Origin of the sequence: Anaerosporobacter sp. (assembly GCF_031551385.1) — a bacterium.
Taxonomy (GTDB): Bacteria; Bacillota; Clostridia; order Lachnospirales; family Lachnospiraceae; genus Anaerosporobacter.
In genome coordinates, this window is the sequence record NZ_JAVBNS010000030.1 from 1 (window position 1) to 46,297 (window position 46,297).

The 46,297-nt window shown below is 35.7% G+C and carries 29 protein-coding genes; 3 read left to right on the forward strand and 26 right to left on the reverse strand.

Annotated elements, in window-relative coordinates:
- The 4 genes from RMR19_RS03675 to RMR19_RS03690 form a co-directional block, all read right to left on the reverse strand.
- On the reverse strand, positions 1-1,409 hold a 1,409-nt coding region (locus RMR19_RS03675; RefSeq protein ID WP_310602143.1), incomplete at its 3' end, for a glycoside hydrolase family 31 protein.
- A gap of 59 nt (positions 1,410-1,468) precedes the next feature.
- A complete protein-coding gene (locus tag RMR19_RS03680) occupies positions 1,469-3,091 on the reverse strand; it encodes an extracellular solute-binding protein (RefSeq protein WP_310602144.1) in 1,623 nt (540 codons plus the stop codon).
- 30 nt (positions 3,092-3,121) lie between these two features.
- Complete coding sequence (locus RMR19_RS03685) at positions 3,122-4,009, reverse strand: carbohydrate ABC transporter permease (protein WP_310602145.1); 888 nt, start codon at positions 4,007-4,009, stop codon at positions 3,122-3,124.
- A 12-nt stretch (positions 4,010-4,021) separates the two neighbouring features.
- Positions 4,022-4,930 (reverse strand): ABC transporter permease, encoded by a 909-nt coding sequence (locus tag RMR19_RS03690; protein ID WP_310602146.1) that lies wholly within the window; start codon positions 4,928-4,930, stop codon positions 4,022-4,024.
- Between the two features lie 357 nt (positions 4,931-5,287).
- Between RMR19_RS03690 and RMR19_RS03695 the strand changes: the two genes are divergently transcribed.
- Positions 5,288-6,979, forward strand: a complete 1,692-nt coding sequence (locus RMR19_RS03695) for a sensor histidine kinase (protein ID WP_310602147.1) — start codon at positions 5,288-5,290, stop codon at positions 6,977-6,979.
- Positions 6,980-6,990: 11 nt separating this feature from the next.
- Positions 6,991-8,568 (forward strand): response regulator transcription factor, encoded by a 1,578-nt coding sequence (locus RMR19_RS03700; RefSeq protein ID WP_310602148.1) that lies wholly within the window; start codon positions 6,991-6,993, stop codon positions 8,566-8,568.
- Between the two features lie 108 nt (positions 8,569-8,676).
- Here the strand turns inward: RMR19_RS03700 and RMR19_RS03705 are convergent, their stop codons facing one another.
- The 8 genes from RMR19_RS03705 to RMR19_RS03740 all read right to left on the reverse strand — a co-directional run bounded on the left by RMR19_RS03705 (position 8,677) and on the right by RMR19_RS03740 (position 22,981).
- Positions 8,677-11,208: a CARDB domain-containing protein gene (locus RMR19_RS03705; RefSeq protein ID WP_310602149.1), complete on the reverse strand. Its 2,532-nt coding sequence runs from the start codon at positions 11,206-11,208 to the stop codon at positions 8,677-8,679.
- 23 nt (positions 11,209-11,231) lie between these two features.
- Positions 11,232-12,872: an extracellular solute-binding protein gene (locus RMR19_RS03710; protein ID WP_310602150.1), complete on the reverse strand. Its 1,641-nt coding sequence runs from the start codon at positions 12,870-12,872 to the stop codon at positions 11,232-11,234.
- Positions 12,873-13,139: 267 nt separating this feature from the next.
- Positions 13,140-14,654 carry a catalase gene (locus RMR19_RS03715; protein WP_310602151.1) on the reverse strand — a complete coding sequence of 505 codons (1,515 nt, stop codon included), beginning with the start codon at positions 14,652-14,654 and terminating at the stop codon, positions 13,140-13,142.
- Between the two features lie 85 nt (positions 14,655-14,739).
- Positions 14,740-14,964: a GNAT family N-acetyltransferase gene (locus RMR19_RS03720; protein ID WP_310602171.1), complete on the reverse strand. Its 225-nt coding sequence runs from the start codon at positions 14,962-14,964 to the stop codon at positions 14,740-14,742.
- Positions 14,965-14,970: 6 nt separating this feature from the next.
- Complete coding sequence (locus RMR19_RS03725; RefSeq protein WP_310602152.1) at positions 14,971-17,391, reverse strand: endo-1,4-beta-xylanase; 2,421 nt, start codon at positions 17,389-17,391, stop codon at positions 14,971-14,973.
- Positions 17,392-17,693: 302 nt separating this feature from the next.
- Positions 17,694-18,560, reverse strand: coding sequence for a hypothetical protein (locus RMR19_RS03730; RefSeq protein ID WP_310602153.1), 867 nt, complete (start codon positions 18,558-18,560; stop codon positions 17,694-17,696).
- Positions 18,561-18,726: 166 nt separating this feature from the next.
- Positions 18,727-19,695 carry an acetylxylan esterase gene (locus RMR19_RS03735; RefSeq protein WP_310602154.1) on the reverse strand — a complete coding sequence of 323 codons (969 nt, stop codon included), beginning with the start codon at positions 19,693-19,695 and terminating at the stop codon, positions 18,727-18,729.
- Positions 19,696-19,711: 16 nt separating this feature from the next.
- Positions 19,712-22,981 (reverse strand): DUF5107 domain-containing protein, encoded by a 3,270-nt coding sequence (locus tag RMR19_RS03740; protein WP_310602155.1) that lies wholly within the window; start codon positions 22,979-22,981, stop codon positions 19,712-19,714.
- Between the two features lie 248 nt (positions 22,982-23,229).
- Between RMR19_RS03740 and RMR19_RS03745 the strand changes: the two genes are divergently transcribed.
- The gene (locus RMR19_RS03745; protein ID WP_310602156.1) at positions 23,230-24,081 is read left to right on the forward strand and encodes an AraC family transcriptional regulator; all 852 of its coding nucleotides are present in this window, start codon (positions 23,230-23,232) and stop codon (positions 24,079-24,081) included.
- A 423-nt stretch (positions 24,082-24,504) separates the two neighbouring features.
- On the opposite strand, the gene RMR19_RS03750 is transcribed toward RMR19_RS03745, so the two are convergent.
- The 14 genes from RMR19_RS03750 to RMR19_RS03815 all read right to left on the reverse strand — a co-directional run bounded on the left by RMR19_RS03750 (position 24,505) and on the right by RMR19_RS03815 (position 46,175).
- A complete protein-coding gene (locus tag RMR19_RS03750; RefSeq protein ID WP_310602157.1) occupies positions 24,505-24,834 on the reverse strand; it encodes a PDDEXK nuclease domain-containing protein in 330 nt (109 codons plus the stop codon).
- Positions 24,803-25,012 carry a DUF1016 N-terminal domain-containing protein gene (locus RMR19_RS03755; protein WP_310602158.1) on the reverse strand — a complete coding sequence of 70 codons (210 nt, stop codon included), beginning with the start codon at positions 25,010-25,012 and terminating at the stop codon, positions 24,803-24,805. Before RMR19_RS03755 ends, RMR19_RS03750 begins: the two co-directional genes overlap by 32 nt.
- 203 nt (positions 25,013-25,215) lie before the next feature.
- Entirely contained in the window at positions 25,216-25,809 is a 594-nt protein-coding gene (locus RMR19_RS03760; protein WP_310602159.1) for a type IV toxin-antitoxin system AbiEi family antitoxin domain-containing protein, read from the reverse strand.
- A gap of 299 nt (positions 25,810-26,108) precedes the next feature.
- A complete protein-coding gene (locus tag RMR19_RS03765) occupies positions 26,109-27,695 on the reverse strand; it encodes an ABC transporter substrate-binding protein (protein WP_310602160.1) in 1,587 nt (528 codons plus the stop codon).
- A gap of 100 nt (positions 27,696-27,795) precedes the next feature.
- On the reverse strand, positions 27,796-28,719 hold the full coding sequence (locus RMR19_RS03770) for a carbohydrate ABC transporter permease (protein WP_310602161.1): 924 nt from the start codon (positions 28,717-28,719) through the stop codon (positions 27,796-27,798).
- 20 nt (positions 28,720-28,739) lie between these two features.
- Positions 28,740-29,672, reverse strand: a complete 933-nt coding sequence (locus RMR19_RS03775) for an ABC transporter permease (RefSeq protein WP_310602162.1) — start codon at positions 29,670-29,672, stop codon at positions 28,740-28,742.
- 207 nt (positions 29,673-29,879) lie between these two features.
- On the reverse strand, positions 29,880-34,715 hold the full coding sequence (locus tag RMR19_RS03780) for a glycosyl hydrolase 53 family protein (RefSeq protein ID WP_310602163.1): 4,836 nt from the start codon (positions 34,713-34,715) through the stop codon (positions 29,880-29,882).
- Positions 34,716-34,902: 187 nt separating this feature from the next.
- A complete protein-coding gene (locus tag RMR19_RS03785) occupies positions 34,903-35,379 on the reverse strand; it encodes a GNAT family N-acetyltransferase (protein ID WP_310602164.1) in 477 nt (158 codons plus the stop codon).
- A gap of 135 nt (positions 35,380-35,514) precedes the next feature.
- Positions 35,515-37,839 (reverse strand): beta-galactosidase, encoded by a 2,325-nt coding sequence (locus RMR19_RS03790; RefSeq protein ID WP_310602165.1) that lies wholly within the window; start codon positions 37,837-37,839, stop codon positions 35,515-35,517.
- A 123-nt stretch (positions 37,840-37,962) separates the two neighbouring features.
- Positions 37,963-39,996 carry a beta-galactosidase gene (locus RMR19_RS03795; RefSeq protein ID WP_310602166.1) on the reverse strand — a complete coding sequence of 678 codons (2,034 nt, stop codon included), beginning with the start codon at positions 39,994-39,996 and terminating at the stop codon, positions 37,963-37,965.
- Between the two features lie 651 nt (positions 39,997-40,647).
- Entirely contained in the window at positions 40,648-41,379 is a 732-nt protein-coding gene (locus tag RMR19_RS03800; RefSeq protein ID WP_310602167.1) for a CPBP family intramembrane glutamic endopeptidase, read from the reverse strand.
- 47 nt (positions 41,380-41,426) lie between these two features.
- Positions 41,427-43,904, reverse strand: a complete 2,478-nt coding sequence (locus RMR19_RS03805; protein WP_310602168.1) for an ABC transporter permease — start codon at positions 43,902-43,904, stop codon at positions 41,427-41,429.
- Positions 43,905-43,949: 45 nt separating this feature from the next.
- Positions 43,950-44,618, reverse strand: a complete 669-nt coding sequence (locus tag RMR19_RS03810; RefSeq protein WP_310602169.1) for an ABC transporter ATP-binding protein — start codon at positions 44,616-44,618, stop codon at positions 43,950-43,952.
- A 252-nt stretch (positions 44,619-44,870) separates the two neighbouring features.
- Positions 44,871-46,175: a sensor histidine kinase gene (locus tag RMR19_RS03815; protein WP_310602170.1), complete on the reverse strand. Its 1,305-nt coding sequence runs from the start codon at positions 46,173-46,175 to the stop codon at positions 44,871-44,873.
- Between the last annotated feature and the right edge of the window lie 122 nt (positions 46,176-46,297).

The following is a 46,297-nucleotide window of genomic DNA, read 5'->3' on the forward strand; positions in this document are numbered from 1 at the left end:
TGACTTCCTGCGTAACAAGCTCGTGTTATAACAAATGGACGTTTCCTATCATGCTCTTGCAGTCCCTCATAAGCCGCCTTTGACATCAGATGCCCATAGACATTGTGCATCACTGCATGGGTACTCTTTGTATCTTCATCGCCAAAGACAATATTCTGAGGAATCTCTCCATCAAACCCTGCAGGCTCATTCATGTCATTCCAAATTCCACGAAATCCATACTCTACAAGCTTTTTTTCCTTTTGCATCCACCACTGTCTCACCTGTATTCTTCCAAAGTCTGGATAAACGGCATCACCAGGCCAGACAACATTTGTATAAATCTCTCCATCTGGAGTTGTGACAAAATAATTATTCTTTTTGCCCTCCTCATATATATCGTAACCTTCTTCTACCTTTACTGCTGGATCAAGAATCGCAACCGCCTTAAAACCCTTCTCTGTAAGTTGCTCCATAAGTATCTCTGGTTCGCCATAGCTTTCCTTGTTAAATGTGAAGACCTTAAACTGCTCCATATAGTCGATATCAAAATGAATAGCATCACATGGTATCTCTAACTGCCGCATCTTATTGGCAACTTCCATAATATCATTTTTGCTCTCATAGCCCCAGCGTGACTGATGATATCCCAATGTCCACATTTGTGGAATCGGCACTGTCCCTGTCATTCTTGTGTAGGCAGATAGTATTTCTTTTATACTCTCACCTAAATAGAAATAATAATTTAGGTTTCCTCCATCTGTGGCAAAGTAATAGTATTCACTGCTCTCCTGCCCAAAATCCCAGTATGAATGGCAAGTACTATCCATAAAGATTCCATACACACTATCTGGCTGCTTTGCAATCATAAAGGGAATACTTTTATATAGGGTCTTAAAACTGTCTACATGTGGCATCGGATTATCCGTATTCCACAATTCGTATGCATATCCCTTTTTATTTAGAAACCCCGTCATATCTCCAAGTCCATAGAATGCCGTCGTATGTGACATTTCCTTTACTACTTCAATCTCATATTTGTCCTTTGCTAAGGCCACCTTGTGACCTTCCTTCTTCATAAGTTCAGCTGATTCTTTACTTATCGTTATTCTTGGCATCCTCTTTCCTCGATAATCCTTACACAAGACATTACCGTTTCCATCATAGATATCTATCTTAAAATCATCATATACCCACACAATTAAGTCACTTGTCCGTATTCTAACAGCACTTTTCTGTTGAGTAACCTCAATTTTTGTTTTTTCTATGTTTTCATTTACTACTGCCTTAGAAGGAATATGCTCTACCCCGAAATCGGAATAAACGTGAAACGTTTTCGAACTTATAAAAGTAATCTCTCCACTTCGCTCTGTAAAATGTATTTTTATTTTTTGTCCTATTCGTTCATATTCTATAATTTTTCCAAACATAATATCCCTACTTTTTATTAATGCGGACAGCTTAATAAAACTGTCCGCATTTTTATTTTTTATTGATTTGATTTGTATGTGTTGTAAGCGTCTGTTTGAATTTTAATAAATTCCTCATAGCCCATCTGATTTAATTTGTCAATGTAGCCATCCCATTGTTCATCAATACCGCCTTCTGTTACCCACGTTGCTTGATTGACACCTACAAAAGATGTAATATCTGCGAATAGTGTTCCTAACATATATACCTGATCTGCTGTGTAACTAACGTTTGGATATGCTTCTATTGCATATTGCTCCACATTCTTGTCAAGTGCAAGCTTGGCTGCATCTCCATTCTCTCCTGCATAGATTACCTTATCATTAAATCCCTCTTCTACATACTTTGGTCCAAAATCACGAAGAGAATTTACCCAAGCATAGGTATCTGCTGACACACCATCTTTTGGCTCAAGTACAGTATACGTACCCGCCACTTCATCCTTCTCTACTCCGATGTCAAATGTACCATAGAAAGTCTGAATTGATGCATCTTCTGTATAGAACTTGTCAACCCATGATAATAACTCACCTGGATTTTTACAACTCGAAGTAACAACAAACTCATATCTTGAGTAATTGTAGTGCTCTGGGTCAGAAGCAATATACTGCTTTCCATCCGGTCCCTTTAATGCAGGTAATGCCTCATATTGATCTGCATTTGTACCAAATGTAGCATCCGCTGTCCAGCCTGCTGCACATCCTACAATCGGTGTCTCACTCATAAGTTTGGCATCTTTCATAGAATCATCTTGTGTAAAGAGCTCTGGGTCAATTAATCCCTCAACATAAGCTTCGTGCACTGCGTTAATACCTGCCTTGTACTCCTCAGATACAGGAATAAATACGGGATTACCATCCTTAACAGTCATTGTATATGTATTATCACCACCAAGTCTCACACCAAATGGCAAGCTGTAGAACATTACGGAGTCCGCATTACCTCTTCCATAAGGAATTTCATCGTTAGGATCACCATTCCCATTTGCATCCTGCTCCTTGAAAGCTCTTAGCACATTCACAAACTCATCATATGTAGTCGGCATCTCAAGTCCAAGATTATTTAACCATGTTTTGTTAATAAATAATTGGTTTCCTACTGTAGGTCTACATGGTTTCTTAGATGGTAGGCCATAGATATGACCATCTGCTGAGTACGCAAGTGCTTTCATTGTAGGGTCTGACTCCATAATCTTTTTTAGATTTGGCATATACTCGTCTATATATTCATCTATTGCCACAAAGGTACCTGCATTTGATAGAATATCTGTCTCTGAAAAGCAGATAGACCCCATGAACGCGTCAGGTAAATCGCCACCTGCTAATAAAACGGCTTTGCGATCAACCCAATCTGCATTCAGTATTGTGTCCCAAGTAACATTAATGCCTGTCTCCTTTGCTGCCTGATCTGGAAAACCTGTATGATAATCCTCACCCCAGTCAGCCCAACGAACAGTTCCTACTTTATAACTTCCTCCTGCTGCTTCACTGCTATCTGTTGAAGCCACACCTTCTGTTTTTGTTTCTGTTGCAGCTCCCTTTGCATTGTCTCCCTTTTTAGACTCTGATGAACAGCCACTAAGTGAAACTACTGTCAATGACATTGCCATTATGAATGCCATTATTTTTTTCTTTTTAAACATAACGTTTCCTCCTTTTTGTTTTTTAATCATTTATTCCTTCACCGCACCAATCATAACACCCTGATTAAAATGCTTTTGCAAAAATGGGTATAAACACATGATTGGAAGTGTTGAAATCACTATAGATGCATACTTCATCATATCCGAAAGTTTTCTTAATTCCTGTGCCATTGTTCCTGTTGCAGCTCCAAGCAATGACTGATTTGCTATTAAGATTCTTCTTAGTAAAAGCTGCAATGGCTGTAAATCCTCATTTTGAATATATATGAGCGCATTAAACCATGAGTTCCACAAGCCCACCGCTGTCCATAAACCGATTACTGCAAGCACTGCTTTAGAAAGCGGAATAACAAACTGGAGAAAATACCGCATTGTTCCGCAGCCATCAATCTGTGCTGCCTCCCATAATGTTTCAGGAAGCGATGACTTAAAAAAGGTTCTCGCAACAATGATGTTGTAGGTTGATACGGAAAATGGAAGCACCATAACCCAGAATGTATTTAAAAGTCCAAAGCTTTTTACTACGAAATATGTAGGAATAAGTCCACCACTTATAAACATAGGAATGAGATAAAATATATTTATCCACTTCTTTCCTACCAAATCTTTTCTCGACATAGCATAGCCAGCAGGAATATTAACCACAAGAGCTACAAAAGATCCTACTAAAGTATAGATAATTGTGTTACTATAACTAGTCCAAAGCTGTCTTTGTTTGAATAATTCTTTATATCCTGATAAATCCCATTTTTTTGGCCAAAGCCATACTTCTCCGTTTGCTACATCTGCTGGATTGCTGAAAGAAGCTATAATAACAAACCACAACGGATAGATAACCAGTATAATCATAATAATCGCTATTATATAAAAAATAATGTTGACAAATTTATCCCGTGAAAGCGTTTTTATTTTCTTCATTTTCATCCTCTCCTAAAACAAACTCGTATCTGTCTTTTTCTTTGCTATAAAATTAATTACCAGCAATACGACAACATTTACTACTGTATTGAAAAGCCCTATGGCAGTTGACAGACTGTACTGTGCACTTTGAAGTCCCATCTTATATACGTAAGTAGATATAATTTCGCTATCCGTTATATTTAATGTGTTTTGAAGCAAAAATACCTTTTCAAACCCTATTCCAAAGATATTTCCTGCACTCATAACAAGCAGTATGATTATTGTTGGCATAATTAATGGTAAATCTATGTATCTTATCTTCTGCATTGTTGTCGCTCCATCAATTGTTGCTGCCTCGTAATATGTAGGATCAATGCTTGACAATGCTGCCAGATAAATAATACTGTTCCAGCCTAAATGCTGCCAAATGTCACTCCATACATATATATGCTTAAATGCACTTGCACTTCCCATGATGTTTGGAGCTTCCTGTCCAAACAGTCTCATGATATTTCCAATCAGCCCAGTGCTTGGTGATAAGATAATTAAAATCAAACCACACATAACCATGGTAGAGATAAAATGCGGAAGATAGGTAATTACTTGGAATACCTTTTTAAACATTTTCGTTCTCATCTGATTACACATCAGTGCTAATGCAACTGGCAATGGTGTTCCAATGATAAGTCCATATAGACTTAAAACCAGTGTGTTTTTAATTGTTATCGGAAACTGATATGACTTAAAAAACTGTATAAAGTTTTTCATTCCCACCCAAGGGCTTTCCATCACTCCTAATGCTGGTGAATAATGTTTAAATGCTATTACCAATCCACCCAATGGTAAGTACGCAAAACAAAACAGCAATATCGCCGAAGGCAGAAGCAAAAGATAAAGTGGTATGCTCTTTTTTATTGCTGTCACTTTTGTTATTTTCATAGTTTCTCCTTTCATGAATCTACTTCTTCTGGGTTTCAATATTTCCCTTGTATCTATCATATGTTTTTTCTTTTTCTGTTTATAGCACTAATCAGTCTCAAAACTAGCACAAATTATGATAGCTGAAATTTATTCACTTCAACGTCAAGCTCGCTCACGATATCTTTATTCATTCCTGCCTGCTTACCAATTTAAGATTACTTTTTTTTCACTTCGTTATATAGCACTATTAAGTTTTTCTCTAGTACAAATCCGTGTTATCTTCCACTTTGCTTTCAATGTTCATTCAGATGATTTATAATAGGATAAAATAAATATATAATTATTTAGTCTATAGATAAAAGAGGGGCGACAGATATGACGAATACACGAATATTTAAGAAAAAAAACTATTCCTATTCTCTAGCTGACAACATGAAAAGGTTTATCTGGATTGCAGTATTTGTAATAAGCATCAATATCATCATAAGCATAGTCTCTATCATCAATATTAGACAACAAAGCTATGAAACAATCGAAAGCTCCATTACTATTTTTCAGCAGGAAACATCTTCTCATCTCAATGCTATACAGCATTTTTTAGAGTGGACAATCGTTAAGGAAATGCTAATTGAATCACTTGAAAATACAACAAATGATTACCAGCAGCATGCGTTTCTTGATTCACTCCAAATCCGTTTTGCAAACCACCAATATACAACTGGTAATAAATTTAATTACTTTTTGTATTTTCAACAGCAAAACCAATTTCTTAATGTTTCAAAGTTTACCTTTTCCTATGATGATTATTTAGGTATAAAGGATTTTATTATTAACTATTCCTCCTCCGATAAAAGGCACCTGCTTTCATGGCAGTTCACAGAAGTTAATAGCAAAGTCTATATGTACTGCATAGTCAAATACGGCAACCGTACATTGGCTACCTTTATCAATATCGATGATTTGTTTATGTCATTACTGGATATGAACTTTGTAGAACAGGGAAAGCTTGTTATTGCTGATAACAATGGCAATATTGTTTTTTCAACGTCTGAGACAAAAACTATCACGGACTTTTCTTTTTATCATACTCAGCATAGCTTTTATGGAAATGATGAACAGCTTCCATACAATATATTGCTTACTACCAATGATTTTCATAATTACGGGAACCTCTTTTTCTTTCATTGGATTGTTATTATAACCTCAACGATAATTTGCCTTATTCTTTCCAGCTTGATTTTCAGTATGTATAAAAAAGCAATTAAACCAATACAGGAATTTTCCACAAACTTGTCAAGCATCAATGAGGATAGTAATCTGCTTGATTTACAAAGTAACCAGATACGTGAACTTGAACAGACTAATATACAGTTCAAAAATCTTATTCACGAGATCAAAAAGCTAAAAATTACGGTCTATGAGAATGAGCTTGAAAAAAAACGTTCCGATATCACCTTTTTGCAACATCAGATTAAACCACATTTTTATCTTAACTGCCTAACTACAATCAGCAGCATGGCACAACTTGAGGATTATGATAATATTGAATCTATGATACTATTTACCTCGCGCTATCTTCGCTATCTGTTTCAAACGGACAAAGATTATCTGTGCGTAAAGTATGAACTTGCACATATTGATGCCTTTCTTGATATACAGCAGCTTCGTCTCGGAGCATTTTTTACATATACCTGCTCCATAGATGAGAAGGATAAGAATGCACTTATTCCGCCGCTTCTACTGATTACTTTTATTGAAAACACATTAAAGCACAATACCTCCTCTGATGGAAACCTACATGTACGCCTCATAATTACACAGCAAAAACAGGATAACGATTTATATCTAAATATTGATATCAGTGATTCTGGTCATGGCTTTCCTATTGATGTACTTGAGAGACTTTCTCTTGGTGAGAGCATTAATCGAGGTGACATACCACATGTGGGTATTGAAAACAGTATACAGCGTCTGAATCTGCTCTACGGCGAAAAACACAAAATCCGATTTTTCAATGGAGAGCACAGCGGTGCACACATACAGATTATAATTCCATATCAAATTTAGGAGGGTTTAACATGAATGTACTACTTGTAGATGATGATCGTTTCGTTCTTGCTTCTCTTATGAAAGGAATCCATTGGGAAGATCTTGGATTTAACGGAGTTTTTACTGCACAGAATATTACGGATGCAAAATCAATTATTGAGAATAATCCTATAGATTTTTTATTGAGTGACATTGATATGCCTAACGGAAATGGACTTGATTTGCTTACTTGGATTAGGGATAAGCATGATGAAATGCCCGTTATCTTTTTAACTAACTATGCTGATTTTTATTATGCACAAAAGGCAATCCACCTAAAAACCTTTCACTACTTCTTAAAGCCAATCAAGTTTGATAAGCTGACAAATATAATAAAGGAAGTAACTGCTCAGCTTTTGCAACAAAATACTCAACAAAGTAAAAACTGTGATATATTCTGGTACTCCTTTCTTCATGAGGAAGTTTTCAATATGCCTGATGTGAATCAGTATTTTACAAGGCAGGGCCTTCCCTATAAAGACACCGATTATTTTATTCCTGTTATGTTTGATTTATTTCCACACTATCTAACAGCAGATAATCAGTTATGCAGTCACTTTGCTACTCGAGTTGAGCAGAATTCTTATATAAAGATTACCTTTGAAGCAACCTTTCTCGAGCAGCTTACACCATCTGACGTATTTTTAGAATATGACGAGAATTGTGCTCGCTATATAGCAATCTTTAGACAGGATACACCAGAGTTATCGCCACTTTTTTCTATGAACTGCGAGCGATTTATTGAGACGGTATCTACACAAATGCAATGTAATCTAAACTGCTTTATCGGCTTACCTTCGCATATTGATTCGTTCCCTTTTGATATGAAGAAGCTTTGCACCATGATTTCAAACATTCTTGACTGTAATGGAAAAGTTCTGCTTTTATCACAGTATGAACCTGCAATTGGTAGTTATCCTGCATGTGATGTTGAAACACTAGATATCTATTTGCAGACTGGACAATACTCTGCATTTTTTGATTACTGCAAGCAGTATATACATCGTCTATCACGTAGTGGTAGCTTACATGCCACATCATTAAACAGTTTTCAGATTGATGTCGTACAGATCCTATATTCTTTTTTGCGAAACAAGGGTATACTTGCCAATAAGCTCTTTCACGATGATACCTATCATTTTTTCTCCAAAAACGCCAAAAATTCTATTTACGATATGAAACTGTATCTTCAATATATTATCTATGCTACACAGGACTATCTTGAGAAAACTACTAGCGATAAATCCATTGCCAAGTTAATGCAGGACTATGTTGATCAGCACTACTCTGAGGATATCAGTCGTAGCAATCTAGCAGATGTCTTTTATCTAGATCCTGACTATGCTTCAAAGCTCTTTAAAAAGGAAACCGGAATTTCTTTTAAAAATTATATTATAAATAAGCGGATTGAAGTGGCAAAAAACTTATTAATCGCCACAGATTTACCTATTAATACCGTATCAGATAATGTTGGATATGGAAATTATTCTTATTTTACAAGACTATTCAAAAAAGTAACGAATATGACTCCGAATGAATATAGAAGTACTAATATAATAAACGTTTAAAGTGGTGTGCGCCGCCAGGCGCACAAGTAAAGGAGCGTCGATCTACTAAGTAAATCAACGCCCTTTTTATTCCTATCTTTATCACTCTTATCAATATCTTTTATCTCTTTATGAAGAATGCTTTTGCCTATAGATAATAGCCACTCCCACTATAATAATAATAATAATAATAATAACTACCAGTACGCCAAGAAAATCATATCTTTTTGAGTCTATATTATTATCGCTTTCTTCGCTTTTCTCACTATTTACATTTTCTGTAGTATTTTCAGTCATTTGGCTATCTCCAGACTCTAGTTGTGTCTTCTCCTCAACCGTCAAAACATTCATTTTCTTTGACAGCTTATTGTTCTCCATGTCAGACTCCCCGTAACGAGCGGTATCATTCACCCATACCGTAATCTCATGCTCTCCTAGTTCTGCTGACCATACATCTGTTCCTACTGGTCCACTATTTGCTGTTATCGTCACGCTTTCACCTGGTTTAATTGATGTCTTATCTGTGTCTGACCACACAACACAGACTCCATCTACCTGAAATTGTGCTCCGTTTATAGTTCCAACTGGTGTTGCACAATTTCCCTGATTTGTTATAACTGCCGAAAATACAATGCTATCGCCCTCCGCAACTATTTCAGGCTCCCATTTAACATCTATAACCACAATATCAGGAATTTCGCAGTTATCTGGTGAAACATCTACTCCATCAACCACTAATGGTTCTACATTCTCTTCCTCTAATGCCTCAGCATTTGGATAAGGTGGTATCTGATATCCAATGTTCCCTTCTTCTATCTGATCATTTAACTGTATCCCTTCCTCCTTTATAAGGAAATTGACGTTCGTATTTGCTATATTTCTCAGATACATCTTGTTTACTGTAACCATTGCATTGCCACCAAAATTCATGACAGCCGCACCTCTGTGAGCCACAGATATTTTATCAGGCCTCTTGCCATCCACACCTGCACCGTAGATATATAAATCATTAAATACAATCTTAGTAACATTATCTCCAACTCTGACTCCATCATGCTGTGCATTATATATATATGTATTGTCAAATGTAATGTTTTTCACATTTCCTATTACGTCCACTGCACCAAGTTCATTGCCCCATGACTCATTGCTTGTTCCACTACTAATAATAATATTATTCGCAAAATGAATATTTTGGGTATTAGTAAATTTGTAGCCTGAAAATGTCGTATTTAAATGTATTCCCGAAGCCATAAAGCTGTCACGAATATAATTATTATAGATTTCATGTCCATCACCGCCATATATGGCTATCGCACCTGCTCTCCACGTTAAATCGATGGTATTATAACAAAATCTGTTATTCTTGGAATCCTTAACCTTTAAATAATCATTATTCCACACTGCCAATCCGTCATCTCCATTATTACGGATGGAACAGTTATACACAACCGAATTGCTTGTACCTTGGCAAAAGTTTACGCCATCTGCAAAGTTATTTCTGATACGGCAGTTTGCAATTCTTAAATTTTCTGTGTAGTCTACTGGTTGTTCATAGTCTGCAATCCAAAAACCACACTCGAAATGTTCCTCCCAGATATCATGAATATATGTATCATCTCCATATGTACCCATAAAACATTTATAAATCGCCTGCTCCTCATACCTTGAACGAAGATTTGAATTAATATACATATTACAGAACTCGATATTGTTTATCTTACCATTTCCAACACCAGCTATTCCACCTGACTGCGCTTTATCGTTTGTAAACTGAATATTTGTATACCAAATACCTGCTCCTGTAATTGTCATATCCTTTGCTTCCAAGGACCAAATCTGATTAATATGATAGGTTCCCGCAGGAATATATACATTCTTTCCATCTTTATCTGCGGCAGCGACACATGCTTTAATCGCTACATAATCATCCTCTCCATCATCTGCAATAGCTCCATAGTCAGCAACTGAATATGAATTTTTTGGCTGCTTTATTGGCTCTTCTACTTCCTCAATCTCAATAAAATCCACTCCATAAGTAAGCCCATATGCTCCTGAACTTTGAATGCGGATTCTATCTCCCGACTCTAACCTCTCTTGCAAAAGAAAATGTACCTCATCAAAGGCAAAACATGCTGTTCCTTCACCTGGAGCATCCTTGGGACTTCCGTCCATATACTGCCACATATAATAGGACGTCAAATCTATGTTCTTAACCTTACTTCCATTTACATAGACATCAACGGAACCGTCCTGTCCCATTCCATCTACAGTATCAGGCATTGTAAATCGCATCGTAACACCATTTCCACAAGTATCTATTGTCCACTCAGCATAGGCACCTTCACTTGGCAGATTTATATATGTCTGGTTTGATGCCTGACTTGCAATTTCCTCCAAGTCCCAAGTATAGGACGATTTAAGCTCCGCTCCACCGCCAAGCTTAGCTTCACATGAGTCAAATCTAATGTAAGGCATATCCGCACCGATTGAGTTTATATCATCATCTGCCTCAGGGATGCTAACCTGTGTACACTTTCCTGTTGCTTCTCTTGCATAAGTAACAGAAAAAGTCCCCATAATCAATACTACCGTTGCTACTAATCCTCCCACTATTTTGTATAATCCTGTTATTTTATTTATTTCCTGCGTTTTTTTCACCTGTAAACTCCTCCTCATTTTCATTACTTATTTATCCTATAGGTGTTGTATGCATCTATCTGAATCTTAATGAAGTCCTCATAGCCCATCTGATTTAAGGTGTCGATATATCTGTCCCACTCTTCTTCAATACCACCCTCTGTTACCCATGCTGCTTGATTCCTTCCTATATACGACTCCATATCCGAATACAATGCTCCCAACATCTCTAACTGCTCTACCGTATAGCTAACATTTGGATATGCCTTTGAGGCATAGCTCTTCATATTCTTATCAATCTCAAGCTTTGCTGCATCTCCATTTTCGCCCTCATAAGTCACCTTGTCATTAAAGCCATCTACTACGTATTTTGGTCCAAAGTCACGAAGTGATTTTACCCATGCATATAAATCTGCTGACATGTCCTCCTTTGGCTCAAGCACGATATATGTGCCTGTCTCCTCATCTTTTTCTACCCCTATGCCGAATGAACCGTAGAAATTTTGGATAGATGCCTCCTCTGTATAAAACTTATCAATCCATGATAACAGCTTACCTGGATTTTCACAGGTGGAAGTAACAACAAATTCATATCTTGAATAGTTCCAATGCTCTGGATCAGAGGAAATATACTGCTTCCCATCTGGTCCCTTTAATGCTGGCAATGCGACATACTGGTCAGCATTTGCACCAAATGTTGCATCAGCTGTCCAGCCTGGTGCACAGCCTATAACTGGTGTTGTATTCATCAACTTAGCATCTCTCATGGAATCATCCTGTATAAATATCTCTGTGTCAATCAAGCCCTCTGCATAGCACTTTTGCATTGCCGTAATACCAGCCTTATATTCCTCAGATGTTGGTATAAAAACTACCTTACCGTCCTTTAAAGTCATAGAATAAGTATTATTACCTCCAGGCGTCACTCCAAACGGTACACAGAAAAACATAACAGAATCCGCAAATCCTTCACCATAAGGAATTTCATCATTCGGATCACCATTTCCGTTTGCATCCTGCTCCTTAAAGGCTCTTAACACATTCACAAATTCATCATAAGTAGTTGGCATATCAATCCCAAGATTGTCTAGCCATGTCTGATTAATGAACATCTGATTTGATACCGTAGGTCTGCAAGGTTTTTTTGAAGGAAGTCCATAGATATGACCATCTGCCGAAGTTGCCAACGCTTTCATTGTAGAATCATATTCCAAAATCCGTTTGAAATTTGGCATATATTCGTCAATGTAATCATCAAGTGCAATAAATGTTCCTATGTTTGTCAAAATATCCGTTTCAGAAAAACAAATAGACCCCATAAATGCATCTGGCAGGTCACCCCCCTCCAATAAAACAGCCTTTCGGTCGCCCCAATCCGTATTAAGTATCATATTCCAACTAATATTAATAGCAACTTCCTCTGCTGCTGCATCAGGATATCCTGTATGATAATCCTCACCCCAGTCTTCCCAACGTACTGTTGCCACCTCATAGTTTGTTCCTGTATCATTGTGTTCTGACACTTTCATATCCGCCTCTTTGTTTGTGATTTCAACTTCTAGATTGCTCTCATTTTCTGATACGTTCTTCTCTTTGGTTAATGGATACATTCTACAACCGACTAGTAAAGTGACTATTAACATGGCTACAACTAGTATCACTATACATGCTTTTCTCTTATGCATTACCTTCCTCCTCTTCCTGTATTCCTTTTTTATAGTTTACTTTGTTTTTACTATATCCGATAGTACAATTTAGTTTTTTTATTAGTACAAAACAGCTTACTGTTTACATAAAACTAATGCTTTGTTGTTGAGAAAAATTGCGGTGGGGAATACTTCATTTGTTAATTTTTTATTGTCATTCATCTGATATCCTCCTAATAAAAAAGAGCTTTCACTACATAGGTATACACCTACTTTGCAAAAGCTCCTTTTTTGTTGCGTATAAAACTACATATTTGGCGACAAAGTCGCTTGAATCAATTCATCATTGGAAAGCTTTGATAACTGCTGTACTGCTCTAAAATTCAAATTTAAAGCCTGTGACATGCGTTGACCATAATCTTGATCGCCCAAATAGCAATGTACCGCATGACGATACTTTATATTCTTTGTAACAGGATTGATACTTCTAACGGTATTGGCAATAAGCCTTTGCTTCTCCGGCTCCGTCATGGAACGATACAATTCACCACCTGCTCGGAAATTATCATCTGTTGGATCATTCGCTGGATCAAAGCGATAAAGGCATCCCTCCAAATCAAGCGGTGGTTCCGTGAACATAGGCTGTGCCGACCAGTAATTATAGCTGTTTGGCGTATAAGCTGGCGTTCTTCCATAATTATTATCGGTTCGCATCTTTCCGTCACGGTGATTGTCTGTTACAGGAATACGTGCCCGGTTTACTGGTATCAAGTTGTTATTCACCCCAAGACGATAACGCTGTGCATCACCGTAAGAAAACAGTCTACCTTGAAGCAGTTTATCTGGTGAAAATCCAATACCAGGAACGACATGTGCTGGATTAAACGCCGCTTGCTCTACTTCTGCAAAGAAGTTTTCTGGATTTCTATTTAGTTGTAAAACACCAACTCGGATAAGTGGAAATTCATTTTCACGCCAAGATTTTGTAATATCAAATGGATTCTCGTAGTGCTTTTTAGCCTGTTCCTCTGTCATTATCTGCACATACATCGTCCACTTAGGAAAATTACCACATTCAATCGCCTCAAATAAATCTCGCCCATGGCTTTCACGGTCCTTGGCAATAATTTCTGCTGCCTCTTCATCTGTCAAATGTTGCAAGCCTTGCTGTGTAAGAAAATGAAACTTGCACCAAAACCGTTTGTTATTACAATTGTAAAAGGAAAATGTGTGCTCACCAAACATATCCATATGTCGAAAGGATTTCGGAATGCCTCGGTCAGACATCGTGATCGTCCTTTGATGAAAGCTCTCTGGTAGCAGTGTCCAAAAGTCCCAATTGCTTTGTGCACTGCGGAGTCCTGTACGTGGATCACGCTTCACTGCACGATTAAGTCCTGGAAAATTGTGCGCATCCCGTAAGAAAAATACTGGTGTATTGTTTCCTACTAAATCCCAATTCCCCTCTTCCGTATAGAATTTCATAGCCGTACCACGGATATCACGTTCCGCATCAGCAGCACCACGCTCTCCTGCAACGGTAGAAAATCGGATAAACAAATCCGTTACCTTTCCAAGCTGTAACACTTTTGCTTTTGTAAATCGCGAAATATCATCTGTTATTCTCAAAGTTCCATGTGCCCCCCAGCCTTTCGCATGCATACGACGTTCTGGAATAACTTCACGGTCAAAATGTGCCATCTTTTCCAGCAACCAAACATCCTGCAAAGCTACTGGCCCTCGCGGTCCAGCCGTAATAGAATTCTCGTTGTCAGGAATAGGTGCACCTACCTCATTCGATAATTTTTTATTGTCATTCATCTGATATCCTCCTAATAACCATTCAAAAAATCAATATACAAATGTATATTCGACTAATTGAAATATTAGGACGGTAAGAGTAATATTAGTTTTCTATTTCTTTTGCCATAAAAAGCACATGCTCACAATCTACAAATCCATTCTTTTTATAGAAATTTGGTGCTGGTGCAAAGCGGTTTGTTGATAAGGTAAAGCCTGCTAATTTATGTTCTTTTATATAGTTCTCCATTGTATGAATCAGTTCTGTTCCATATCCTTGCCTTTGAAGTTCTGGAGATATAAACATTTCATCGATAAAAACTTCACGGATTCATGATTAGTTTTGTACCGGCAATTGATCCACATCAATATTTTTCCCAAAGTTGATTACAAACACATCAGCAATCTCCATGGTCTGTTTCGCCATTCCAAATTGAAATACCAGTTCTCCTAGATTACCTGAAGCATTCGGCGCTTTTGCTGCTATATAATATTGCTGCCAGCCATCATTTACCTTTCCTTCCACATCCAGTGTTATGGATCCTTGAGTTTTATCCGGTCTAAATCGAACATTAGAGAACACTCTGCCTGTACTTGCATAGGTATCCGTATAAATTGATCGCATCTTAAAGCCAATGAAAAGGGTATCTCCCTGTTCAATCTTTTTGTCCGTATTCACCCATATTTGAGAATCCCATGGGTTTGCTGATTGTTTGATAGACTCAATTCTTACTGCCTTGGTAAATGGCTGACCAGTTACATCCACCGTTTTTACCGTAGTGGTACCTGAGAATTGAATATTATTATACCAATCCGCTCCAATTATTTCTGTTCCCTGCTGTGCTCTTACTTGATTCATGACCGTATCAAAGGAATAAGTTTTTGCTTTTGCTGTCAAGGTAATTTTACTGCCATCATATACTGCAACCACATCCGAGCCACCTTTTTTCAAAGTCATATCTATCGTAGCCTGTACACTTCCTACTTTCACTGTTACCTTATGTTCTCCTAAAAAAGCCCTGTTTTGGTAAATACCATCGTTGCCTGTAGCACCACTTACATTAGTCCACCATTCACTATAAATCAAATCCTTCCAAGCTTGCCCATTTGGTTTAATGGAGAAGTCATTTCGGTACATCGCCGCATCTGGTTCATACATTTCACCCTCCCAGAACCCCCAGGTAACCAGAGAGGTAACCGACGGCTGACTAAAGACAGCCGTCATAAAATCTCTTGTAAACTGCGCCTGAAGCTCTTCATTCTTTTCAGCAAAGGTAAACTCAGTAATTTCTATTTCTTTACCCAATCCAGCAAAACGATCCAGTATTCTCAGTATATCTTCTGGTGGAATAAGGCTTACATGACCTTGTAATCCAATGGTAGTAAGAGGTGCCCCACCATCAATGAGATATTTGCACAGATTATAATGATAATCCTGATGTCCAGTATCTCTGGACAGAATACCAAAATCATTTAATGTAAGTTTACTATCAGAATCTGCTTGATGAGCTAATTTAAACCATTCAATTATCTGCTGATTTCCTAATAGATCGGTGAAATCTTTGGATGTCATATTCTCATTTACCACATCCCAATTATAGATACTTCCTTTATATTTGTTTACATACTTGATGATATGATTATTGGTAAACTGTCTTAAAGCAGAGGCATTTCCTTTCATTGCAGCTTGCTGGGCCTCCGTCAGGCGGTTCCAATTGCCATAAATGAGCACATGGCCTCTAACATCTATCTGGTTCTTCTGGAACCAATCCATAAAAAATGCAATATCTTTTTCACTTTTTTCAATAAAGTTCATCTTTAGTTCATTCTCAAAACCGGATTGGTTAGACATACTTTTCACTGTTTCAAGATATTTAGCTTTTTGTGTATCATTCATTTTGTTGAAATAAGATGTGGCATTTACAATGGTACCAAAACCAAAGGAATGTCTTTGTTGCTGAATGGTTACTTGGGCATTTGGTACAGGTTTTCCATTTTTATCTACTACCTGAACCTGCACACTATCTTTTCGGATCTGCTCAATTCTTGCCTGAGCGTCTATTCTCCACTGGGCATCTGCTTCCATACCCACATAGGTCTTTTTCATCACCGGCAACTCATTGACTGCAACCTTCTGCCCAAAATTAATGACAAAAACATCAGCAATTTCAATGGTCTGCTGCGCCAACCCCAGTTGAAAAACCAAAGTCCCTTTTCCAGTAACCGAATTTACTGGTGATGGCAAGGCCACATAATATTGCTGCCATTCATTACTTATGTAACCTTCTGCATTGATATTTAAAGTTGCATTGGTTTCTCCGTTAGGTCGTAATCTTGCATTGGTTAAAACTACCGTAGATTCTTTATTCGTAATACTCTCAATCCCACGCATCTTAAATCCAAATAAGAGCGTATCTCCAGTTTTAATTCCATCCCCGATTCCGTCCACATATAACTGGGCCTCCCAAGCTGTCTGCCCTTTCTGGCTAGTTTTCAGACGAAGAGCTTTGGTAAAACTTTGACCTGTTACACTGATAACCTCTGCTTTCAAGGAACTTCCTTCTACCCTTGTTTTTGATGTCCAGTCTGCGGGTGTCAATTCTATTCCCTTTGCTGCTTTTAAAGAACCTACTGCTTCCTGAAAGGTGTAAACATTGGCTGCCAGACTATTTGTTCCCCATCCAGATGACACCGTCAAGCTTAATAACACAACCACCAACCACATTGACATACTTTTTGACACACGTTTCTTTCCCATAAAACTCCTCCAAACAATTTATTGTATACCTTTTGATACATCAGAAAACCCCCGTCCTTTGATGTCTTAATCAAAAGTTATCCTTTTCAATATAGCATTCGCTTACAGTAAAAACTTATGATATATGTAAGGAAACATATGTTGTTTCATGAGAATGATACTACCAAAAGCACAGAAAATGCGACCAGTTAACCAGTCGCATTCTCGAATATATTTTTGATTACTAAAAAATTCATCTACTTTCTCTGCCATCTCTTGATTGTCATATAAAATATTGCATGATAACTTTTTATTAATTCGTTTTACTTAGTTATTGACGAACTATCTCTAAGTTCCTCTATCTGTTTCCTTGTTAAACCTGTTACTTTCATAATCTGTACTATATCCATATCAAGTTCTATCATTTTCACAGCAAACTCTTGCTGAGCTGCTAATCTTGCTTCATTTACTGCTTCCTGTTTCTCTTCCTCAAATATCTGGAATACTTTTGACATACTGAGCCACCTCCTTACCTGTTCTGCATATGATTTGTCAATAAATTTATCACTATTTACTAAGATTCCTGCTATTACAAATACTTGTTGCTCATCTTCCTCTATCTGCTTTGCGAGTTCTACCACTTGCTTTACTCTCTCTTGTTTCTTTTCCTTACCTTTATCCGTTAAAGGCAAAATTATTAATTGCATCAATTCTTCTTCATTTAATTGTTCTTTACTTTCTATTTTTTGCTTTATCGCCTGATAAATTGGTTCTCCATCTAATTTACTCAAAAAAACTTGCTCCATTCTAAGAGTCAAACTTGGGATTTCCAATGTATCCTCTGCTTCTTCAACATCCCCTGTATATATTACTATCATACGAATGTTTACTATACCTGCTCCCTCTTTATAATATCGTTCCAAAACACGAACGATATAATTCATATATTTGATACGATTACTCTCTTTATCATCTGATTCGTAGTCCACTATGGCTATGGTATCATCCTCTAATAAAAACAGATTATCAATTCGCTTTTCATCTGCTGACACTTTGGGAAGATTTGTTGGCAACAATTCCTTTATCTTTGGAATGTCCAATCCATAAATATGAAACGATTTTTCTTTAAATCCTTGGCTCAAAAGTTTAAACTCTATATCCTTGTTTTGATATGCTATTCCTTCTGACAACTTACTCCCACCTTCCTATGTATATTATACCAAAATTTATCCTATCTCTCAATCCCATTTTACTATCATAACCTCCTCATACAAAATAGAGAATGCGACCAGTTAACCAGTCGCATTCTCGAATATTCTTTTATTATTTAAACTCTATTCAACATACCATACAATATTACTTACAGAAAAAACCATATAACCGATCCCCAAACCCAGGCAAAAACTCATGCCCATAGTCTTGATAAATGACTATTTCTTTCTCTGACTGAATTTGATTAAACACCGCAAACTGTGTGGATGGCGGACAGGTACTGTCCACCAAAGTAACTGCCATCAGCACTTTTCCCTTAATCCTTCTCGCCAGATGGTGTACATCGATATAGCCCAGTTTTTCAAAGATTTCATCTTCGCGTTCATGAAGGGGATCAAACCATCGAAAATACTGTTCCAGCTCAGCATAAGCACCCTTTGCCAAATCCATTTCCCAAACCCTCTTATAGTCACTCAGGAAAGGATAGCATACCCCTATGCGACTAATCCGTGGCTCCAATGCTGCACACGCTAACGATATAGCTCCACCCTGTGATCCACCAGTAGTAAACACTTGCTGTTCATCAACCTCTGGCATATCCATAATAATCCCTGCCAACTGTGCCGCATCTAAAAAGTTATTCCGCATAAGGAGGTCGTGCTTATCACCATCTAATCCACGAATAAAATGGCCATTCATTGTATTGCCTTTCACACCCCCGACATCCTCAGATAAACCTGCCTGTCCACGACAATCCAATGCCGCTACGACAAAGCCAGCCGCCGTATACTGCAGTTTGTCATTCCAGTCACCACAATTGCCAGTATAACCGTGAAACATTAGTATTGCCGGCATCTTTTCGGGCACTTCACCCTGTTTCTGTTTTGGTTTGATTACTTTCGCATGGATTCTGGCACCTTTTACTCCTGTAAAATACAAATGAAAACATTCCGCAAAAGGTACTTGAAACTCTGCCCGAATCCATTCAACATTACTATCTGTTGCTCTCATTTCCTGTAAAGCCTTATCCCAATATACTTCAAAATCTTGTGGACAAGGATTTATCCCCTCATATTCTTTTAATTGTGCCAAGGGCATATCTAACATCGGCATATTAACTCCTCCTATCCTATATCCTACCTTCATACACTCTGCACATCATATGTGAAGGCTCAAGCACTACTGCTTTTTTCAAGAATTCCTCTGCCTTTTTCACATCACCAAGACCAATATTACCTAATGCAATCAAGTAATAGCAATGTACACGATTTTTCAAAGTATAATTCTCTTCAAAAATCAAGAAGTCTGGTAAAGAAACTGCAAAGTATCCAATCTTGACTTCATCTTCTAAATGCTGTTCACCATAATCAATTAAGCGATAGAATCTTGCTTTTGCTTCTTTTGTCTTGCCAAGTTTTAAGTAAGAAAGACCTTGATATAGAATCATATCTGCAGGTTGGTCGTTATAGAACATTGCTCCAGCAGGTTCATCGGTTCCGATTGTTGCTAATGTAAAGCATTCCTCAGCCTCTTCTGTTTTTCCTTGTGCTTCTAATGCAAGTCCTAAATTGTAATAGATATCATTATCTTTCGTACCTTCAAGTTTTCCTTCACCAAGGTTTTCTGGATAAACCAATGCTTTTCTTAACAAGTCTTCCGCTTCTTGGTATTGTCCTTTCCCAGAAGATTCCTTCGCCAATGCAAGAAGTGCCAGTTTGTATTGTGTTGTAATTTTTCCTTCTCCACCTTCCCATGAATGGAAATTATGGTTCATGATGCACTCATAAGCATCCTTGTATCTGCCGCACATATTTACTAAGCTAATATATTCGATGTATAAATCATCTCGTCCTTCAATTAACTCACGGTGAGCTTCATAGTTTTCTAGGCGTTCTTCAAAGCTCCAGTTTAACTTTTTATACAACTGATCCAGTTCTAAGAAGATTCGCACATCCTTGGTATTCAGTGCAAATGCTTTCTCCATCTCTTTCTTTGCCAAATCAGGGTTTTTCATCTTATTGTAGTATACCAGAGACAGATTTCTATGTACCGTTGCAAACTCAGAATCCTCATTTGCAGAAGTCTCCCAAAGTTTTACCGCCTCTTCCCATTGTAACTTATCATAGAACAGATTTCCTAAATAATATGGTGCTTTTGCCTTGCAGCCCTTTGTTATCGCAAACTGTAATACTGCAATATCCTCAAGTTTATTAGGGAAACAATAATCCGAACTACACGCTTCTGCTTTCTTTAAAACTTCTGTTACATCTTCTCCAAGTTCATTGAGGTAGTATGCTTCATAGTAGCGTAGCATTGGATAATCCTTTGTACATTCTCTAAGTAATTCTACAGCTTCTTTATAAGCACCCATTTCCGCATAATCTTTTGCAGTCATTAAATAGTTTTCCTGAAAATTACGCATCTTTTTATTTAACGCCTGACGAAGTGCATCTTTATCTTGACTCAATATAATCTGCTCATTGCAAGACACAAAATCAAATGGATCTAACATAAGATTTTCTTTCACCCATTCTGCTGCCTCTTCCATTCTGTCAAGCTGACGTAATAGATACGCCTTCAAACCTCTTGCTTTGATATTATGTGCATTTTTAACTAACGCCTTCTCAATATGTGCATAAGCATTTGCAAGCTTTCCTGCTTTTGCATCAATTGCTGCTAGATAGTAGAAAGACATTTCCTGCTGCTCATTACTCCATGTTGCCTTGTAGAAACTATCATAAGCATCTTCATATTTTCCTTGATAGAAAAGAGTAAGTCCAAGTAAATAGTAGCTTTCACTGTCATAAGGATTTGGACTTCTTTCGAGCATTCGCTCCAACGCCTTGTTGAAATACGTTTCTGCCTTAGCAAACTGTCCTCTTCTCATCAACAGAGAACCATATGCATTGTTAAGTCGAATATCACCTGGGTCACGTTTTAAACCTTCTAAATAATATGGGTCTGGTAAATATGTTGCATGACGGTACTGCTCAATATGTAAACCTGTTAAATAAAGTTCCTCACATGTCATAACTTCTTCTGGTTCTTTTGCAGCTTTCGCTGGCTCTGGAAGTTTAGGAATTTCCGTTTTTTCTGGTTTATATTCTACAAGACACTTTCCATCTGCATAGATAGAAACATAAAAATCTTCTTCTTTTCTACCTTCACAGGTAACAGTTGAACGATATACATCTACAGGTGAAATCTTTGCGATTTCTCTAAGAATTGTTTCTTCACCAGCTTTTAAGATAATTTCTGCATTCTCATATACACCTGTAGCATAAGCAACAATTTCTACATCCTTGCCATCATAAGTAAAGCTTACTGCTGCCTCTTTTGTAGCATTTTTTACTTGTCCAACTGCTTTATATGGCATGAAATACTGTGTAAATGTCTTTTCCTCAAATGGTTTTAACCATGTAAAGTCTGGTTGATTATCTGTATATACACCAGTCATCAGTTCTACATATGGGCCATCTTCATCAGTTAGATTTCGATCCCATGCCTTACCAAAGTCACCGCAACCCCATGTCCATTGTTTCTTACCTGGTGAGATGTGATGGTCGGCTACATGAAGGATTCCTGCCTCTTTGCCATAATCATATCCACCAACAAAATCATACTTTGATTTTTCTGCCATATAAGAAGTTGGAACTGGAATGTTTTTATAACGCGAAATATCCACACCTTCACTATAATCCTGTTTATAATATACACCTGTGGCAATTGGGAATCTCGAAACATCTCGTTTACCATGATCCATTACTGCATGTACATCTGGTGGGAAAATTGACTGCGTATTATCATTTACTGGTACAGCAGGGTTCGCCCACCATAAAAATGTCTGTGGAACCGCGGTACGATTATACAACTGACCAGTAATTTCAATATATGCTTTTCCCGGATATAACGTAAATTTTGCAATTCCTTTTGTACCATACATCTGGTCAACATCATGAAGTAATACGGACTTACTGCCATCTTCATTTTCAGAAAGTTCAAAATCCACTGGCAAGTATGTTGTTGGTCTGTGATGTTGTGGCCAGTTAAATTCAATACCACCTGAAATCCATGGTCCAATCAAACCAACCAATGCAGGTTTAATAACGTGATTATAATATACAAAATCATAATCGTTGGTCTTATCGTAAGCACGTTGGATACGACCGCCAAGCTCTGGAAGTACCATAACCTTTAGATATTCATTTTCAAGATAAACTGCCGTATATTCTTTATCCACTTTCACATCGCTGATTTTCTCAACGGTTGGATAAGGATATACCTTTCCACTGCTTCCCTGATATACACGTTTATCAAGGAACATAGGATTTTTTTCTGCTTCTCCAATTTCATAAGTAGGTATCATTACCTTTTCAATCCATACTTTTGCTTCTGACATATTTTCCACTGCCTCCTGTTAATTCATAATGTTTGTGTGTCTATATATTGAATATAGCTTTTTTTCGATAAAAAAACATTACGTATACTTGCTCTTCTATTTATATTTATTGCTATTGCCTTTTTCCTCAAAAACCATTAGAATAATGATATAACCAAATCGTGAAAACACTTTTATCACCAGTTTGTTACTAGATTAATGCCATAAACTCATCCTACATAAAATGTAGCATAGAAAAGAGGTCTATTATGAAATCCTGCGAGAAATTTGTTTCACCAAAATCGGACTATTATGTATATTCCCCAAGTATGACTGCTGTGAACACCTTCTTCTATCCGCTTTATTCTGGACACTTTATCTATGAAGGAGGCTACAGTCTATACCGCTCCTCTTACGACAGCTTTCTTCTTATGTACATTCAAAGTGGTAGTTTGACACTGGAGTATGAGGAAAAGACAATTCCTGTCTCTGCTGGTGAATTTGTATTAATTGATTGCTACAAACCACACGCATATTCTTCCGCTACAGGCTGGGAAAGTCTCTGGTGCCATTTTGATGGTTTAGTTGCCAGACCCTATTATACGAATGTCATCTCACACCTTGGAAATGTTTTCTCCATGACTGACCATCACTCTGTTATGGTAATTAGTAAACTGACAAGCATTTATGAAACCTTTCATAACAACAAGGCAGTTAAAGAGGCGTTAATATCAAAATATTTGACTGATATATTAACCAGTTTTCTTCTGTATACACCGTCTACGGTTCGCACCCTTGACTATACCAGTATGTCAGAAAATATTATTTCGTATATCAATGAACATTTTGCAAGTCCACTTTCCATTGAAGAACTAGCCGAGATGTCAGGACTCAGCCAATATCATTTTATCCGAGTTTTCAAAAAAGTAACTGGCTTTACGCCTCATGAGTACATTATTAATACAAGATTGAATACAGCAAAATATCTGCTGAAGAACTCTCAGCTTTCTATAAAGGATATTTGTTTTAATACGGGGTTTTCTTGTGAAAGTGTTTTTTGTAGTTCATTTAAGAAGAATTTTAATGCGACACCGAGTCAGTATCGAAGTATGAGTGAATAAAAGATGGGCTGTCGTTTGAAGGACTTACTTAGGCTTAGGGATTTATGAAAACAAGTTATTTTTGAGTGATATCTTCAAGTGAAGAAAACAAAAATAACCATACAAGAGTAGAAATGCTCAAGTATGGTCATTTTTAAATATATTTCCTTATTAATCGAATTATATATCTCAAGTTTCAGTGCTTTATCGGAATCATATGTAGCATTCATGATTGCTGTCATAATTTTGTGTAATAAGTCTTTGTCAATCTTGCTTGCAGCAACATTTAAGCTGATATTTTCTGTCTTTGTAAGAAAAGTCTGAGCTATTCCTAGATATCCATTCTGAAGTAGGAACAATGTAGATAGTGTAATAGCAAGGTGTTTGTTTCCATCAGCTCATGTCAAAGGTGGAACAAATACTTTTTTACTCATTTTCAATAAATTATTCATTAACAATCTGATCAACTAACCTTTTCAATTCTTCACGATTAGGTAAATATAATTCATATTTAGAGACAAACAAATTTGTATCCATTCCATAGGTTGAATATTCCACAAGTAATTCATCTTTATTTCGACTCATTATTATACCAATAGGAGAATTATCATCTGGCATATTTTCTTCCAATGCAAAATACCCCATATAGGTATTCATTTGACCAACATCCTCATGATGTAACGGGGCTATCTTTAGATCAATTAGTACAAAACACTTTAATATTCTATGGTAAAATACCAAATCACAATGATAATGCTTTCCGCTGATTACCATACTCAGCTTTTACATTTCCTCCCTGCTCATACTCTACAATATACCTTCCTATTGACCAGTAGGTTTGCACAATTACTTGATTAATATTAGTTGCTATTTTATTTTTGGCATCTGCAACAATACTCTCTATATCTACTACCAACTGTACATAGTTTTTATTTTCTAATAAATCATTCAATCCACATACCTCCAATTTTCCAGACACGTCTGGAAATTTTAATACTTAGCGTGTTTTATCAAATTGTTGACTTTCATTTGGTATATATCAACCATTAAATTAGATGAAAGACTTTTCAATTTAGTTTATAACCATTTCGCAACTAATCTCAGTAGCACAACTATATTTTTTCTGATACCTTTGCCATAAGTCAATCAAAATATTCATAGCAGTACCTCCATATAGTTTCTAAGTATCTTTGTAACTCTAAAAACCTCTGCCATTTCCATCAATGTATTTAAATCCTTATCATTACGCTTTACATATTTTTTAACAGCATCCGTTGCAACTGCAATATCCATTTTATTCCTATTTCGTATACAGTCACAAATTGTACGTTCTATCCCATAAACATTTACAGTATTTCCAAACATGGTTTCCATTTGGACAATTCCCAATAAATGTACTTCTCTTTTAATGGAGTAAACAGAAATACCATCCGCAATAATTGCTTTAGCATTATATCCAGTTGGGACAGTAACAGAATAGGAAATAGGGTCACGGTCTGTCAGTTCATGGAGAAATAAAGCTGTTTCATGAGAATATATCATTTTAGGACGACGAATCTGTGCCACATACATCTTATCTGGAAAATCATCTGGAAATACATATACACCATGTGCAGCACGTTCCAATTTGCCTGCATATACTAAAAGTCGTAGTCTCTCATTTGAAATACCAATAGCATTTGCTTGTGCTGCTGTAATTGTACCACTGTTCTGCTCTAATAAGACTTGTAACTCATTTAATACTACCAATTTTACAGTCCCCTTTCGCTTGATATTTATACTTATATTATGAACTATATTTGCGTCAAAATCAAGATATTTTGAAATAGAGTAATTTCACACCATCAACATCTTCAGATAGACCTACCTGTCCACAACACTCTAGTAGTACTACAAAACCACCAACTGTATGATTCCAAACTTCCAAACAAACCAAAAAACGGCATAGCCGATAATTACGACTATGCCGATATTTTCAAGGAATTCTACTCCTTACCTTAGTGAGCCACCTTTTCTTTTTGGTAGCCCAACTATTATTCTTCTATACTCTATTGTTTTGATGCAACAAACTCTGCAGCCTGACGATTTAGCTCATCAAGAATATCCCTGATTCCCGCTTTCTCCAATGCCTTTTTGAACTCAGCAATTGTAGCATCTACATCTTTTACTAATCCATAAAATAATGGTGTATAGTATTTATCAACATTGGCTTCTACTGCTGCTACTTGAGTCGATACATTCGTAGGGTCAAAATTAAATCCGTCATAAACATGATTTGGTTTTATATTACTGTTCCATTCCTCTAAGATTTTATCATAAGAATCATCTAATGGTGTTCTGTTTTCAATATAAGCAGTTCTAGTTAAGTTCATATTTCTCCAGCCCCAGTTACAATTGGCATCAACACCATAACCAGATTCATCAATCTCTTTATACTGATCATCGCCTACAGCTTCCCAATGCTTACCTTCAATTCCTAAGTATGTTAAATCATAGATTTCTTTATCTGTATAGAATGCATTTAAAACCATCATTGCTCGTTCTGCCTTCTTACTATTTGCGTTAATTGAAATACCTGAATTAATATAAGGTTTTACGATTCTTGGCATACCAGCAAACAAGTCACAAAGTCTTACATCCCAAGTTGGATTTTCCCTATTCGCTTGTTTTGCATACAATGTTGTAGTTGCTAAATTCCATAACATACTTGCATTTTTTCCAGTTAAAAGTCCAGTTTGTCTATCTTCATTTTCATAAATGGCATCTTGAGACCAACATCCTGCATCCGCCATTTCCTTTGCTTTTTTACAATAGTCTGTATAGCCATCCCAATCAAGGATGTAATAGAAATTCAAATCCTCTGGGTCTTGTGAATTATATAGAATCATTTCTCCTGATTTTGGTGTTCCACCAGTAACATTCATACCTTTTGACCAGAAATATTGATAGTAAAATCCACCTTGTGATGCATACATGCCATCTGCTGCCAACTTCATAGCAAAGTCATTGAACTGATCTAACGTAGTAATCTCGGAAAAACCGTATTTATCCATTAAATCACCACGTACTGCCGTGATATCCTGACCAAATTCACGATTGAAACCTGGTACCATATAAATCTCACCGTTAATCTTTGCTTGATCCCATGCTTCTGCTGGAACAGCATTCCAGATGTCTGGTGCGTATGTCTGAATAAATTCTTCTGATAATGGTTTAAAACCACCAAGTGTTACTGTTTGCTCATAATGTCCCCAGCTAGTTGCCGTAAATATCAAATCAAAATCTTCATCTGCTGAAAAAAGTAATGGATATTTTTGTCCATGCTCACCCCAGCTAAGAAATTCCACTTTAAGAGTACAATTTAATTTTCTCTCTAAAATCTCATTAACTTTTGCATAAACCTCATCAAAATCAGGTGTACGATCACCAAGTAAATACATCGTTAAATCAACATGTTCAAGCTCTGTTGTTTTACTATCATCTGTAGTTCCATCTTCTTTTGTAGTCCCCTCATTCTTTGTAGTTGATGTGTTATTTTCTTTTTTGTTTGAGGAACCACACCCTGCAAGCATTCCTAGTGATATACTAAGGCAAAGTAATAATGCAAGTACTTGTTTCACTTTTTTTCTCTTCATACAAAAACCTCTCCTTTAATTTTAATATGTATTATCATATCCTTGTAGCCTTTTACTAAGGCTATCTATTTGGATAAATAATCGTTATTATTTACAACAATTAGCCCTTTACAGCACCAATCGTAATACCCTGTACGAAATATTTCTGAACAAATGGATATACCAATACAATAGGGCCTGTTACAACAACGGTTAATGCCATTTTTAATGTTTGTGTCGGCAATGATATGGAACTTACCATGGAACCACTCGCCGCACTATTTGCAAGCAACTTCTTATATGCTTCAATATTGTTTACCTGTTGGTATAAGAAATACTGTAGTGGATATTTCTCTGATGTTTTTACATACAACATCGCATTATACCAATCATTCCAATACGCCAATGCGATAAATAAACCAACCGTTGCAAGTGCCGGTTTAATCAACGGGGTAACGATTTGAAATAAAATTCGAAACTCACCGCAACCATCAATCTTGGCTGCATCAATCAACGATTCTGGCAATGCCATAATATAACTCTTCATAATCAATAAATTATATACGCTGAACAAAAGTGGTAATAACAATGCCAAATAACTGTCTTTGACATTCAGTGTTTTTGTCATCATCAAATAGTAAGGTACCAAACCACCAGAGAATAAAGTGGTAAAATAGAAGAAAAACGAAAACTTGTTTCTCCATTCAAAATCTTTACGTGATAACACATATGCTGTCATGGTCTGTAATAGTAACGCTAATGCAGTTCCCACAACAGTTAGAATAATCGTAGTAGCATACGCTCTAAAAACTACAATTGGTTCTTTGAATACGGTTTTATAAGCTTCTAAACTGAAATCCTGAGGTAATAAACTGAAACCATTTGCCGCAATTGCCTGTTCCGATGAAAATGACCCTGATATAACCATAATAAAAGGAAGTAGACATAGAAGGGCAACAAGACCACAAAATAAATATGCAATTATATTTAAGGCAATCACATCAGAGCCACTTTTTATTTTTCCTGTATTTTTTGTTTTACTCATGTTTAAACACCGTCCCTCCCTTAAAATAATGAATAGTCTTTTTCATACTTGCTAACCAGCTTGTTCACAACCAAAACAGTAGCAAAGCAAAGAACTGACTGGTATAATCCCATAGCTGCTGGCATACTAAAGTTACTTCCACCAACTACTGCTCTAAATGTCAAGGTATCAATTACATCGGTATACTCATATAGCAATCCGTTTGTTCCCGTCAAATTGTAGAACATATCAAAGTTTCCTTTGAAGATACTACCAACAGACAAAAGTAACAAAATAACTGTAGTTGGCATAATAGAAGGAATGGTAATCTTAAAGATTCTTTGAAACACATTTGCTCCATCAATGGATGCTGCTTCGTAAATGGAAGTATCAATACCCATAATGGCTGCTAAGTACAAGACCGACCCATAACCAATCCCCTTCCAAAGATTGAAAAATACAAGAATGAATGGCCATACCTGTGGTGTTGTATAGAATGGTATTTTGTTAAAACCAAGGCTTTGTAATAATCGGTTGATAAAGCCTGTATCTGAACCAAAAAGATTAAATGCGATAACTCCTACTACAACCCAAGAGATGAAATACGGTAAAAACATTAATGACTGTGTTGTCTTTCGATAATGCTTGTTTCGAATTTCTGTCAGGAGCACGGCTACAGCAATCTGCATAACTGTGTTTATGATAATAAATGCCACATTGTAAAGCACTGTGTTCCTTGTAACAAGTCCTGCCTGTCCGGACTTAAAGAAAAACTCAAAGTTCTTAAATCCGTTCCAAGGACTTCCCCAAATACCATCAGCATAGTTATACTTTTTAAATGCCATTACGATACCAGTCATTGGGTAGTAACTGAATATCAATGTGTAGATAATTGCTGGTGAAAGCATCAATAAAAAAATACGGTATTTGTATAATTTATTTAGGAACCCTTTGACGCCTTTTTGTTTATTCATAATTTCTCCGCCTTTCATTACTGCGCTTTATTGTGTTTTTTGATATTTTTATTCTATCATTTGACGTTCTTTTGTGCATTATCCATAATTGCTTACTTATTTATAAAAATTGCTCTCCCCTGTGTTAAGTTTTCCCCATTGCATCTTACTGCAATGGGGAGAAATTAAGGACTTCTGTAGAAAAAGAAAGTTATCCCAATATGTTATTTACTGCTCTACACGTGCCAATCCCAAGGAAAAATTATCAAGATTGCACCATGTATTAGCATCGGATTTCACATAAAATCCAACTGTAATTGTTTCGCTTGCTGAAACAGTAAAGCTGGTATCTAACCTAATCCAGTCTGAGTTTATTGGAAACTCTGATTTTCCAATTATATTTCCTGCACTGTCTTTTACATATACATACAAGTCTTCCTGACCTCCGCCGTTTTGAACATAGCATCGGAGCAAATACGTTCCTCCATCCACTATTGTTAACGTTTGATGTACATCAGCCTCATAAGCCTTATCAGCCCAAGCTGACAATTTTGTTTCACTATTTTGTCCGCCGCCACTTCCAGTTTGAGTATAGGCAGATGTACTACTTGCTGTCCAGCCATCCAGACCATTTTCAAATCCACTGTTAATAACCCCTGCTATCACTTCAGGAAGATACACTGCTATATCTGTTGTTGCTACTCCAAATACCACGGTAATGTTATCTGCATAGCCTTCCATATAGCCATCTTTAGAAACAACAAGTGTTAAACCAGAACCAACTCCTACCCCATCAATAACAAAACTTCCGTCACTTTGAGAAATTGCATTTTTACCGCCAATCATCACTTCTGCACCTGCAACTGCTACTCCCTTTCCATCATAAACATAACCTGATACGGAGCTAGCATTCTCAGTAATCTCATAATCATTATTCGTAGTACTATCCGATATCGTGATACTGCTTTGTTGCATAACATATCCATTACAAGTGATTTTTAATTCATAATCACCTTCTGGAATATAATTCAAAATAAATTCACCACTGCTATTTGTCTGAACAACATTCGAGTAATTGGCATCGGATATTTTTACTACAACATTTGGAACAGCAATCTCTGTACCATCATTCTTAGTTGTCTTTATCATTCCAGAAAAAGAAAACAGACTTTGTGTTCCTGAGATCTGAATTACCTCAGGATGTGTTGCACTTCCTGCCGCAATCACAATATCATTCAGTGTAGCATTTCCTAATCCATCTTTTTCAACTGTAATGCTATATGTTCCAGGATTAACAGCAGGGAAGAAGTAATCTCCCAAACGATTTGTAGTAACCTGAATACCTGTACTTTCCAGTGTAACCACAGCACCACATACTGGATTATTCGCCGCATCTACTACCTTTCCAGCTAACATACCTGTAGTTGTTCCTCTTGTGTTATAGAGGAAAGCAGAAAGACCTACTAATGCTTTACCATCAAAATCAAATAACGCCGTATTATCTACAACATTCACATCCTCTTTATCATTGGATTCAAAAATCGCCCAGCCTACTTGACCACCAGCATACAACATAATTGGGTCCCAATATAGAGAACCTATGCACATGCCGTTTTCAACTCCTTGCATCTCATTGTACAGTTCTATCATAAAGTCTCTCTGTAATTCTGGTGTACTGCTATCTGCATCACCATAAGGTCCATTATGAGAAAGCTGTCCTCCTCGGCCTGCCCCCGATTTTCCTGTCCAGTTAAATCCAGTTTCCATACACATAACTGGTTTTCCAAATTCTTTTACAATCGCTTCTGTAAAATCAGCAAACTGCAATGCCGATTTATTTGTCCAAAATGGATAGAAAGAAGTTCCGATAATGTCATAATCAACATTTCTCTGTCTTGCATTTCCAAAATAAGTTTTATAAAGAGTTGTGTCACCGCCACTATCAAGATGAATGATAATTTTCGAGTTCGGTGCGACCTCTCTTACCGCTCTTGCACCAGAATTATAAAAGCTCGCTAAGTTATCCCATTTACCTGTTGTACCATATGGGAACAGTAAACCACTTCTCGTTTCATTTCCCAAGGATACATATTCTGGCATAGTTCCTTGCTGTTCCATTTTTCCTAACACATCTTTTGTAAATGAATATATTTCATCATTCAATATCTGAACTGCCTCTGACTCTGTCTTTCCTTCAATCAGTGCCTGCCATTCATGAGGAATAATTTGTGTTCCTGGGTTACTCCAATAGTCACTATAATGGAAGGATAATTGAATCTGCATTCCTGTATTTTTAGCTCGTTTTGCTAATCGCAATGCATCCTCTACATCTTGATATCCTTCTGGTACATAGTAACCACCACTTCCACGTCCTTTACCAGGGTCGTTATAAACACGGATTCTAACAATATTCCAGCCATTTTCTGCTAGAATTTCAAGCGGATCTCTCTCTGCTCCTGAATAGTCATAGTATTTGCCGCCTTTATCCTCAACATACGTTAACTCTGTAATATCACCGCCAATTAGCAGTTCATAAGGAGTGTCTTCTTTTTCTAAGCGCAGAGTATCTATACGGCAAACAGAAGAACTTCCGCCTTCGGTGTATAATCCAACTGTAATACTTCCATTCGTTACATGAATTCCTCTAACAGTAACCTTTTTCCAAACATCTGGACTATCATAAGGGAAATTATTGCGTGGTATCGCAGTCATGGCTTTTGATAAACCAGTGTCTGCGGCATATAGATAGCAGGCGTCTTGTCCACCATTGTTTTGTGTCCATGCTGTTAACGTATAATATCCGTCTTCAATTCCAGTTATGTTCTGATAACTGTCAAGAGGGGCACTTCCTTCATGAGAAAGCGCGTAGGAAGAACCATTATGTCCATTTGATACTCTGTTTCCTGCAATTGTCCAAGCTGCATTATCTTCTTCAAAACCATTATCAAGAATATACACATCCTTTCCATATGGGTCATGATAGGTAACTGTTACATCATCAATTGCTAACCACATCCCAGCTGGGCCTGTTACATGGAAACCAACCTTCAAATAACCGTCTTCTACTTCTACATCCTTAGAAACCACTACCCATGCACCGCTATTCTCTGGCAATGCTTGTTCTACTGGATTTTGACCATCATATAAGTCTGTATACATTACTGCACTTGATTGTGAACCATCTGTATAAACCAGTGCCTGCACAGTGTATTTTCCAGCAGGGAGGTTCTTAATTGTCTGGTGAACTTCCACGTCAACAGGATTTGCACTATAAACAGAAAGCTTTGTATCATCATCTCCATTCGGACTCCATGCATCCACTTGAACTGCATCTGGATTACTTACTGTCCAACCACTGTAATCGGTTGTAAATCCTCCATTAACTAATACTCCATCACTAGCATCGGTTGGATATTCTTGCAATGCACCTGTTTTTTCAAATGTAACATAGTCAAGGTAACCTGTCACACTAGCATCAATTGCCCCAATCACGATTTGCAAATCTAACTTATTGTCCTTCTCAACACGTACTTTTGTTAACTCAATTTTGTCCCAAGTTTTTGTCTCATCAATCTGCGTTGCACCCGCACTTTCAAGAGCAATGCTTTTACCATTTGCAACTAAAGATGAACCTTCGAGTGATCCGTCTGCCCATACAAACAGAGATACGGTATAAATTCCTGGTTCTACAGTTAAACTTTGAGATAATGTTGTATTACAGTTCCACTGATCAATGTTTTGCGAATAAGAGCCTTCATAGGCAACCGAATCTGTTGTCCAAACAGTATTTGTCATATTCCATTCTTTTGCTATCCAGCTATTTGCTGTTGTCATTTCTTCGAAGCTGCCATTTGGAACTGACAAGTCATATACGATATCATTATCTTGTGGAGGTTCATTTCCACCTTGGTTTTCATTTCCTCCTGAAGAATTGTCGCCACTTGAGGAGTTGTTATCACCTGACGAATTACCTGCATCAGAGGAATTGTTCTCTGAATTTCCGTCATCATTATTTACTGTATCATTTTCCCCAATTACTACTTCTTTTCCTGACTCAACTAACACCTTATTCTCACCACCTGTCGTTACCTCTACTGACTTTGAAGTTTGATTATTAATCTTAATTTCCACGGTCTTTGAACTCCTATCAATACTTGTTCCTTCCGCTCCTGCCTCCAAACTTAATTCCATATTTGCATCAATCACTGCCTTTATTGGAACTGTTGTTTTTACATTTGCCCCATTTGCTTTTTTTGATACCTTCAAATTAACTTGCTTTGTACTTCCATTCATATCTAATGATGCAGCCGCATCCATTGTTACTGTCTCAACTTCTCCATTCACAGTAAGCTTCACTTTAGCAACTTTACTCAGTAAAATGTCTTTTACTTTCCCAGTTACCTTCAATGATATGTTGGCATCTTTTTTTGCTAAGGTAATGTTATTTACATTTCCTGCTTTTCCTACCACAATATTCGCATTGACTGTGGTTACTTTAATTTTGTTTCCAACAGCATGTTCTGTCCACTTTTTACTTCCTTGTATTGTAATATTTTTAAATACGCCCCTATTCGTAATCTCTGATTTAGGAGCATTCACTACCAACGTTTTCTTCTCATAATTTCCCGATGGAATCGTGAATTTCTTCTCCTTATCTGTTTTAATTGTAATTTTAGTCACTTTACTATTCTTTAATGCTTTGTCAATACCCGCCTGCGTTGTTACTACTACCTCTGTCGTTACTGTAACAGCACAGCTTAGATTATATTGCTTTTTCCCTGCTGTTACTTTACAGGTAATTGTTGTATTCCCTTTTTTTACTGCTGTTACTTCCCCTTTACTTGTTACGGTTGCAATCTTTTTGTTACTAGATGACCATGTGTACTTGGAACCTGCAACTTTGTTTTGAACCTTTAATGTTGCTTTTTCCCCAATGGTAATGGTTTTCTTTGTCTCACTAAGTTTTGGTTTTGTAGCTGCCTTAGCACTTTGTGACGGCACACCTCCTAGTAGTAGCACAAATACCATCAGCCAAGATACTATACTTCGGATTTTCTTCGGCATCTTGTTACCTCCTCCAATTTTTTGTTTATTTTGAACGTTTTCAGTATAACTTACTATAGATTTTTAGGCATTATTCTGAATTGCTCTTGTATTGAGAAAAATTGCACTTTGAAAAATAACTACAAAAAAACATAAGAAAATGCGACTAGCTTGCCAGTCGCATTCTCCAATTATTTCGCAATATCAATTATATTTTATAAACTCCCGGAAATGAATCTGGTATTTCTACTGCACCAGCTACCTTGTTATAGAAACTCTCGTTTTTTTCAGCTGACCAGCCTACAATCGCATATGCATAGCCCTCTTCCCTCATAGCGTACAGTGCAGTAAGAAGAAGTTCCTTGCCTATTTTTTTCCCACGAAAGTGTTCATCTACACCAATTGGACCAAAAAAATTCCGATAACTTACATCATAGCAAGAGAAACCTACGATTTCCTTATGGTTTTTTGTTGCAACAAAACAGGAAATGGGTGTATGAAAGAAGGCTGCTTCACATTCGTTCTTCCAAGCATCACTAAAATTAGTTTTTACATAATCCAAAAGTTTTTCCTTGTCACTGACCAAAGGACGATGAATTTCAATTCCCTCACTCTCCAAATCCTTGTTGAGTTCTTGGTAAGGCGGTAAATCATAAAGTTTTACAAGCATGTCAAAATTTCTCATAATATCTACCTCTCTACTTAATAGTACGATATAAGGGAAAAAGGGGGCTGTTGCAAAGATAAACTTTAACCAAAACATATAGTGCTATTTTATCTATATTAAAACGTTGGGGGAAAAATATATTTTGGTATCCTATTATATGATTTCAAGCACAGCTTCTAAAACTGGTTTAATCTCAACACTCTCCAATTCCGCAATGGAATTCTCTTCTACTTCCATACGTCCTGCCATTGTAGAAGAAACATCAATCTTAACATCTCCTTTTATTGGCGTAATCAGAATCGTAATCTCGTTATTCATTTCTGGTTTCCATACTTCCTTCAAACCAATTTCCCAAACTGCTTGATTGCTGAAATTATCTGAAATCATTTCCCCATTAATAAACGCTTGTGCAATATTTCCTTTATACATAATCTGCATCAAAGCATCTTTGCATTTCTCATATGTTTCTGGAATCTGTACCGTATATCGAGATGGGCCAACTTGTTTACTATCCAACTTTCTTGATTCTGGCTTATTCTCGCCCCACTGAACTACAATACCTTTCCACCCATTCTCTTCCACTTCTCTGATAACCGTATCTCCCATTACTTCCTTTAGCTCGCAGCTAGGGTACATAAACAATTCTACACATTCCATATTGTTAGAATTTTCTACACGAATATTCTTTCCATCATATAGTAACGGACTATTGCATAGTACTGCAGTTTTTTGTCCCTTTACTTCAATCTCATAGAAATTAAGGCTTTGCTCTCTTGTTAATGTAATAATTTCAACTTCTTTTCCGTTTCCAGATAGTTGATACGAAGACATTTCATCTGCTGGCTGTGAAATGGATAGACAAGTTTCATGTACGGCTTTTCCATCTATCATTTCTATGCCATTTCCATCCCAAACATATTCCGGTGTTACTCCTTCCGGTGCAAAGAAGATATACGTATTACGCTCTTCTGTTCGAATAATGGAAAGTGGCTGTGCTTTTGCATAGTTTAAACAGAATCCATCCACGTCCATTTTAAAAGGAAATACTGCCTCTTCTCCTGCCTCCAATGAAATATGATCGATCACGATTTCTTCCTCTGGCAATACGATTGTAATCTTCTCATTTTCTTTACGTTTACAAACCATATGATCTTGATAGTTATTCAAGAATAAGAAACCACTTTTTCCGTCCGTTCTAATTGCATAACGAAGCGTTTCCACATCCTCAGGTTTAATATCTTGGGAGTTTTCTGGCAATACGGTTTCCATATCACAAAACCTGTCTTGATAGTTCCCTACAAATGTATGCAATGCTCGTAAGCGATGATAGCTTGGTCGTACTTGTCCATATTCTCCAAGTGCTGCCTGATAATCATAAGAGATTTTAGGGCACTGACACTCATTCATATATGGTGTCTTTTCTCCTTTTGGATTACTGCCACCACGATACATATAGTAGCCCAAGAAGTTACATCCACTTGCCAACTTAATATTCGCCATAGCATCTACACTTTCATAAGGCAGTTGGAATCTGTAGTTATAGTAAAGGGACATTCCACCACCCATTTCACAGCAGGCATATGGAAAGCTTTCTGGTTCATATGTTGGCTCAAAATTATAAGTTTTCGGTACTTGGTTATTGTGGTTGTCACGGTAAATATATTCTGGTGTTGCTGGATGCTCTCCCGAATAGTCATAGAAAATCCATGGCCAGAACGCATATCCGCCCCATAATGGAAGCATCTCATCGGTTGGTGTTGCTGCACCACCCCAACCTGTACAGGTATAAAATGGTGTGCAAATTCCCTCATCCTGTGCCATCTTTTTTAGTATTTTCATATATTCCACACCATCACTACCACCAGGTACCCATTCATTCGTTACGCCAGTAGTCATCTCCCATGGTGCAGCAGAATGCATATATTCATTTTCAATTTGAGCCCCAATAATCGGACCGCCATCTTTAAAATAAAGCCCATCAAACTGCTCTGCAAATTTATGATACAGAATTTTTGTATATGCTAAGAATCCCTCGTTATTGCTTCGCACCTCAAATGGTTTTCCATACATCCAATCTGGCAAACCTCCATTTCGTACTTCACCATGGTCAAAAGGCCCAATTCGTACAATCACGTACATATTGTGTTTTTTACAAAGTTCTATGAATTTTCGAATGTTTCTGTTTCCATCAAATCGGAATTGTCCTTCTATTTCTTCATGATGAATCCAAAACATATAGGTCGCAATTATATTAATTCCACCCATTTTCATTTTTAAAATGGTGTCTTCCCATTGATTTTCATGTACTCTGGAGAAATGGCATTCACCTGTAATACCAAAGAATGGTTTGCCGTTCATCTCCATGTAGTAATTTGTAAAAGATAATTCCTTCCCACTTGGGTCCTTTCCATAGAATTTATCTGAAAGTTTTGTTCTTTCTCTTTTGCGATAGCTTGTCAAATTGATTTTATTTTCCATGTCTTTTCCTCGCTTTTCATATATTTAATAATAATTCAAGATTTTGTTTTTTTAATTACTCTGTTCGCTGTTTAACATAATAAACTGAATATCAAAAATCATCTAAATAGTTACTTTATATTTTTATTTTCTTCTTCGTAAAACAACGGTTTCTAACCCTTTTATTTTTTGTCCTTCACTACCCAAAGTCCATTCACAATCCATTGGTTGTTCCATTTCAACTTCATTTAAATTGAAATTTTGTATAAATATATATATAAACTCTTCTGATTCTCTACTACTAACTGCAACTCCTTGAGGAACCTTTACTTCCCCTAATATAGTAGGGATATTGTTTTCTGCTACTACTACTTGATAGAAATCATCATAGAATCCTTGCTCCATGTCTGCACAAATATAGTATGCCTTTCCTTTTCCATAGGAATTACAAGTAAGAGCAGGATAACCAGCATAAAAATCTTCCTCATATTTCATCAATGTTTCTGCAGTACTTGTCTTCACTAAGTCACAGAGATGTTCACAGGAATATTTCTTATTTAAACCGCTATATGAATTGTCTGCTGGTGCAATCGTATTATATTCACCATCATATAATCCATCTATTTCCTCTCTTCGAAGTCCCATCACATCCATCAATCCATGAGGTGTTCCTTCCAGAAAACACAAATCGGATTCATCCACAATACCACTCCAATATGTCATAATCAAGATTCCGCCTTGTTCAACAAACTCTTTGACGTTCTCTTCAAAACCAGCTCGAAACATATAGAGCATTGGAGCTACCACCACTTTGTATGGTTCCAAAGCTTGCTCCATATCTATCACATCTACATTCATTCCTAGTTTTTTAAAGGCAAAATATGATTTTTCTACGGTTTCCTTATAATATAAACCTTTATTTCTTGGTCCAGCAGCATTTTCCATCGCCCAACGGTTTTCCCAATCGTATATCACTGCAACCTTTGAATCAACATTCGTACCGCAGACTTCAGACAGCACATTAAGATTTTCTCCAGTTGCCTTCACCTCTTGAAACACACGAGTATCCGTTCCACCATAATGGTCAATCACAGCACCATGAAACTTCTCAGAAGAACCTCTGCTTTGACGAATCTGAAAGTATAATACACTATCAGAACCATGAGCAATTGCCTGTAAAGATGCTGCCTCTAACATTCCCGGTCGCTTTAACTTACTTACGCTTTGCCAGTTTGTAGAAGAAGGACAAGACTCCATTAGCAAAAATGGTTTTCTCTTAATACTTCTCATTATATCATGTTGCATCGCATTATCCATTGCTGTTAAGTATTCATTCCCTTTATGCCATGTAGGGTAGGAATCCCATGTAACAAAATCTACAACTTCTGCAAACTTATGATAATTCAAACCTTCAAAATTATACATCATATTAATGGTCGCTGGTTTATCCGAACCAACCTCTCGCACTGCATTTATTTCCGCTTTTACAAAATCTACTGTTCTATCTGTAACAAATCGTTTCCAATCCAAAGTTAAGCCATGCAAAGCTGTTTCTCCTCTTACCGAAGGACTTTCAATCTGTTCAAAACTTTGATACGTGTGACTCCAAAACGTAGTATACCAACATTTATTCAATTCATGAATCGTTCCATATCGTTCTTTCAGCCATTCACGGAATTTTTCCTGACAAAGAGGGCAATGGCATTCTCCTCCAAATTCATTTGAAATATGCCAAGCCAGTACCGCAGGATGATTTCCAAATCGTTTCGCCAATTCTTGATTTATCCTTCTTACTTTCTCCCGATATACCGGTGATGTATAGCAATGGTTATGGCGAAGACCATACAAATCCCGATGCCTTGAACTATCTACCCGCAGTACCTCTTGGTATTTATCTGCCATCCATTTTGGTCTTCCTCCAGAAGGTGTAGACAAAAATACCGAGATACCATTTTTATATAAAGTATCAATTCTTTCCTCCATCCAGTCAAAAGTGAAATTCCCTTCTTCTGGCTCTAACGCCGACCAAGCAAATATACCTAAAGAAACGACATTAATATGTGCTTCCTTCATATACGCAATATCTTTTTCTAATATTTCCGGATTATCTAACCATTGTTCCGGATTATAATCTCCACCATAAAATAGCTCTGGAAACCCCGCAAAATTCATTCCCATAATTCCTCCGTTCTGCTACGTACCTTCAACATTTTTCAGACACGCCCTAGTTATTAATTGCTATTTTATCAGTAAAGTTGATAATATGCATTTGTTTGAATTGCTTTGTTATTGAGAAAAATTGCGGTGGAGAAATATGTTGGTTAAGGTGAATTGGAGTAGAATCAAAATCTTGTAGAATTGCAATTTATTTGTTGTTAAAGTTGTCTTTCTAGACAGACTCAAGCTAACATACAAAAGGATAACCATAAAATATAAGACTAAATTCTAGTCATCTATATTCCACAGTTATCCTTTTGTATGTTACTACTCTTTATCTAGCCAAGAACGACTCCTTGATTTAAACAATCACATCAAATATCTGTTTCCCATATGCTTCTACCCATTTCGTCTGTCCGCACTGGTTGCTTTGTTTCTTAAAATCGAATGTAAGTAAATATCCTTTATCAACATTCTTGCTACTTCTTGCACACCATGCAGCGTCCAGTTTTTATCCAGCTTTTCATCAATGCAAAACCAATTACACTCCACACACAATCTTCATAGAAAACAAATCCATACTTTTTTAGAAACGCTTAATCATAATGCTTACAAAAAGAAAGTGAGGTATTTCTCCCCACTTTCCACTAACATTTCTAATATACCAATTGATTACGTCCTTACACTTTCTGATTGTTTTAACTTACATACCAACAAACAAGCAATTAAAAGAGTAACTATAACCGTACTATTAAAAAGCAATAACATATTTTCTTCTAAAATATCTACCGAATAATTAAAAACAGCATGATACCCTACTGCAAACCAAATACTCTTTGTTTTAATACACATAATAGATAGCCCTATACCAATTGCAAATGCATATAAAAAATCTATTATAAGATTGTATTCAGGATTGATAATATGCATTATACTAAATAAGAATGATGCAATTATTATTGCATTTTTATTATTTGTAATTTTATGAAAGACTCCAAATAAGTACCCTCTGAATAGAATTTCTTCTGAAATCCCCAAAATCAGCCAACCAAAAAACATTGCTCTATAACTATAATACACAGCATTTCCACTTATGATATTACTTTTTATTGATTTGCTAAAATATAAATTTAGTACCTCATAATTTAGAAAAACTATTAGAGCACCTATCAAAAAATAGATCAAGTCTTTTATTCTAATTCTGATAAACATGTCTTTTAATCCTAATCCATCAAACATAACACCAGAAACAATAGAAGTTATGATGAAACATAATCCTTTACCGTAGTCTTCCAGCCATTGCACGTTGAATATCCTGTTTACGAACCTTAATGCTATTAAAAGGATTATCCAAATCACCAAATAACGCATTACACCTAAAAGAATTTTTATTAACCTCTTCAAAGATTCAGCTCCTTCTAGTTTTATAGAATATATCCCTATGTCCTTATTTAATACTCTCTTAATAAATTTTTCAACTTGCTAATTTCTATTTGTGGTATCACTATAAGTATAGAAACTAGGGAAACTCCAATACCAACCAACAATAACAGTATAAAATCCACAGATGGTCTTACATAATCTATATCTAAAAAAACATTTAAGAAAGCATTTGTAAATACATTACATAGAATATAAGATATAATACTTGCGATCGTTCCACTTATTACAGCTTCAAATAAAATCATTCTTATTAATCTCTGTTTTACTGCACCAAAAACGCCATACAGCATAAACTCCTTCTTTCTTTCAATCATATCAATTAAAATAATATTTGTCATAAACAACACAAACGAAAGTATGGATATAATTGAAACAGCGGTAAACAATGTTACTTGTTGTCTAATCGTTTTATACAAAGATGGCGACAAATCATTTATATTAATAATAAAGCAGTCATCAATCGATTCATATAAGCTAAAAATAGTCTCATCTATACTATCGTCTTCTATATTCATGTAATATGTCAAGGAAGTCCAACCTATCGATTGCGTTAGGGACTTCAATGGAACTTTTATCTCAGATGTATTAATCAATTGCTTATTATAAATCCCTATTATTTTATAGTTATTTACTACATTATCAACTTTTACTTTAATCGTATCGCCACAATGTATTTCTGCTATCTCTGCCAAATAACTATTTATTATCGCTACATTTTCATAATCATCCTTACTCAAAGATCTTCCCTCTACTATCTCTAAGCCCAAATCCTGCTCATTTAAGTCCAGTCCTTCTATTGTAAGATTTTTCATAAATTTTTTGTCATCTAAATTATTAATATTATCTGTCACCACTTGAAAACTAGAATTGTTATGCTCAATTATTCTTACATCAGACTTTAAAGATTGGGAATAACTTTCAATTGATTTCGTATCCTCCAGAATGGCATTAATTTCATTTCGATTCTCTTCTTTACTAACTAATACTGTATTAAATCCCACTTGGTTCTGTATTGTTTGCTCAACACCAGATAAGATACTTCCAGAAATATTTATGGTTAATCCTATTGAAATTAAACCTATTGACAGAACCAAAATTGTAATTAATAATTTTTTAGTTTGTTTTTCCAACCTTTTCAGTACTAAAATAGGTGTCATTTTTCCCATAGGTGTTAATTTCCCTAAAAGCAAAATAAATTTTATAAATAATTTCATAAACAAATAACTAATTATAGCTAAAAGCAAAATCACAAATAGATATAAACAAATCAAGACGCTTTTATAATAGAGCACAGATCCAATCGTTATTACTATAGCAATGATTGATATTGGTTTGTAAATTTTAAACTTAACTTTTTTTGAAAATTCTTCTTCTCTTATAATCATTACTGGCGAAAGCGAATTTGTTACCTTTATTGGAATATATGAAAACAACACACTAATCACTATGGTGAAAACAAAGACTAATAGGATATCAAACACATATTCACTATAGAATTGAAACTGCGTACTCGTATATAAATAATTATTAATGATATAGGAAATTGCAACACAAATAGGCAATGCGATTAGGAATGATATCACTCCAATTAAACAAGAATCCAAAACAATCATTTTATTTAATTTGTTTCCACTCATGCCAAAAACCCTCAATACGCAAAGCTCTTTTTGTTGCTTTTGCACATTTAGGATGGCAGTACAGGCAATTCCTATTCCGCCCATTAATGCAGCCAAAATTCCAATAATACTAATACTTTTCATTATACTACGTACTTCTAATTCCATTTCATTATATAACTTATTCGATGTAACTATCTCTTCCTCACTAAATACTTTAGATAGTTCCTCATTGATTTCATTCTCATTATTAGAAGTATACTTTATATATATCTTATTCATTGGGAATTGCTTATTTGAATAAAAATTATTAATATGCTGATAATCTACAAATCCATACCCAAAAAGATTCATATCCAAATCATTCTCTTTATCCACTTCAACGATATCTATTACATTATATTTGATTTCATTTCCGGACTGAGGATCTAATATTGAAATCAGATCGCCTTTTTTACAATTAAGCTGATTCGCCTGATTCATACTCAATATAATGTTTGGTTCCTTACTATTAAGAATTCCATATTTTTCCTTTGCATAAAATGGGTAATTGTCAGATTGTATGAATCTTATAATTATTGTCGAAGATTTATTCCCATATTTTGCATTACTTTTTACCCACGTTGCACAGGTATAATCAATCAGCCCTTGCTTTTTAATTTCTTCTAATACATTCTGTTGCTTTTCATTAATTGAATTCTCGTATGGGCTAATGCATATATCTCCACAATTATACGATTTAGAACTATATTCCAAACCTTTTATGTTATTTGTAGTAGAAATTTGTATAGCTAAAATTACAGCTAGTCCAATAGCAACAGACAGTATGCTTAATATTGTTTGAAATTTATTCTGTTTATATTTATTCAATATATATTTCAATAAAAACATATTTTCTTCCTTTTCCCCAAATATTTATTTTATTTTTCCGTCTTCAATATGAATGATTCGATCTGCCTGTTTTGCTATATCTAAGTCGTGAGTAACCATTACCACTGTCATTTTAGTTATTCTCCTAATTTTAACTATCAAATCAATTATCAGCTGTCCATTTGCTTTATCCAATGCCCCTGTTGGTTCATCTGCAAATAAAACTCGTGGCCTGTTAACAAGAGCACGTGCAATTGCTACTCTCTGCTGCTCCCCACCTGAAAGCTGCTTTGGATAATTTTTTACCCTGTTTTGAAGTGACACTTCTTTTAGCAGTTCCACTGCCCTATCGTCCATTTTACCTTTGTCTTCTGAAAAATATAATGGTATTTTTACATTTTCTAAAATATTCAGATCTGGAAGCAAATTAAAGGATTGAAATATAATACCTATGTTGCCATTTCTAAATTCTGTCAACTGTTTATCCTTCATCGTTAAGATTTCATGATCACATACTTCAACGGAGCCAGAACATTCATTATCTAGTCCTGAAAGAATACCAAGCAACGTACTTTTTCCGCTCCCGCTAGGCCCCATTATTGATACAAATTCATTTTCCTCTATTTCCAAATTGATTGAGTCCAATATAGGTATCGTATGTTTCTCTTGTTGAATATGCTTTTTTAAATCCTTTACATTAATTATTGGCTTCATAAAATAACCTTTCTTTTATGATTTTTTGATTTTAAACAATCTAATGTTTCTCCTATCAATTTGTTTTTATTATAATTTTGTTTCTTTTGATTTTCAATAATTTTGGTGTGAAATGACTTTTTTTGGTGTGAATAATAATAATCAAATCATAATAAAAACCCCACTCTATCTGTGAGTGGGGTTTTTAAATCAATACTTCTAACTATTTTTTTATCTTCTCATTCTTCGTATTTAAGATAGCTTTTCCTATTTTCATAAAACGTCAAACAAATAAATTGAAACAAAAAATGTATTATCTCTGCACAAGAAACTTATTTCCCCATATTTTTCAACGCTCTCAGTTAAATTCACAATTCCAAAACCATGATTTCTTTTGTCGTTTTTTGTCGAGCCACGATCTATTGTTTTTATATCAAAACCATCATCCACAGGATTTTCAAAGCTAATAAATAATACATTCGAATAACTTTTAATAAAAACATTTATTTCTTTATCCCGATTATTCTTTAACTCAATACATGCTTCAACAGCATTAGACAACGCATTGTAAAAAATAGTACATAAATCAATATCTGATATCTTAATATTAGCTGGTACATTTCCTTGGAAATTGATTTTTATATTGTTTTCTATTATTTTGCTATACATTTGATTTATAACAGCATCAACAATTTTATTACCTGAATTTATATTTTCTTTTGCTAATTCACTTACATTTTTCAATAAATCACAGACATATTGACTTACTTTAACATAATCATTCTCTTCTGCAATCTGATAGATACAGTTTAAATGACTATTTAAATCATGTTTAAATTTTCTAATGTTTACATCATTTTCAAAAATCCTTTTATAATTTTCATTTTGCATTTCAAACAATTTATTTTGCCATCTTTTTTGTTCTAGATGATATTGATGTGAAGAATCTAACGCTAATAAAATTATGATAATTATAAATGTAGTTATTATACCAATCAAACCAAAAATTACGCTAATTGTACTATTGGTTTTATTTGTATTATATTCCTGTGCCCAAAAAAGATATTCCATAATAATAACCCAGCATACCATTGCAATTGCAATAAGAATATAATAATACCATTTTATTTTTCTCATATTTACATTAACAAATTTCGATATTAACAAAACCATTCCTATAATCAATAAATATAATATAATTTTGAACAAATAAACATTATATATTTGATAAACATAATATTTTGTAATTATTTGCACAATGCACAAACCAATTTCAATTATAATTCCATTCCCTATATATACACATATAAAAATCAATATTTTGGTATGCATTTTTTCATCAAATATTAATAATACAACTAAAAATTCAACTAACATGCTAACACAAATACTTACATAATCATTCTGATATAATGTCGTAAAGAAAAAAACAAGTACAAATAACACACTTATTACGTAATATAATACTGGTTTCTTTATTAATTTGATTTTAAATAATTTATTAAGCATAACTATCATTATCATCATTTCTAAAATTTCTACCAATAAAACTCGTCCAAATAAAACTAAAATCATCATATTATCTTGCCTTTCGCTTAATAAACTCAAAATATGCTTCTCTAAACTTCAAATATATTTTTTGAGACACACGATACTCATAATTATTAATTAACTTAATATTATTTTTTATTGATACAACG

Bases quoted from the DNA above. Each gene is read 5' to 3' on its own strand.
- RMR19_RS03715 (WP_310602151.1), bottom strand. From the start codon at position 14,654: ATGAATGACAATAAAAAATTATCGAATGAGGTAGGTGCACCTATTCCT.
- RMR19_RS03765 (WP_310602160.1), bottom strand. From the start codon at position 27,695: ATGAAGAGAAAAAAAGTGAAACAAGTACTTGCATTATTACTTTGCCTT.
- RMR19_RS03710 (WP_310602150.1), bottom strand. From the start codon at position 12,872: ATGCATAAGAGAAAAGCATGTATAGTGATACTAGTTGTAGCCATGTTA.
- RMR19_RS03745 (WP_310602156.1), top strand. From the start codon at position 23,230: ATGAAATCCTGCGAGAAATTTGTTTCACCAAAATCGGACTATTATGTA.
- RMR19_RS03795 (WP_310602166.1), bottom strand. From the start codon at position 39,996: ATGGGAATGAATTTTGCGGGGTTTCCAGAGCTATTTTATGGTGGAGAT.
- RMR19_RS03785 (WP_310602164.1), bottom strand. From the start codon at position 35,379: ATGAGAAATTTTGACATGCTTGTAAAACTTTATGATTTACCGCCTTAC.
- RMR19_RS03685 (WP_310602145.1), bottom strand. From the start codon at position 4,009: ATGAAGAAAATAAAAACGCTTTCACGGGATAAATTTGTCAACATTATT.
- RMR19_RS03810 (WP_310602169.1), bottom strand. From the start codon at position 44,618: ATGAAGCCAATAATTAATGTAAAGGATTTAAAAAAGCATATTCAACAA.
- RMR19_RS03815 (WP_310602170.1), bottom strand. From the start codon at position 46,175: ATGATGATTTTAGTTTTATTTGGACGAGTTTTATTGGTAGAAATTTTA.
- RMR19_RS03695 (WP_310602147.1), top strand. From the start codon at position 5,288: ATGACGAATACACGAATATTTAAGAAAAAAAACTATTCCTATTCTCTA.
- RMR19_RS03775 (WP_310602162.1), bottom strand. From the start codon at position 29,672: ATGAATAAACAAAAAGGCGTCAAAGGGTTCCTAAATAAATTATACAAA.
- RMR19_RS03750 (WP_310602157.1), bottom strand. From the start codon at position 24,834: ATGGTAATCAGCGGAAAGCATTATCATTGTGATTTGGTATTTTACCAT.
- RMR19_RS03770 (WP_310602161.1), bottom strand. From the start codon at position 28,719: ATGAGTAAAACAAAAAATACAGGAAAAATAAAAAGTGGCTCTGATGTG.
- RMR19_RS03735 (WP_310602154.1), bottom strand. From the start codon at position 19,695: ATGCCGATGTTAGATATGCCCTTGGCACAATTAAAAGAATATGAGGGG.
- RMR19_RS03725 (WP_310602152.1), bottom strand. From the start codon at position 17,391: ATGGGAAAGAAACGTGTGTCAAAAAGTATGTCAATGTGGTTGGTGGTT.
- RMR19_RS03700 (WP_310602148.1), top strand. From the start codon at position 6,991: ATGAATGTACTACTTGTAGATGATGATCGTTTCGTTCTTGCTTCTCTT.
- RMR19_RS03690 (WP_310602146.1), bottom strand. From the start codon at position 4,930: ATGAAAATAACAAAAGTGACAGCAATAAAAAAGAGCATACCACTTTAT.
- RMR19_RS03740 (WP_310602155.1), bottom strand. From the start codon at position 22,981: ATGTCAGAAGCAAAAGTATGGATTGAAAAGGTAATGATACCTACTTAT.
- RMR19_RS03790 (WP_310602165.1), bottom strand. From the start codon at position 37,839: ATGGAAAATAAAATCAATTTGACAAGCTATCGCAAAAGAGAAAGAACA.
- RMR19_RS03680 (WP_310602144.1), bottom strand. From the start codon at position 3,091: ATGTTTAAAAAGAAAAAAATAATGGCATTCATAATGGCAATGTCATTG.
- RMR19_RS03780 (WP_310602163.1), bottom strand. From the start codon at position 34,715: ATGCCGAAGAAAATCCGAAGTATAGTATCTTGGCTGATGGTATTTGTG.